52 protein-coding genes (2 of these 52 running past the window's edge) are annotated in these 57,472 nt (G+C 62.0%); 15 read left to right on the top strand and 37 right to left on the bottom strand.

The genetic code is table 11. The features are described 5' to 3' along the window. The 6 genes in view from OQE56_RS02140 to ccoN are tightly spaced (at most 10 nt apart) and all read right to left on the bottom strand, a layout consistent with a single transcriptional unit that may run on beyond the window. Positions 1-1,470 carry the 5' portion of a heavy metal translocating P-type ATPase gene (locus tag OQE56_RS02140; RefSeq protein ID WP_267221067.1) on the bottom strand. The gene continues 753 nt to the left of window position 1, outside the view, so only the first 1,470 of its 2,223 coding nucleotides appear in the window; it begins with the start codon at positions 1,468-1,470; its stop codon lies beyond the left edge, outside the window. After that, the gene (locus OQE56_RS02145) at positions 1,467-1,679 is read right to left on the bottom strand and encodes a hypothetical protein (RefSeq protein WP_267221070.1); all 213 of its coding nucleotides are present in this window, start codon (positions 1,677-1,679) and stop codon (positions 1,467-1,469) included. Before OQE56_RS02145 ends, OQE56_RS02140 begins: the two co-directional genes overlap by 4 nt. After that, entirely contained in the window at positions 1,669-2,571 is a 903-nt protein-coding gene (ccoP, locus tag OQE56_RS02150) for a cytochrome-c oxidase, cbb3-type subunit III (protein ID WP_267221072.1), read from the bottom strand. Before ccoP ends, OQE56_RS02145 begins: the two co-directional genes overlap by 11 nt. Continuing rightward, positions 2,568-2,774, bottom strand: a complete 207-nt coding sequence (locus OQE56_RS02155) for a cbb3-type cytochrome oxidase subunit 3 (protein WP_267221074.1) — start codon at positions 2,772-2,774, stop codon at positions 2,568-2,570. The genes ccoP and OQE56_RS02155 overlap by 4 nt, the downstream gene beginning before the upstream one ends. Then, complete coding sequence (ccoO, locus tag OQE56_RS02160; protein ID WP_267221076.1) at positions 2,771-3,433, bottom strand: cytochrome-c oxidase, cbb3-type subunit II; 663 nt, start codon at positions 3,431-3,433, stop codon at positions 2,771-2,773. The genes OQE56_RS02155 and ccoO overlap by 4 nt, the downstream gene beginning before the upstream one ends. Positions 3,434-3,443: 10 nt before the next feature. Further along, complete coding sequence (gene ccoN / locus OQE56_RS02165) at positions 3,444-4,910, bottom strand: cytochrome-c oxidase, cbb3-type subunit I (RefSeq protein WP_267221077.1); 1,467 nt, start codon at positions 4,908-4,910, stop codon at positions 3,444-3,446. 244 nt (positions 4,911-5,154) lie between these two features. Here ccoN and fdxA point away from each other — a divergent pair, with 244 nt between their 5' ends. Then, positions 5,155-5,478 carry a ferredoxin FdxA gene (gene fdxA / locus OQE56_RS02170; RefSeq protein ID WP_267221078.1) on the top strand — a complete coding sequence of 108 codons (324 nt, stop codon included), beginning with the start codon at positions 5,155-5,157 and terminating at the stop codon, positions 5,476-5,478. Positions 5,479-5,484: 6 nt separating this feature from the next. Here the strand turns inward: fdxA and OQE56_RS02175 are convergent, their stop codons facing one another. The 4 genes from OQE56_RS02175 to OQE56_RS02190 form a co-directional block, all read right to left on the bottom strand. After that, the gene (locus OQE56_RS02175; RefSeq protein ID WP_323748547.1) at positions 5,485-7,419 is read right to left on the bottom strand and encodes an FTR1 family protein; all 1,935 of its coding nucleotides are present in this window, start codon (positions 7,417-7,419) and stop codon (positions 5,485-5,487) included. 67 nt (positions 7,420-7,486) lie between these two features. Next, positions 7,487-7,906: a group III truncated hemoglobin gene (locus OQE56_RS02180; protein ID WP_267221080.1), complete on the bottom strand. Its 420-nt coding sequence runs from the start codon at positions 7,904-7,906 to the stop codon at positions 7,487-7,489. A 31-nt stretch (positions 7,907-7,937) separates the two neighbouring features. Continuing rightward, entirely contained in the window at positions 7,938-9,170 is a 1,233-nt protein-coding gene (locus tag OQE56_RS02185) for an NnrS family protein (protein ID WP_267221082.1), read from the bottom strand. A gap of 133 nt (positions 9,171-9,303) precedes the next feature. After that, positions 9,304-11,046, bottom strand: a complete 1,743-nt coding sequence (locus OQE56_RS02190) for an amidohydrolase (protein WP_267221085.1) — start codon at positions 11,044-11,046, stop codon at positions 9,304-9,306. Positions 11,047-11,329: 283 nt separating this feature from the next. Between OQE56_RS02190 and OQE56_RS02195 the strand changes: the two genes are divergently transcribed. Further along, on the top strand, positions 11,330-12,574 hold the full coding sequence (locus OQE56_RS02195) for an OprO/OprP family phosphate-selective porin (protein WP_267221087.1): 1,245 nt from the start codon (positions 11,330-11,332) through the stop codon (positions 12,572-12,574). A 20-nt stretch (positions 12,575-12,594) separates the two neighbouring features. On the opposite strand, the gene OQE56_RS02200 is transcribed toward OQE56_RS02195, so the two are convergent. From OQE56_RS02200 to OQE56_RS02225, 6 genes are all read right to left on the bottom strand, one after another. Continuing rightward, positions 12,595-13,320 (bottom strand): DUF4386 domain-containing protein, encoded by a 726-nt coding sequence (locus OQE56_RS02200; RefSeq protein WP_267221089.1) that lies wholly within the window; start codon positions 13,318-13,320, stop codon positions 12,595-12,597. A gap of 25 nt (positions 13,321-13,345) precedes the next feature. Further along, complete coding sequence (locus OQE56_RS02205) at positions 13,346-14,779, bottom strand: amidohydrolase family protein (protein WP_267221090.1); 1,434 nt, start codon at positions 14,777-14,779, stop codon at positions 13,346-13,348. Positions 14,780-14,836: 57 nt separating this feature from the next. Then, positions 14,837-16,129, bottom strand: coding sequence for an acetyl-CoA C-acyltransferase (locus OQE56_RS02210; protein WP_267221092.1), 1,293 nt, complete (start codon positions 16,127-16,129; stop codon positions 14,837-14,839). 43 nt (positions 16,130-16,172) lie between these two features. Next, positions 16,173-16,652: a peptide-methionine (R)-S-oxide reductase MsrB gene (gene msrB, locus OQE56_RS02215; protein WP_267221094.1), complete on the bottom strand. Its 480-nt coding sequence runs from the start codon at positions 16,650-16,652 to the stop codon at positions 16,173-16,175. Positions 16,653-16,704: 52 nt separating this feature from the next. Continuing rightward, positions 16,705-17,085: a TraR/DksA family transcriptional regulator gene (locus tag OQE56_RS02220; RefSeq protein ID WP_267221096.1), complete on the bottom strand. Its 381-nt coding sequence runs from the start codon at positions 17,083-17,085 to the stop codon at positions 16,705-16,707. Positions 17,086-17,237: 152 nt separating this feature from the next. Continuing rightward, a complete protein-coding gene (locus OQE56_RS02225; protein WP_267221097.1) occupies positions 17,238-19,673 on the bottom strand; it encodes a TonB-dependent receptor plug domain-containing protein in 2,436 nt (811 codons plus the stop codon). Positions 19,674-19,971: 298 nt separating this feature from the next. Between OQE56_RS02225 and fusA the strand changes: the two genes are divergently transcribed. Beyond that, on the top strand, positions 19,972-22,101 hold the full coding sequence (gene fusA, locus OQE56_RS02230) for an elongation factor G (RefSeq protein WP_267221099.1): 2,130 nt from the start codon (positions 19,972-19,974) through the stop codon (positions 22,099-22,101). A 66-nt stretch (positions 22,102-22,167) separates the two neighbouring features. Here fusA and OQE56_RS02235 read toward each other — a convergent pair whose 3' ends face one another. After that, entirely contained in the window at positions 22,168-22,902 is a 735-nt protein-coding gene (locus OQE56_RS02235) for an aspartyl/asparaginyl beta-hydroxylase domain-containing protein (RefSeq protein ID WP_267221101.1), read from the bottom strand. Positions 22,903-23,109: 207 nt separating this feature from the next. Here OQE56_RS02235 and OQE56_RS02240 point away from each other — a divergent pair, with 207 nt between their 5' ends. Next, positions 23,110-23,367 carry a hypothetical protein gene (locus OQE56_RS02240; RefSeq protein WP_267221104.1) on the top strand — a complete coding sequence of 86 codons (258 nt, stop codon included), beginning with the start codon at positions 23,110-23,112 and terminating at the stop codon, positions 23,365-23,367. Between the two features lie 109 nt (positions 23,368-23,476). Here OQE56_RS02240 and OQE56_RS02245 read toward each other — a convergent pair whose 3' ends face one another. The 4 genes from OQE56_RS02245 to OQE56_RS02260 are packed head-to-tail and all read right to left on the bottom strand — an operon-like array spanning position 23,477 to position 26,284. Further along, positions 23,477-23,965, bottom strand: a complete 489-nt coding sequence (locus OQE56_RS02245; protein WP_267221106.1) for a hypothetical protein — start codon at positions 23,963-23,965, stop codon at positions 23,477-23,479. Then, the gene (locus OQE56_RS02250; protein ID WP_267221107.1) at positions 23,962-24,840 is read right to left on the bottom strand and encodes an FAD:protein FMN transferase; all 879 of its coding nucleotides are present in this window, start codon (positions 24,838-24,840) and stop codon (positions 23,962-23,964) included. The genes OQE56_RS02245 and OQE56_RS02250 overlap by 4 nt, the downstream gene beginning before the upstream one ends. Next, the gene (locus tag OQE56_RS02255) at positions 24,809-25,339 is read right to left on the bottom strand and encodes an FMN-binding protein (RefSeq protein WP_267221108.1); all 531 of its coding nucleotides are present in this window, start codon (positions 25,337-25,339) and stop codon (positions 24,809-24,811) included. The genes OQE56_RS02250 and OQE56_RS02255 overlap by 32 nt, the downstream gene beginning before the upstream one ends. 9 nt (positions 25,340-25,348) lie before the next feature. Continuing rightward, positions 25,349-26,284: a DUF6662 family protein gene (locus OQE56_RS02260; RefSeq protein WP_267221110.1), complete on the bottom strand. Its 936-nt coding sequence runs from the start codon at positions 26,282-26,284 to the stop codon at positions 25,349-25,351. Between the two features lie 535 nt (positions 26,285-26,819). Between OQE56_RS02260 and OQE56_RS02265 the strand changes: the two genes are divergently transcribed. Beyond that, the gene (locus tag OQE56_RS02265; RefSeq protein ID WP_267221112.1) at positions 26,820-27,593 is read left to right on the top strand and encodes a hypothetical protein; all 774 of its coding nucleotides are present in this window, start codon (positions 26,820-26,822) and stop codon (positions 27,591-27,593) included. Between the two features lie 71 nt (positions 27,594-27,664). Next, positions 27,665-28,501, top strand: coding sequence for a transporter (locus OQE56_RS02270; RefSeq protein WP_267221114.1), 837 nt, complete (start codon positions 27,665-27,667; stop codon positions 28,499-28,501). A 182-nt stretch (positions 28,502-28,683) separates the two neighbouring features. Here OQE56_RS02270 and ahpF read toward each other — a convergent pair whose 3' ends face one another. Both ahpF and ahpC read right to left on the bottom strand, forming a co-directional pair. Then, the gene (gene ahpF / locus OQE56_RS02275) at positions 28,684-30,273 is read right to left on the bottom strand and encodes an alkyl hydroperoxide reductase subunit F (RefSeq protein ID WP_267221116.1); all 1,590 of its coding nucleotides are present in this window, start codon (positions 30,271-30,273) and stop codon (positions 28,684-28,686) included. 151 nt (positions 30,274-30,424) lie between these two features. After that, the gene (gene ahpC / locus OQE56_RS02280; RefSeq protein ID WP_267221117.1) at positions 30,425-30,988 is read right to left on the bottom strand and encodes an alkyl hydroperoxide reductase subunit C; all 564 of its coding nucleotides are present in this window, start codon (positions 30,986-30,988) and stop codon (positions 30,425-30,427) included. 439 nt (positions 30,989-31,427) lie between these two features. Here ahpC and OQE56_RS02285 point away from each other — a divergent pair, with 439 nt between their 5' ends. The 4 genes from OQE56_RS02285 (at position 31,428) to OQE56_RS02300 (ending at position 35,525) form a co-directional block, all read left to right on the top strand. After that, a complete protein-coding gene (locus OQE56_RS02285) occupies positions 31,428-32,123 on the top strand; it encodes an alpha/beta hydrolase (protein WP_267221119.1) in 696 nt (231 codons plus the stop codon). A 276-nt stretch (positions 32,124-32,399) separates the two neighbouring features. Next, positions 32,400-33,176, top strand: a complete 777-nt coding sequence (locus tag OQE56_RS02290) for a ferredoxin--NADP reductase (RefSeq protein ID WP_267221122.1) — start codon at positions 32,400-32,402, stop codon at positions 33,174-33,176. A 183-nt stretch (positions 33,177-33,359) separates the two neighbouring features. Beyond that, positions 33,360-34,574: a 1-deoxy-D-xylulose-5-phosphate reductoisomerase gene (ispC, locus tag OQE56_RS02295; RefSeq protein ID WP_267221123.1), complete on the top strand. Its 1,215-nt coding sequence runs from the start codon at positions 33,360-33,362 to the stop codon at positions 34,572-34,574. A 12-nt stretch (positions 34,575-34,586) separates the two neighbouring features. Beyond that, positions 34,587-35,525 carry a polyprenyl synthetase family protein gene (locus OQE56_RS02300; protein ID WP_267221125.1) on the top strand — a complete coding sequence of 313 codons (939 nt, stop codon included), beginning with the start codon at positions 34,587-34,589 and terminating at the stop codon, positions 35,523-35,525. A gap of 43 nt (positions 35,526-35,568) precedes the next feature. On the opposite strand, the gene OQE56_RS02305 is transcribed toward OQE56_RS02300, so the two are convergent. The 6 genes from OQE56_RS02305 to OQE56_RS02330 form a co-directional block, all read right to left on the bottom strand. After that, the gene (locus OQE56_RS02305) at positions 35,569-37,224 is read right to left on the bottom strand and encodes a copper resistance D family protein (protein WP_267221127.1); all 1,656 of its coding nucleotides are present in this window, start codon (positions 37,222-37,224) and stop codon (positions 35,569-35,571) included. 50 nt (positions 37,225-37,274) lie between these two features. After that, on the bottom strand, positions 37,275-37,649 hold the full coding sequence (locus tag OQE56_RS02310; RefSeq protein ID WP_267221129.1) for a copper resistance CopC family protein: 375 nt from the start codon (positions 37,647-37,649) through the stop codon (positions 37,275-37,277). Between the two features lie 29 nt (positions 37,650-37,678). Further along, on the bottom strand, positions 37,679-40,291 hold the full coding sequence (locus OQE56_RS02315; RefSeq protein ID WP_267221132.1) for an MMPL family transporter: 2,613 nt from the start codon (positions 40,289-40,291) through the stop codon (positions 37,679-37,681). Between the two features lie 76 nt (positions 40,292-40,367). Continuing rightward, a complete protein-coding gene (locus tag OQE56_RS02320) occupies positions 40,368-41,105 on the bottom strand; it encodes a phosphorylase family protein (protein WP_267221134.1) in 738 nt (245 codons plus the stop codon). Further along, positions 41,102-43,108, bottom strand: coding sequence for a squalene--hopene cyclase (shc, locus tag OQE56_RS02325; protein WP_267221135.1), 2,007 nt, complete (start codon positions 43,106-43,108; stop codon positions 41,102-41,104). The genes OQE56_RS02320 and shc overlap by 4 nt, the downstream gene beginning before the upstream one ends. Continuing rightward, positions 43,105-44,271, bottom strand: a complete 1,167-nt coding sequence (locus OQE56_RS02330; RefSeq protein ID WP_267221138.1) for a phytoene/squalene synthase family protein — start codon at positions 44,269-44,271, stop codon at positions 43,105-43,107. The genes shc and OQE56_RS02330 overlap by 4 nt, the downstream gene beginning before the upstream one ends. A 310-nt stretch (positions 44,272-44,581) precedes the next feature. Here OQE56_RS02330 and hpnA point away from each other — a divergent pair, with 310 nt between their 5' ends. Then, on the top strand, positions 44,582-45,559 hold the full coding sequence (hpnA, locus tag OQE56_RS02335) for a hopanoid-associated sugar epimerase (RefSeq protein WP_267221139.1): 978 nt from the start codon (positions 44,582-44,584) through the stop codon (positions 45,557-45,559). A gap of 5 nt (positions 45,560-45,564) precedes the next feature. Here hpnA and OQE56_RS02340 read toward each other — a convergent pair whose 3' ends face one another. From OQE56_RS02340 to hpnI, 5 genes are read right to left on the bottom strand one after another with little or no spacing between them, the layout of a single operon-like run. Next, a complete protein-coding gene (locus OQE56_RS02340) occupies positions 45,565-46,455 on the bottom strand; it encodes a ferritin-like domain-containing protein (protein ID WP_267221141.1) in 891 nt (296 codons plus the stop codon). A gap of 16 nt (positions 46,456-46,471) precedes the next feature. Beyond that, positions 46,472-47,506 carry a lysylphosphatidylglycerol synthase domain-containing protein gene (locus tag OQE56_RS02345; protein ID WP_267221144.1) on the bottom strand — a complete coding sequence of 345 codons (1,035 nt, stop codon included), beginning with the start codon at positions 47,504-47,506 and terminating at the stop codon, positions 46,472-46,474. Continuing rightward, positions 47,503-48,333: a hopanoid biosynthesis-associated protein HpnK gene (gene hpnK, locus OQE56_RS02350; protein WP_267221146.1), complete on the bottom strand. Its 831-nt coding sequence runs from the start codon at positions 48,331-48,333 to the stop codon at positions 47,503-47,505. Before hpnK ends, OQE56_RS02345 begins: the two co-directional genes overlap by 4 nt. A gap of 22 nt (positions 48,334-48,355) precedes the next feature. Then, positions 48,356-49,783, bottom strand: coding sequence for a hopanoid biosynthesis associated radical SAM protein HpnJ (hpnJ, locus tag OQE56_RS02355; RefSeq protein ID WP_267221148.1), 1,428 nt, complete (start codon positions 49,781-49,783; stop codon positions 48,356-48,358). Between the two features lie 60 nt (positions 49,784-49,843). Further along, complete coding sequence (gene hpnI / locus OQE56_RS02360) at positions 49,844-51,010, bottom strand: bacteriohopanetetrol glucosamine biosynthesis glycosyltransferase HpnI (protein ID WP_267221150.1); 1,167 nt, start codon at positions 51,008-51,010, stop codon at positions 49,844-49,846. A 138-nt stretch (positions 51,011-51,148) separates the two neighbouring features. Between hpnI and OQE56_RS02365 the strand changes: the two genes are divergently transcribed. The 4 genes from OQE56_RS02365 to OQE56_RS02380 all read left to right on the top strand — a co-directional run bounded on the left by OQE56_RS02365 (position 51,149) and on the right by OQE56_RS02380 (position 54,789). Continuing rightward, complete coding sequence (locus OQE56_RS02365; protein ID WP_267221152.1) at positions 51,149-51,652, top strand: DUF2147 domain-containing protein; 504 nt, start codon at positions 51,149-51,151, stop codon at positions 51,650-51,652. Positions 51,653-51,812: 160 nt separating this feature from the next. Next, positions 51,813-52,421: an isopentenyl-diphosphate Delta-isomerase gene (gene idi, locus OQE56_RS02370; protein WP_267221154.1), complete on the top strand. Its 609-nt coding sequence runs from the start codon at positions 51,813-51,815 to the stop codon at positions 52,419-52,421. A 114-nt stretch (positions 52,422-52,535) separates the two neighbouring features. After that, positions 52,536-53,678 carry an adenosyl-hopene transferase HpnH gene (gene hpnH / locus OQE56_RS02375; protein WP_267221155.1) on the top strand — a complete coding sequence of 381 codons (1,143 nt, stop codon included), beginning with the start codon at positions 52,536-52,538 and terminating at the stop codon, positions 53,676-53,678. Positions 53,679-53,682: 4 nt separating this feature from the next. Next, positions 53,683-54,789 (top strand): glycosyltransferase, encoded by a 1,107-nt coding sequence (locus tag OQE56_RS02380; RefSeq protein ID WP_267221157.1) that lies wholly within the window; start codon positions 53,683-53,685, stop codon positions 54,787-54,789. Between the two features lie 367 nt (positions 54,790-55,156). Here the strand turns inward: OQE56_RS02380 and OQE56_RS20115 are convergent, their stop codons facing one another. The 3 genes from OQE56_RS20115 to pflB all read right to left on the bottom strand — a co-directional run. Further along, positions 55,157-55,438 (bottom strand): hypothetical protein, encoded by a 282-nt coding sequence (locus OQE56_RS20115; protein WP_425601587.1) that lies wholly within the window; start codon positions 55,436-55,438, stop codon positions 55,157-55,159. Positions 55,439-55,507: 69 nt separating this feature from the next. Continuing rightward, positions 55,508-56,992 (bottom strand): pyruvate formate-lyase-activating protein, encoded by a 1,485-nt coding sequence (gene pflA / locus OQE56_RS20120; protein WP_425601588.1) that lies wholly within the window; start codon positions 56,990-56,992, stop codon positions 55,508-55,510. Next, positions 56,958-57,472: the final stretch of a formate C-acetyltransferase gene (gene pflB, locus OQE56_RS02395; protein WP_323748549.1), read on the bottom strand. The gene runs 1,741 nt beyond the window's last position; the window shows 515 of its 2,256 coding nt (coding positions 1,742-2,256); its start codon lies beyond the right edge, outside the window; the stop codon is at positions 56,958-56,960. Before pflB ends, pflA begins: the two co-directional genes overlap by 35 nt.

A 57,472-nucleotide genomic window follows, 5' to 3' on the forward strand; every position in this document is an offset into this window, starting at 1 on the left:
GGCGCGGGCTACGGCGCGAGCGATGGGGTGGGAGCTTTCTCGCGCCAGCGCGGCGGCGAGTGGAAGCCATGCCGTCTTGTCGGACGGCCCGATGGTGCGTACTTCTGCCAGATCGATATGCGGCTCAGTCAGCGTGCCGGTTTTGTCGAACATGGCGACGTCGACGTTGGCCATGCGCGCCAACGCGCTGCTGTCCGCAACCAGTACGCCGCGCTGCGCCAATACGCCCAGCGCGCGCGTCAATGCACTGGGGGCGGTGAGGGCGAAAGCGCAAGGGCAGGCGATCACCAATACGGCCACCGCGGACTCGAACGCGCGAGAGGGCTCGAATATCAGCCAGCCGACAGCCGTCGCCAGTGTCAGCAGCAGCACACGCGCCACAAAGCGGCCGAGCTCGCTATCGTTCACTACGGACGCGGCATTACGGGCGACGCGGGTTCGTGTGCTGAGCGCACCCACGCGAGCGGCGGCGGTCTCGTCACCGCTGTGCTCGACGCGTAGCTCAGCGGGGCCATCGATGAGCACACTGCCTGCCACCAGTCGCTCACCACGCTGTCGGCATACCGGTCGTGATTCGCCCGACAGCAGGGATTCGTCCACCTGTACGGTGTCGCTTTCAAGCAGTCCGTCGGCCGGCACCGCGGCGCCTTCGCTGATGTGGACGCGATCACCCGGGAGCAGTTCGATGGCCGGAATGGTTTCCAGGCTGCCATCGTCGCGGCGGCGTTCGGCGAGCAGTGGTGTACTGTCGATCACGGCGTCGCCCAATGCGCCGCTGCGATGGCGTGCTTTGAGCTCGACGTAGCGGCCTGCGAGCAGCAGAAACACGAACATGCTCACCGAATCGAAATAGATATCGCCGCTGCCGCGCACGGTATTGAGTGTACTGGCCAGAAACACCAGCCATACGGCCAGCGCCACCGGCAGGTTGATGCCGAGCCGGCGTTCACGCAGCTCTTGCCACGCGCCACGCACGAAGGGATGCGCAGAGTAGAACACCACAGGTGCGGTGGAGATCAGGCTTAGCCAGCGGAACAGGCCGCGCGTGGTGAAGTCTACGAAGTCCACCACGCCGATGTAGATCACAAACGCATAGGTCATCACCTGCATGGCGCACATGCCTGCGACCAGCAGCCGCTTGAGCATGTCGTGAGCTTCGCGCGAACGCGAGTCGTCAATGCTGTCGCTACGCAACGGCTGCGCAGCGCAACGCATGGAGGCAAACGTCTGCAGGAGGGCCGGCAGCGACGTGCGCTCCCGATCCCACACCACCCGCACGCGCTTGGACGGCGCGTCGACGGAGACGCGCCGCACGCCGGGCAGGGCATGGATCACCTGTTCAAGCCGCAGTATCTGGCGAGCGCCCTGCAGTGCATCGACACGCAGGGCGACTTCGCTGTGTCCGTCACGTCTCTTGCGTAATACCTGCGCGGCAAGCTGTGGATGCGCCCAGGCTTCGTAGGTGTTCATGTGGGCTTGCGGCTGCTGTGACTGCTGGAGGGTACGCCGAACACTTTGTGCGGCGTATCCACGGGATCATCGGCGTGGCGCGAGCCCAGCACAATCAGCCATACGCAGCCTGCAAGCGAGGCACCGAAAATCGCCAGCCCCAGCCAGAGTATCGGTTGGCGGTACCAGGCCGAGGCGGGCGATGCGGATTGAACATGGCTAGTCGACATGATCCTGATGGGAGAGGTGATACACGTAGGCGGCCAGCACGCGAATCTGGTCGTCGGTAAGCCGCGGACTCCATGCCGGCATCTGCCCCTGGCGGCCATCGTGAATACTCTTCTCGACGTCGGCTACGTTGCCGCCGTGCAACCAGATCTTGTCGGTGAGATTGGGCGCACCCAGGGCCTGGTTGCCCTTGCCATCCGGACCGTGGCATGCCGCGCAGGTCGCAAACAGGGGCTTGGCGGCCTCCGCTTGCTGCTCGTTGTGCGGCGAGCCTGACAGGCTGAGCACGTACTGGGCGAGGTTTTTCACGTTCTCTTCGCCGAGGCTTGCCCATGGCGGCATCACGCCGGCGCGGCCGTCGTGGATGGAGGTGAAGATCGCTTTGCCGTCACCACCGTACAGCCAGTCGTTGTCAGTGAGGTCGGGCGCACCCACCAGCTGATTGCCCTTGCCTGCACGGCCGTGGCAGGCAGCACAGTTGTCCCGGAAAAGAACCTCTCCGAGATGCAGGGCCTGTTTATCCTGCGAGAGCTGCTCGATCGGGTAGAGCGAGAAGCGCGTCATCTCATCGCCCAGCTTGGCATTGTTGGCGGCGGTGTGTTCTGCCAGTTCATTGTGCGAGGTCCAGTCCAGCAGGCCCTTGGCCCGGCCGAAGCCGGGGAACAGAGCCAGATAGATGAAGCCGACGATGAACATGCTGGCCGACAGCACAATCCACCAGCGCGGAAGATTGCGCACGCCTTCGCGCAGTACGCCATGCGCCCACACGTGACCGCTGGTGCCGTCTTTCTGCACCGGAATCTTGGCGCGTGGCGCCCACAGAAACAGGAACAGAGTGATGCCCAGGTTGAACACAATCAGGAACATGATCCATAGCGACCAGAACAGGCTCATGGCTGCTGATCCTTTGCGCGTGCATTCTGCGTCGCGCCGTAGTGGTCCATGTCGTCTTCCATCGGGAGTTGCGCCATGCGATCGAACGGCTTCTTATGACGGCCGCTCCACGCCCAAGCCCAGATGCAGATAAAGGTGAACATGATCACCACGATGATCACGCCGGTGAGGTGTCCCCAGAAATCGGTCCAGACATCGCTCATGGCTCACCTCCATCGCTGGCCGGTGCGGATGCTCCCGTGCCTGCGGCGACCGGTTCGTTCTTGATGCCGAGGCCTTGCAGGTAGGCGATGAGCGCCTGCATCTCCGTCTTGTCTTTCACGGCCCCCGGCACGCTGGCGATGTCGGCGTCGGTGTACGGGTCGCCCAGCTTGCGCAACCCGCGCATGCGCGCCTGGATGTCAGCGGCATCCAGCTTGGTCTTGGTCAGCCAGGGGTAGCCGGGCATATTCGATTCGGGCACGACCTGGCGGGGGTTCGTCATGTGGAGCTCGTGCCACAGGTCGGAATACTTGCCGCCGACGCGTGCGAGGTCGGGGCCGGTGCGCTTGGAACCCCATTGGAACGGACGGTCATACACCGACTCTTCCGCGATCGAGTAGTGACCGTAGCGTTGGGTCTCGGCGCGCAGGGCACGAATCATCTGCGAATGGCACAGATAGCAGCCTTCGCGCACATAGATATCGCGCCCGGCCAGGCGCACCGGGTCATAGGGCTTCACCGTGGCGGGCGCCTTGACCGCATGGGCTTCCATGAACAGCGGGGTGATCTCGGCCAGGCCGCCGATCGACACCATCACCGCGGTAAGGATGCCGAGCAGGCCGGCGTGCTTTTCAATCGCTTCGAACTGTTTATAGGACATGGCGCGCTCCTCAACCGGCTGCCGGCAGTGGGGCGGGCACCTGATGCGGTTCCGGCTCGGGAATCGGTACAGGAATCGGCTTGATCAAGCGGGCTCGCGCGTCAGCGGCCGTGTGCCACAGGTTCCAGGCCATCACCACCATGCCCGACAGCACCAGCACGCCGCCAAACCAGCGGATGAGATACATCGGCTTTATGGCGATCAGGCTGTCCAGGAACGAATAGGTCAGCGAACCGTCGGCGTTGGTGGCGCGCCACATCAGGCCCTCGGTGACGCCGGCCGTCCACATCGAGCCTACATAGAGCAGCAGGCCGCTGAGGTGCAGCCAGAAGTGCAGTTCCATGCCGGCGCGCGAATACATCGCCTCCTGGCCGAGCGCGCGCGGCGCCATGGCATAGAGCGAGCCGATGGTGATCATGGCCACCCAGCCGATGGAACCCGAATGCACGTGGGCAATGGTCCAGTCGGTGTAGTGCGACAACGAATTGACCGTCTTGATCGCCATCATCGAGCCTTCGAAGGTGGCGGCGGCATAGAACACCAGCGCGAGCACCATGAATTTGGCGGCCGGGTCGGTTTTAAGTTTTGACCAGGAACCATTGAAGGTCAGCAGGCCATTGGCCGCCGAGCCCCAGCTGGGCATCAGAAGGATCAACGAGAACGCCATGCCGACCGATTGCACCCAGTCGGGCAGGGCGGTGTACATCAGGTGGTGCGAGCCGGCCCACATGTAGACCGAAATCAGCGCCCAGAAATTGACGATGGAGAAGCGGTAGCTCCACAGCGGCTGCTGGGCCTGGCGCGGCACGAAGTAATACATCATGCCCAGGAAGCCCGCCGTGAGGAAAAACGCCACGGCATTGTGGCCATACCACCACTGCACCATGGCATCGACCACGCCGGAGTACACCGGGTACGACTTGGTGAGGCTGACGGGCAGCGCGATGTTGTTGACGATATGCAGCAGGCCTACGGCGATGATGAATGCGCCGTAGTACCAATTGGCGACGTAGATGTGCTTGATACGCCGGCGGGCCAGCGTGGCGAAGAACACGACGCCAAAGGACACCCAGACCACGGCGATCAGGATATCGACGAACCATTCCGGTTCCGCGTATTCCTTGCTCTGGGTGATACCCAGCGGCATGGTCGTCATGGCGAGCACGCATACCAGCTGCCAACCCCAGAAGGTCATCAGGGCCAGGTTGGGCAACGCCAGCCGGGTGTGGCCTGTGCGCTGCACCACGTAGTAGCAGGTGCCCATCAAGGCCGAGCCGCCGAAGGCGAAAATCACGCCGAAGGTGTGGTCAGGACGGATGCGGCTGAAGGTCAGCCAGGGAATGTCGAAGTTCAGGGCTGGCCACATCAACTCGGCAGCGGCGTAAACGCCTACCGACATGCCGATGATTCCCCACACGGCGGCGGCCAGCAGGAACAGTCGAACTACTCTGTCGTGGTAGTACTCAGTGTTCGGCATACGGAAACTACCCTCATTAATTGGCGGGATGTTGCCCTGCAGAAACGTCGCACTTCGATGACACAGATCATTTTTTCGCAGCGGCCCCCACACCACTCACGTGGTACGTTGCCGCAGGTTGGAGCCCCTCTGCCCATCATGCGACTTTTGCCTGCCTGTTGTCTTCAGTAATTTCTCTGACATGAATCAGGGAGATAGGCCCTGGTCACCGGTAGGCTGCGCGGTCAGGCCCGAGGGATAAGGCATGACCCACGTCGTCACCGAAAACTGCATCAACTGCAAGCACACCGATTGCGTCGAGGTGTGCCCTGTGGACTGCTTCCACGAGGGCCCCAATTTCCTCGTGATCGACCCCGATGAGTGCATCGACTGCACTCTGTGCGTCGACGAGTGCCCGGTAGACGCCATCTATGCCGAGGGCGACGTGCCGTCGGACCAGTCCCTGTTTATCAAGATCAACGCGGAGCTGGCCCGTCAGTGGCCCGTGATCACCGCCAAGAAACCGGCCATGCCGGATGCTGCCGCGTGGGACGGCAAGCCCGGCAAGCGCGACCTGTTGATCCGCTAAGGCCGCTCAGGCCGTACGTGCGCGCCAGCGGTTGAACGCGAATCCGGTGGCCAACATCACCGCTACCGCAAGCTGAGCGAGCAGCGATTGCCAGGTGGGGTAGATGCCCAACAGGTCGACGGACGGCACGGGAGCCACCGTTACCGAGGTCCAGCCGGCCTCCTGCAGCGCCGCCACGCCCTTGCCGGTCAGCACCACGGCAAGCACGGCAATCACCGCCGAGCTGATGGAGAAGAACAGGCCCAGCGGCAGGCGACGGCTGGTACGCAGCAGCGCCCAGGCGATCAGGCCCAGCAGCAGTGCGCCGGTGACGATGCCTGCGAGTAGCCATATCCCCTGGCCCTCATTCCACAGGGCTGCGTAAAACAGGATGGTCTCGAATACTTCGCGGTAGACGGAAATAAAGGTCAGGCCGAACACGAACCACGCCGAGCGGCGATCCAGTGCAGTGGTCATTTTCGCTTTGAGGTAGGCCTGCCAGCGGCCGCCGATGCTCTTCTGATGCATCCACAGCCCCACGCCAAGCAGTACGGCAGCGGCGAACAGCGAGGAAAGCCCTTCGGTCAGTTCCCGGCTCGCGCCGCTGATCGAGATGGCGTAGCGAGCGACGGCCCAGGTGATCCCGCCGGCGAGCAACGCGAGCAGCCAGCCGGCGTGCACATAGCGCGTGGCGTCATGCCGGTCGGCCTTGCGCAAAAAGGCGAGCAACGCCACAACCACCAGCAAGGCCTCTAACCCCTCGCGTACGAGGATGGTGAACGCGCCAAGAAAAATCGTCAGCGGGTTGCTCGCCGCTTCGGCTACTACTGCATCCGCCCTGACCAATAGCGCATCGATGGACGATGCACTCGATGCGACTTCATCAGCGCTGCCTTGTTTCGACAACAACGTGCGATAGGCGCCCATGCCTGTTTCGATAGTGGCGCGCAGCGCTGCATCATGCGCATTGAGCTGTGCTTCGACCGGCTCCACGCCGTCGAGATAGGCCGACAGCGCGAACTGGCGGGCTTCCTCGACGGAGCCGTTGCGGTAAGCGGTCACGCTCGCCGCCAGACGGGCACGCGCCAACGGAATACCCGCCAGCGCCTGATGTACGGCCTGCGGGTGGCTGCGCAGGTAGCCGACGATAAGTCTTGCCTGCTCCTGGCCCAGCGCGGGCGCCAGTTGCGTCACGCGGGCACGGGAAAGCTCATTGAGCGAGGTGATATCGCTGCGCGCGGAATCGTTGTGGTGCCATGCCTGTTCGCCTTGGCTGGGAGCGTCGGGATACGCCAGTGTGCCGACGTAGTAGGCCAGCGCCCAGCGGTCGTTATCGGAAAGCGCGGTGGCATAGCTCGCCATGGGCGTGCCTTCGACACCCTGTGTGATGACTTCATAGAGCGAGAGCGCACTGCGCTGGTCCGCACGTGTCTGGTCAGTGAAATCGATCGGACGGGGTGACAGGGTTTGCCCGACCGGGCCATCACCGCGGCCGCCCGTGCCATGGCACGCGGCGCACTGGGACTGGTACAGCGCGGCACCGTGGGCCAGATTCGGCGCATGGGAGGGCGCGGTGGGAACGGGATAGGCCTGCAGCAATGCATCGGCCAGCGCGTGCGCGTGTTGCGCCACATCGCCTTGCGAAGCCTTGGCATCGATCGATGCCACAAGCGTGTCTGCCTCATGCAACAGGCCCGATGATGCGGACGATGGCGGGAGGCTACGGATACGCTCGCGCGCATTGCGCGCAAATTCCTGCATTTCGGCGTATTCCGACGGGCTCACCACCGTGCCGTCGCGAACAGCGCCCGCGTAGTCAGTCGCGAGATAGTCGAGCATCTGCCATGTCTGCGAGACGGCGGCCGATGTATCCGGCGACTCTGCCGCGACTGTCAGACCAGTGCAGGCCAGCCACAGAACGAGCAGGCTGGCCATCCACTTACTAATGCGAGTCATTCTCATTAAATAAGTGTACTCCTGTTTCCGTGCTCACGTGCAACGGAAAGACACCGCATTGGTTGCTGCGGTATCAGGACACGATGTGCAGCGGCCCGATGACGCGCGACGGATGCTCCAGCGACAACCGCCCCATATTCATGCCCATGCTCAGGCTCTGGGCTATGCGCTCAGCCGTTCCGATAAACAGGTCGGCCGTGGGGGCTTCAAATATGTCGAGTGCGGTCTCGCGCCATAGCGCCAACCAGCGATGGAACAGCGCCTGAGGAAACGGCGGCAGCGCGCGATGCACGCCCATGGGATTGCCCTGATAACGCCGTGTACGCAGCACCAGCGACGACCAGAAGTCGCGCAGAAGGAGCTTGTGCGCGGGCCAGTCTTCAATCGCCGCGTTGAACACCGGGCCGAGCTGTTCGTCCGCTCGCACCTTGTCGTAGAAGCGATCGATCAGCGTGGCTATGCCTACCTCGTTGGCCTGCTGGAAAAGCGCCATGCGCAGGTCCTCCTTCCAAAATGTATTTGACTCAGCCGGGCTTGCCGTCGCGGCGCGGCGTCAGATAGATCCATGCCGATCGCAGCACCCACGGCAGCAGGGCGAGCAGCCAGAGCACCGCGGCTGCCACATAGCCGGGCCAGGGATGCGCGGTGGCGTCAGCAAGCACGCGAACCACGGCCGTCAGCTGGATCCCGATAAAGGCAAACCAAGGAATGATACCCATGGCCAGCGGCCTGCCCGAGTGACCATGTGTCACACGCGTCACCATGCCCACCAACATCGAGCTGAGGAAGCCAATGGTCAGGGCGTGCAGCGGTGCGCGAGCCCAGCCGCTGGTCCCGTGCAGCAACAGCGTCAGGCTGTCCGCTGCAAACAGGGTAAAGGCCAGCGGCAACCAGGCGAGTGCGATGTGCAGCACCGCCAGTAGCCCGGGGCGGCGAGCCTTCCAGGGTTGCCAGGCCAGCCATTGCCACCACAGCAGCGCGGCGAGCGGCAGATCGGCCAGCCACCGCCAGCGGTTGGCCGCACAGAGCTCCAACACCAGATGAGCAAGCGTGAACACCCACATGCCGACCAGTGACCAGGTGGGTCGCACGACGCGATACCCCGGCACCACATTGTTGGAGAAGAACGGCACCATGCGGTGTGCCACGGTGAAGTACACCGGTACCAGCAAGCCAAAGGTGCCGATGTCGATGGCAGCCCGCATCAGCATCGGCGGCGCGCCGCAGGCATACGCCAGTGCGAGTGCCAGACCAAGAGCACCAAAGGCTACGGAAGCAAACGCCGAGCGAGCCCAGATATCGCGGTAGTGGTGCTGGTGCAGCCGTAAACCCAGGGCCGCGGTAGCCAGCAGCCAGCCCGCGAGCATCGCCAGCAGGCCGAAAGGCAAGGTGCCGGGTGCTCCGCTCTGTGCAGCCAGCACCAACAAGCCACCACCCAAAATCAGAGCGAATACGGCGGCATAGGTACGGCGCGGCACGTCTGTCAGATTCATCCAGCGCGGAAAGACGGTGAGCAGAAAGCCGAACACGAATGGCGACAGCGTCGCGTACTGCATCAGAAAACCGTGCGCCCACGCGACCGGCATGGCTGTACGCGCAAATGGCAGCCCCTGCCATGCAGCGACCAGCGCCCACGTCCACCAGATCATGTTGCCAAGCAGGGCGAGGGCGCCCAGCAGGAACATCGGCCGGTGCGGTGCGGCCAACAGCATAGGCACAGGCGAGGTGGATCGCTGCGGCGAGGTGGCGGTGGGCATAGGGGATGATTGCGGGTGGGGTTAGCGGACAGAGTCTGGCAATCGCAACTGGGGAGATGCTATGACCTGAGTCAGATTAGGCCGGCGGGCCGGGTTCGCAGGCGCTTGCGGGTCGCCCGGTAATCGAGGCGAATCATGTGCCTGAGGCACGGCGGGGCACCGCCGCACCCGGCGCAGCTTTTTCGCATCGGCTACCGAAATTCACCGGTGACCAATCGGGCATGGGTGGCGGAGCTGCGAGATCGTGCGCGCGAAAGTCGCCATCGGCATAGACCACGCGTCCATCCACGACAGTCAACTCGGCAACGATCTGGCGTATCTGCTCGTCTGGCACTTCAAAGTAATCCTGCGAGAGCAGGGCGAAGTCGGCCAGCTGCCCGATATCGAGCTGCCCTTTGACCCCTTCCTCGCCGGAGAACCAGGCATTCGCGCGCGTGCATAAGGCGAGTGCCGCGCCGCGGTCTACGCAGTGGCTTGCCGGATAGAGTGCCAGCCCGCCTACCGTTCTGCCCGTCGTCAACCAGTGCAACAACGTCCACGGATCGTAGCTCGCCAGATAGGTGGCATCGGTGCCTGCGCCCACGCGGACACCCAGCTCCAGCATGCGCTTGAACGGCGGCGTGTGCGCAGCCGCATCCGCGCCGTAGCGTTCGACGAAATACTCGCCCTGAAAGGCCATGCGATGCTGCACGGCGATGCCGCCGCCGAGTTGGGCTATGCGCGCCATATTCTGGTCAGAGATGGTTTCGGCATGATCGAAAAACCAGGGCAGCCCCTGTAGCGGCGTGTCCCGGTCGATACGCTCGAACACATCCAGCGCGCGGCTGATGGTTTCGTCATAGGTCGCATGCATGCGCCACGGCCATTGGCGTTCGGCCAGCAAGCGAATCACCTGCTCGAGGTCGTACTCCATGCATGGCGGTATATCGGGGCGCGGCTGGCGGAAGTTGCCATGATCGATGGCCGAATGCACCAGTACTTCGCCGGCGCCCTGAAGACGATAGAACTCGTCGCCTTCGCCCTGTCGCCGGATCGACGTCCAGCGATTGAAATCGCGCAATTCTTCACCGGCCGTTGGCGCTGACAGGTGGCTGGCAAAGCGAACGGTCAACAAATGGTGCTGCTGAAGTTCTTCAATGACGCGGTAATCGTCGGGGTAACGCAAATGACTGCCTCCGGCGTCGATCACGCTGGTAACACCCAGCCGATTGAGCTCGCGCATGAAATGGCGCGTGGCATTGATTTGATATTCGTGGGGCAGCGTTGGGCCGTGCGCCAGCGCATCTTCCAGCAACGACGCGTCAGGCGCTGCCAGCAGCAGACCCGAAGGCGCCCCCGTGCTATCCCACTCGATATGCCCGCCGGGCGGGTCCGGCGTATCGCGCGTATAGCCACACGCGCGCAGCGCTGCCGCGTTGAGCAACGCGCGGTCACCCAGGTGCAGGATGAACACAGGCGTGGAAGGCGCCACCTGATTGAGCTCATCGAGCGTTGGCAGGCGGTGCTCCGCAAATTGGTGCTCGCTGAAACCGCCCGCCACCCGCACCCATTGCGGTGGGGGCGTGCGCGCCACTTGATCGGCAAGCAGGCGCATGGCATCCGCCAGCGATGGCACACCGTCCCAGCGCAGCTCCAGGTTGTAGCTGAGGCCGGCACGGATCAGGTGGATATGCGAATCGATAAGACCGGGAATGATCCGTCGCCGTCCTGCATCGATCACCTGCGTTGCCGGGCCTGCCAGGGACCGGATCTGGCCGTTGGTGCCCACGGCCGCAATGCGCCGGCCGTGCACGGCCATGGCCTGCGCTTCGGGACGATGCGACACGCCGGTGTGGATCTTCGCGTTGTAGACGATCAGCGTCGGATACTCGGTCATGGACATCGCCTCGATGCCAATCCCCTCAGCAGATCTCAGATGTAAGGCCTGACGCGTGGAGTTTTCGTGACAGAGTCCGCCCCGAGGCGTTGCTGACTGTCAAGCATTCGAAACATGTATCACGCCAGGGAAGGCATGTAGGGTGGCTCGGAGAACAAGGCGCGCGATTGGATGGCCAAACGTGGCCGCCCGGGTGCGCCGGGGCATGTGCATATGCACAAATGTCATTTCCTGACGCCCGACAGGTTGAACAGCATGCAATGACTCGTTGGGAGGCGAGCCCATGAACCGAAGACGACCACCTCAGGCCATGCCGAAGCAATTAGTACGCCGCGTAGTTTCATGGAGCCTGCTTTCGCTGGCCTGGCCGGTCGTCTGTTTGGCCGACAACTACGACTTCTACAGCAACTGGCCCACCCACATCACTGCATCGGATGGTACCGACGTCGGGTTGGCCGTGCTGTATCAGTACGACGTCAACCAGTTCTCGAACGATGGCGGCCGGTTCGAAGACGCGGCCACCAATCGCCGCAAATATCTAGGCTTGTATGTGCGCAAGCCGGGCCTGTACGACGCCATCGCGCAGTACGATTTCCAGGCCAACCAGTGGGCAGATGCCTTTGTGCGCTTCCGCAGCAGCGGCGTGATCGGTCAGGATCTCGGCAACTTCCGATTCGGCTATTCCAAGACGCCGGTGGGCTTTGAGGGCGTCACCAGCACCTCGGCCACCACCTTCATCGAATCAGCATTGCCGACCCAGGCTGTATGGGAAGGGCGGCGCGCCGGTATCGACTGGGCCTTTGTGCGTCCGCATTTCATTCTCAACATAGGCGACTATTTCTGGCGCAAGGATCTGGACGGCAATAATCCGGGGCGCACCTGGGCGGGCCGCGCGGCCTGGGTACCCATCAACAGGCCGGGGCAGGTCGTGCATCTCGGGGTATCCGCGTCGCGCGAAAAGCTGGACTGGGCAGACCACGGCAACGTGCCGCCTGCTGCGCGCCTGCGCGCCCGGCCCGAAGACGGGCTCTCGCCGATTCGCCTGGTGGATTCGGGGAACCTGCCGTACAGCAAAAGCGTGAACCGGCAAGGTTTCGAAGCGCTATGGATCGACGGCCCCTGGTCGGTGCAGGGTGAATATCTGCAGGCGCAGGTACAGCATTATCACGGCAAACCCGACTACAACGTGCAGGGCTTCTATGTGTTTACGACATGGACGCTGACCGGCGAAGCCCGTTACTACAGTGATGGCAACGTGGGTGATCGCCGCTACAACGGACGCGACCTGCAGACCATTCGTCCCGCACATGCCTGGGGTGCCGTGGAGCTGGCCCTGCGCTACAGCGAACTCGATCTCAATGATGGGGCGATTACCGGAGGCAAAGAGCACGACTGGACCGTCGGTGCCAACTGGTACCTCGGCGAACATCTGAAGTTTCAGACCAACTACGTATGGGCCTTCAGCGACCGGGGCCGTCTGCAAGTGAACCCGCATATCTTCGAAATGCGGGCACAGGTGTACTTCTGAGTTCGCCTGAGGTGAGCGCGCTAGGCCGTGGCGGCAGCCTGCCGCGGCCTGGCGCCCACGATGACCAGCCAGAGCACGAAGGCGACTTCGCCAAGCTGGCAGGGGAAGGCGATGGCGGATACGACGTCTTCATACTGGGGCAGCAGCAAGGTCGTGAAGCTCAGTGCGACGTAGGCGAAGCCGTTGATGGTGAGCCATACGGCAAGAAACCGTGGCAGAAAGCCCGAACGCCACACCAGGGCCGCAAGCGGCAGCAGCCACAAGCCCCAGAAGATTTCCGCGCACGCGATGGCCTGACCGTGCAAGCGTAAGAACAGCATGGCCAGCGCCGCGCGATGAGGCTCGTCGAAGGCAGAGAACACATCACCTCCTTTGACGAGCAGCAGCGCAGCGATGTCATTCAGCACGTTGAAGAAGTAGAGCGGCGTATCCATGAACCCCAGCGCCACCATCAGGATGGCGAGGGGTTTGCTCACGTCCCTGAAGAGACGGTAGAGCGCAAGCACCAGAAAGAGGCTGACGGTTCCCGTGACGAGGTCGCCCACGATGCCGAAGCGGAACAAGAGTTCATGCGCTTCGATGTTGCCCGTCGTAGCTGCAGCATTCCCGCTGACGAATAGCTTGCTGGGAATATAAACGAGGCGAAAGGGTGCAATGATCGTGAGAAGCAGATAGATGAATCCTGCGATCCGTGCATTTCGTTTGATGGCATTCATCGGCTCGTCTCTCAGGAGGTTCTGTTTCACGGTCTGCGCTGCAGGGCTGCCCTGTTCAATGCAAACCCACGGTGCCCCGCATCGAGTCGAAGATCTTTTGCGTGTCGTAACCGATACCGTTCTTGAACACGAGCGGCATGTGTTCGATGGCCTTGGTGTCTTTTGAGGGATCGCCTTCGATCACGGTCAGGTCGGCGCGCTTGCCGACCGTCAGCGTGCCCACGTCCTGATCGCGGCCCAGATACTTGGCGCCGTTGTAGGTCGCGATCTTCAGTGCCTGCTGGAAATTGAAGCCGGCTTCCACCAGTAGCTCGACTTCTCGCTTGGATGAGTAGCCGGGCACCACGCCGCCGTAGCCGGTAGGGTCTGTGCCGGCCAGTAACAGGCCGCCCGCATCGGCAAACTGTTTTTCTAGCTTCGCCAGCTTGAGATAAGTGTCGGCCGAATACCGTCCCTTGGTGTCCTGCACTTTGCTCCAGGCTTTTTCGTACTGGTCGCGTACTTCGGGAAGCATCAGATCCAGCGCACCCTGCGGTGCCTTGGGGCGGCCCGCGAGAAAGGTCTCAAACACGGTCAGCGTGGAGGTAAGCGCCACATGACGGTCCACCATCAGGCGGATCAACGCTTTGACTTCCGGCGACGAAGGGTCGAGCGCCGCCTGCGACTGGGCAACGTCGGCGCTGCGCGGACACTCGTCGGGATGTTTGTCCTTGACGAAGTCGGTGGCGACGAAGAAGCCATGTTCGAGATTGTCGATGCCCAGGTCCACGGCTTCGCGATACGTCACTGAGCACAGATGCGCGGTGACCTTGCTGCCACGCCGGTGCGCTACATCGATGACGCGCTGAAGTTCGGCGCGCGTGATCTGCATGTACGCCTTGTACGAAGTCACCCCTTCGTCGGCCCAGTAGTTGACGGTGCGCTCGGCATCGTCCGCATCCTTGAGCACGTGCACAGCAGGGATCGGCAGACCCGGACCGTTGAGGTACGGGCCAGTGATGTCCATGTCGGGGCCGATAGCGTCGCCGCGCGTGATGGCGTCGCGTACGTTGATGTCGGCGTAGGGCATCATCGAGCCAGCCGTGCGCATCGTGGTGGTGCCGCCGGCCAGATACAGACGGGGGAAGCTGAAGCTCATTTCGTTGTATTCGACGCCACCGGCCGGATAGAACATGTGCTCGTGCACCATCACGAAACCGGGCAGCAGCGTTTTGCCGTGGGCGTCGATGACCGTCGCGCCGTCAGGCACTTTCACCCGGCTGCTTTTCCCGAGCGCGGCGATGCGCCCCTTCTCGATGACCAGGGTCTGGTCCTTGGCTGGCTTGGCGCCGGTACCGTCAATGACGGTGGCGTGAGTGAAGGCAATCACGGGTTGGTCGTACGCGATGGCGTCTTTGCCATTCACCGGCTTGTTGTCGGTCGCCACGGCGGTTGCCGACGCCAGCAAGCCAACCAGGATCATCGCGCAAAGCGAACGCTGTCGTGCCATGGTGCTCCCCACCCCTGAAGATGGGGGCATCCTAGCAAACGATGACGGTCCCGCTGATCAGCCCGCCTCAAGCAGCGCCACTGTGCCCTGGCCGCCATCCGCACAGATGCTGACGATGGCGCGGGTTCCGGGTGCTCGCGTGGCCAGCTCCTTGATGGTCTGGCTGAGAATGCGCGCACCGGTCGCGCCGAACGGATGGCCGATGGCCAGGCTTCCGCCGTTGGGGTTCATAAGGTCGCGCGGGAATGCCCCGAACTCCCGCTCAATACCGACTTTGCGCGTGAGGAAATCACGGCTTTGCAGCGCGGCAATGTGCGAAAGCACCTGTGCCGCAAAGGCCTCGTGGATCTCCCACAAACCAATGTCCTGATAGCTGAGCCCATGGCGCGCCAGCATGCGAGGAATCGCGTATGCGGGCGCCATCAGCAGGCCTTCCGTGCGGAAGTCTACGGCGGCGATTTCCCAGTCCACCAATTTCACTCGAGGCACCTGCGGTGCGAGCCGTTCCAATCCCTTCGGCGAGGCTACCCACACGCTCGCGGCACCATCCGTGAGCGGCGAGGAGTTGCCTGCGGTGAGCGTGCCCTGACCGCTGGTGCGATCAAAGCTCGGCGGCAGCTTGGCGAGTTTTTCGAGCGAGGTGTCTGCGCGCGGAATGCTGTCGCGGCGGAAGTCACCCACCGGTATCACCAGATCGTCGAAGAAGCCGTTGTTCCAGGCCGCGATGGCATGACGGTGGCTGTCGTAAGCGATCTGGTCCTGGTCTTCCCGGCGCAAGTGCCAGTCCTTGGCAGTGATCTCGGTATGCTCGCCCATGCTAAGTCCGGTCGTGCGATTGACGATGCCCGGAATGTAGAGGCCTATATCGCCAAGCTTGAGCGATAACGCGTGCGATACCTTCTGTCCAAGGGATCGCGCTTTCTGAAACTGGCGAATCCAGTCGGACAGACGTTGGCCCAGGCCAAGCTGGATGCGGCTGAGGCTGTCCACACCGCCCACCAGCGCCAGTTGCAGGCTGTCATCGTCCAGCATGCCGGCGGCTTCGAACACCGCGATCATGCTGGTGGAGCAGGCCATGACGGTGGAAAACGCTGGAATCGTGGCGGGCGCGCCGGCTTCCATCAGCACCTCCCGGGCAAGATTGCTCCAGGTGAGGTTGGGCACCACCGTGCCCCATACGGCGAAATCCGGTGTCTTGCCGTCGCGCAGGCTGGCGATCATGTGCCGTACCACGGGTACCGACATGGCGATGGCGTCGAAAGAGGCCAGTGCCCCATCCACTTTTGCAAACGGTGTGCGTACCCCGGCGGCGAGCCAGACCGGGTGCCGATAGCGCGACTGCAGGCTCATAGGTGCCTTCCTGGTGACGAGCGGTGGTTGAAAGCGGCGCTGTTCAGAATGACCAGACGGCACCTTCGGGCGCGCCTCGCTTCAGCTTGTCGGGCAGCGGGTCGGTCGCCGCCACGAATTCCAGCGAAACCGAATTAATGCAGTAGCGCTGGTGCGTAGGTGGCGGACCGTCATCGAACACATGGCCCTGATGGCTACCGCAGCGCGCGCAGCGGATTTCGGTGCGTACCATGCCGTAGCTGGAGTCGCGTACGTAGGCGAGATGGTTCTCGTTGAACGGTGCGGTAAAGCTGGGCCAGCCGGTGCGGCTGTCGAACTTGGTGCCCGCGAGAAACAATGGGAGGCCGCACATGCGGCAGCCGTACGCGCCGGCACGCTTCTCGGTAAGCAGTACACCGCAGAACGGCGCTTCCGTGCCGTGCTTGAGCAATACCTCGGCCTCGCTCGGCGTGAGCCGGGAGGCGAGCTCGTCCCATTGCTGTGGTGTAAGTGGTGACAGATCGAACGGGGTGGTCGCGCTCACGGCAACGCTCCTCGGCAAGTTCCCTGGAGGGCTGGGGCTTGCGGCGCCACGGTCAGTGGCTTCGCTCGCGGGCCTTTTCCTCGTCGATCGTCAGAATGGCCTCGGGGGTGGCCTCAAGGCGCGCCTTGGGAATGGGCTTGCCACTGACATCGGAGAAGCCGTAGGTGCCGTCATCGATCTTTTGCAGGGCGCGCTCGATGTCGTTGACGCGCTGCTCGTCCACGTCGTGTTGCGCCTGGCGCACCTCTTCCTGCTCAAGGTCCTGCGCGGTGTCCTCGAACTCTTCGGCTTCGTCGCCGATCTGTTCCGTATAGGATCGCAAACGCGCGTTCTCGGTCAGCTCGCTGCCCAGCACTTGCCGGCGCAGGTGCTCAAGCCGTTCGCGTTGATGCGCAATGAACTCGGGACTCAATGGGGCCTGGTCGGCGGACATGGTACGTCTCCATCGGACAAGGTGGACAATGGCTGGTGAGCGGTTAGCTATCGCACAGGCATTGTTTTGGGGCAGTGAAGATATTCGCCGAAAAACAAATGGCGCGCATCACCCGATACGCGCCATGCCGTTACCCGATGGGATATTGCAATTTACCAGCGATAGGCCACTTTGCCGTACACGTAGGCGCCATTGAAACCGAACGGCGAAAACACGGAGTAGGGCAGCGCACCGTTGTTGTCGTTGGCGGGAATGACGTGGTCGGGGTAGGTATTGAGCACGTTGTTGCCGCCTAGCGTGAAGGTCCAGCGGTTTAGCGTGTAGTTCACCGCCAGGTCGAGTATCCACTTGGCGCCGAACGTCTGATCGAGGGCTGCGGTGGAAGAGTTGTACGACACCCAGCTGCCATAGCGCGTCAGCGTGCCATCGAAGCTCCAGCGATGGATGTTGTAGACCTCGTTGAGAATCAGCTTGCTGCGTGGCGTGGTATCGGCCAACAGGCCGTACTGGTCGCGGCGGTCGATGCGCTTCAGGTTCACGCCGAGCTGATCGAGAATCGCCGGGTTCGGCTTGATGTCGATGACCTTGTTTTTGTTGTAGTTGTAGCTGAGCGTGCTCTGCAGCGAGCCGGCGTCGCCGAAATCGCTGAGGTAGCTGGCCACCAGGTCAACGCCACGGGTACGCGTGTTCACCGCATTGGTGAAGTAGGCGATGCCGCTGTAGTTGCTGTTGCGGATGCCATGGGCGGCGAGATAAGCCTGCACCTTGGGCGAGGTGGTGGCCAGATTGCTCGACAGCGTGATGCGGTTGTCGATGGTGATCTGGTAGACGTCCAGGCTCAGATTGAGCGCGTCGGTGGCATTCCACACGGCGCCGAAGGTGTAGTTGCGGGACTTTTCCGGCTCGAGCGGCTCGGCACCCAGCAGTTGGCCCACGGCACTGTTCACCGGTACCAGGCCGGTGTTGTAAATGCCGGCGGGCAGATGCAGCGAATTGCCGGTGCCGTAATACAGCGACGAGGTGTACGAGTAGTGCTGCTGCGCGAGCGACGGCGCGCGAAAGCCGGTCGAAGCGCTGCCACGGAGAGCGAAGCGGTCGGTAAAGTCGAAACGGCCAGCCAGCGCGCCTGACGTGGTGCTGCCGAAGTCCGAGTAATCCTCATGGCGCAGCGACGCCGAGGCGCCGAAGCGATCGGTGAGGTTGGTTTCCAGGCTGATGTACTCGGCAATGTCGTGGCGGCTGTACGCACCGGCGTCGGTCGGCTGGAAGCCGCCAAAGCCTTGAGCGCCACCGGAAACGCCGGAAGTGCCGGTGTACCAGGAGGAAAGATCGCCCGCTTCAATCTTGTAGGTCTGGCGAAGGTATTGGGCGCCGAACGCCAGCGTCACCGGGTTCGGCAGCCAGCTGGTGCTCAGTTCCTTGGCGATATCCACGTCGAGCGATTGTTGGGTCGAGCGCAGGATGCCGTCGTGGAACGCCGTGGGGCTGTAGCCGAAATCGTGCAGGAATGCGCGATTTACGCTGTTATCGGTGGCGTAGGAAACGCGATTGCCGCCGTAATTGCCGCTGATGTCCCAGCGCCAGCCGCTGTCGGTTTTGCCACGCAGCCCAACGACCAGCGACTGGTCGGTGGAGTCAGCGTGCTCCAGCGGAAGATACCCATGTGGGTACAGCGAGGGCACCGAGTTGCTGCTCGCGACATTGCGGAAGAACGCGGGCGATACCGAGTTGCGGTTGCCGTAGTGTCCAAACGCGTACAGTTCCACGCCAGACGCGATGTCGTACTGCGCGTTCAGCAGCAGATTGTGGTCCTTCACCGCCGGGTCGCCAAAGCGCTGCGTCGTACCTTCCCAGGCGCGCGTTCGGTTGGGTTCGGCACGATTGGTGTAATCCTGATTGCCGTCCTGCAGGGTGAATCGAATCCAGCCCTTGTCGTTGTTCAGCGGAACGCCGAAGCTCGCCGAGCCCAGCCATTGACGGCCGTCGCCGGCCGAGTACTGGCCGCCGCTCACGTCCACTTCGCCGCCTGCTGCACCCTTCTTCAGCACCACATTGATCACGCCGGCAATGGCGTCGGAGCCGTATTGCGCAGACGCGCCGTCACGCAGCACCTCGATATGATCGATGGCGCCGATGGGGATGGTGTTGAGATCCACCGCCTGCGAGCCACGGCCCAGCACGCCATTGGTGAGCAGCAGCGCGCCAGGGTGCCAGCGCTTGCCGTCCACCAGCACCAGCACCTGATCCGGCGCAAGGCCGCGCAACTGCACGGGGCGTTGCGAATCGGCCGTATCGGATGCGGCCGGGCGCGGGAAGCTGATCGAGGGAATGATGCGTGCCAGCGCGGTACTCAGCTCGGTGGTGCCGGTCTGCTGCAAGGCCTGCGCCGAGACCACATCGATCGGCGTAAGCGAGCTGTTTTCAGTGCGGTTATCGGCGCGCGTACCCGTGACGATGACCGTGCCCAGTTTCTTGGCGTTATCGGTGTCCGGCGAAGCGTCTTGTGCGGCAGCGTTGGAGACGGTTGAGAGAAGAGCGAGGGCAATCAGGCCCGGCGCGGCCTTGAAGCCGACGTGGTGCTTATCCATGTTTTGGGGAATTCCGGGGGAAGTGGGGCAGTACGGCCCTGCGAGGCTATAGATGGCCCCGGGGAAGTCCAATGGCGATTCGTTGTCTGCTCATAACCGTGTGGCATGAGACGCTGCGCGGCCTTCTGCCTGAAGCGAGGCTTGCGCTGGTGGCGGGCTAAACCTTGGTTATTGATTCAAAAGGGATTCACGGCGCATTGATGCTGTGCTGAACGACCCTATATCCGAGCCCAGTCCGGCGGGCCACGCGGTATGGTGGGTAACCCGGTATGGCCATGAACCTTTGAGGCAGTAATACATGACACGCAAGAAAGCGCTTCACCTGTATCGCAACATCGGCATCATCGCGCACATCGATGCGGGCAAGACCACCACCACTGAGCGCATTCTTTACTACACAGGGAAGAAGCATCAGATCATCGACGTGCACGACACCAAGGAAGGCAAGGGTTCGACCACTACCGATTACCTGGAGCAGGAGCGTAAGCGCGGCATCACCATCCAGTCTGCCGCCGTGTCGACGGAGTGGAAGGGTTACCAGCTCAACCTGATCGATACGCCAGGCCACGTCGATTTCACCATCGAGGTGAACCGCAGTCTGCGCGTGCTGGACGGCGCCGTAGTGGTGTTCGACGGCGTCGCTGGCGTTGAGCCACAGACCGAAACCAACTGGCGCCTGGCTGACCAGTACAACGTGCCCCGGATCTGCTACGTCAACAAGATGGATCGCACTGGCGCGAATTTCGCCCATTGTGTGAAGGGTATCCGCGAGCGGCTTAGCCCCAACGTATTGTTGTGCCAGGTGCCGCTGGGCAGCCACGATGAATTCGTCGGCATGGCCGATCTGGTGGCCGGCGTCGGCTATCTGTGGAACGGCGACGACAAAGACAGTACCTGGGACACTGTCCCGCTGGATCAGATTGCCAGCCGGGTGAAGTTCTCCGCCGTGGGCGACCAGACATGGGTCCATGAATTGGCGCGGCTGCGTCAGGAGACGCTGGAGTACGCGCTCGCCATGGACGATGCTGCATTCGATCGCCTGATCGAAACGGGCGAGTTCGACCCGGAAACACTGAAGCGTTGCATCCGCGAGGGTTGCGTATCCGGCAAGCTGGTGCCCGTATTCTGTGGTTCGTCCTACCGCAACAAGGGCGTGCAGCAGTTGCTGGATGGCGTGGTGGACTACCTGCCGTTCCCGGGCGAGAACGGCGGTATCGCGCTGGTGGATGAAGATGGCCATGTCGTTGGCGAACAAGGTGTCGTCGATGACGCGCCGGCGCGCGCGCTCGCGTTCAAAGTGATCAACGACCAGTTCGGTACGCTGACCTTCTGTCGCATCTATTCCGGCGTCATCAAGAAGGGCGACAGCTTGCTCAACGTCACGCGCGGCAAGAAAGAGCGCATCGGACGCATTGTGGAAGTGCAGGCCAATGCGACCAAAGAAATCGACGAAGTACGTGCAGGCGACATTTGCGCCTTCGTGTCGATGAAGGAAACCGAGACCGGCGATTCGCTGGCCGATCCTGCGCATCCGGCACTGCTGGAACGCATGCGCTTCCCCGATCCGGTGATCAGCGTGTCGGTGGAACCAAAGCATCGCAATGACGTGGACAAGCTGTCGGCCGCCCTCTACAAAATGGTGAAGGCCGATCCTTCGCTACGACTGGAAGTGGATAAGGAAACCGGGCAGACCGTGCTCAAGGGCATGGGTGAGCTGCATCTGGAAGTCACCATCGACCGCATGCGTACCGAGCTGGGTGTGGATGCCAACATGGGCAAGCCCAAGGTGAGCTTCCGCGAGGCGTTTGGACGTCCGGTCGAGCACACCTATACCCACAAGAAGCAATCGGGCGGCTCGGGCCAGTTCGCCGAAGTCACCATGGTGTTCGAACCGCTGGAGTCCGGTAGCGGCGTGGTATTTGCCGACGAGATCGTTGGCGGCCGTGTGCCACGCGAATACATTCCGGCGGTGGAGCATGCGGTACGGGTGGAATCACGCGAAGGCCAGGTGGCCGGTTACGAGGTGGTGGATTTCAAGGCGCGTCTTATTGACGGCAAGTTCCACGATGTGGATTCGTCCGCACTGGCCTTTGAAATCGCCAGCCGCCAGTGTTTCCGCGAGGCGCAGCGGCTGAGCAAGCCGAAGCTACTGGAGCCGGTGATGCGGCTGGAAGTGGTGACCGAAGCGGATTACCTCGGCGATGTGATCGGCGACATCAATCGTCGTCGCGGCAACGTCAGCGACCAGGGGCAGCGTGGTTCGCAGGCGTTCGTGCAGGGCTTCGTGCCACTGTCGGAGATGTTCGGTTACATCAACTTCCTCCGCTCGGCGACCCGTGGGCGCGGCACGTTCACCATGGAATTCGACCACTACGAAGATGTGCCCGCCAACATGGTGGATGTATTGATGGAGAAAGAGGCGAAGTAGCACCAGGCGTTCTTCGCTTGTGACGTGTCTTGCCGGTTCGGCCCGCAGTCGGGCCGGCAAGATGCCTCAGGCAAACCCGCGCCAACGCGCCACCATGCCGACGCCCGCGGTGACCGCGCGCGATAGCAGGCGCAGATCCAGCGGCATCTCGGGTCGGCGCACATCCAGCAGCAGGGCGATCCGCGACTGCTCGCTGCGGTTCCATACTTCGTGCGGATACGTGTCATCCCATAGCAGGTGTTCGCCATTGGCCAGACGATATTCGTCGCCGGCCAGCCAAAGCACGGCACCCGGCCGGCCATCGCCGTTGAGCGGGGCTTCGAGATTCAGCTGATAACGCAGGATGCCCCGGAACGGCCCGGTGTGCTTCGGAATGTGTTTGTGCGGCGCCAGGAAAGACAGGGTGGCCGACAGCACATCCGGTGACTCGGCGATCAGCTTCGAAAGCACTGGGCACTGCGCCTGATTCGAGCGCAGGTCCTGCCCGTACACCTTGAGCAGAAACATGCGCCAGTCCTTGCCATCGGCCGCCGAGATGTCGGCCTGGGCCGGCATGATCTCGTGGAAGCGGGGCAGGTCGTGCACCTCCCGATAAATCGTCAGCGCTTCGCGGCGAATGTCCTGCCAGGCGGCATGAAAGCGATGGCCGTCGGGAAAGTACGTGTCAAGACTCAGCACGGGCGGCGTGCTGATGCGGGCGTCATAGAGCCGGCGAACGGCCCGCGACGAGAGGTCGTAGAGCGACTCCATGGTCGGCGTTCCCTCCTCGTGCTCGGTGAGCGGCAAGGCCTGGCGCCGCAAAGGCCGTCTTCTCCATCGACCGGTGCCACGCACGGTAGCGGCTGAGAGCTCCGTGGTACGTGAACGCGCAGCCGCGGTCGCGGAGGACACGCCCCTCGCTTTTTCTCCTGAGAAAAGTGGCCTTAGTGACTGAAATGTCGTCAATTATTGCTTGTTATTTTACGTGACGTCACTTAAAATAAGCTACACTTAAACGGAGGATTTGCCATGGTTGATCCACTCGATCCCGGTACGCTCGCCTTGCCGCTGAGCTTCAAGCGGTCGCGCGGCCGTCCGCGCAAACCCAATGCGTTGACGGCAGCGGAGCGCGCCCGGCGCTACCGCGCGAGAAAAAAGACTTTGTCCACGCATGTCGTGCCACTGGCCGTGCACAACCAGGTGATGCGCGAGCGCGACGAGGCGAGAGTGCAGGTGACGCATTTGCGCGCCGAGCTGGAGCAATTGCTGCGCCAGTTTTCGCAGTAAGCACAAACGCCATCGGGCCGGCCGTCATCGCGACGGTCAGCTGGTGTGTTCATGGCTTATGCGAAAGGCAAGGCACTGTCAGCGGTGCCTGCATGTCGATGCTTTGGTGCTACTTGATGCGCCGTTGTGGCCGGCGTCTTCCCAGCACGATATGTGCGACAAGCAACAGTGGCATGGCCAGACCCATGCTCCAGTGTGCGATGCCGCTGACATTCCGCCAGCGATCATCCGTCAAGTAGTAGAGCAGGTAGCCGGTAAGAATCAGCCAGCCAAGCACGGTGACGGCGGCGCTTCCGGAAACGCGCTGTCGACGCGTATGCCAGCCGGCGACAATGTGGACACCCCACACCAGGCCGAAACTCCACAAGGCCGCAAAAGCCAGTGCAGCGTGGATACGCAGCCACCAGGGTTCGAGCGGGTGTGGCGTATCACCGAAGTCGCCCTTGCTCATCAGAAAGTAATGAAAGAGCAGCCAGAGGGCGCCGCTGAGCCACAGCCCCCAGCCGACGGCATAGACGAAATAACGCCGCTGACGCGACAGCCGAAGTGGCGTGCGGTGCTGGCCGATAACGCTATGGGGAGGCAGGTGCTTCGTCATAAGGCGGTGCCGATGCCGGTCCATTGCCCGGCCTGGTTCTGCAGATAAGCCACTGCATCGAACTGTTGAAGTATCGGGGCACTTTCGCTACCCAGCGCCAGCACCACCTTGGTGAGAGCGTCGGCGTGGATGCATTGGGGCGCTACCACGGTAGCCACTTGGTAGCGATTCACCTCGACCCGCGTGCGCCCATGGATATGTGGCGCGGCGTCCGGGGTGGCGTTGGCGCGCCCTGAGCTGGTGGCGACCGCCACTTCGCCGACTTCGAGCACCGGGATGTGGGTGACACCGGCTTCATCCGTGGCGATGGCGACGCGATGCGGACCTTCGCCGAGTGTGCGCAGATCGCCGCCGGCGTTGACGCAACCGTGCGCGACGCCGTGTGCGCGCAGTACATCAATTGCGCGATCGACGGCGTAGCCCTTGGCGATGCCGCCCAGGTCAATCCATGCGGCACGACGCAGGCGTGCGCCACCTTGTTCGTCGATCTCGATGTCTTCCCAGTTTGCATCGGAGCAGGCTGGGTGATGAGCGTCGGGAGCGGGAAGCAGACCCTTGGCCACCAGGCGTGAGCCAATGGTGACGTCGAAAACGCCGCGCGTGAGTTGAGAAAGCCTGCGCGCCTCCATCAGTACGCGGGCCGTCTGGGCATCCAGTTGCACACGTTCACCCGGCCCAGCCGCGTGCAGACGCGACAGATCGCTTTCCGCCTCGTGAAAACTCATCAAGGCATGAACACGCTCCACCGCGGCAAAAGCCTCGGTGATCGCCGTGTGCGCGATCGCCTCGGTCATGCCGGTGACGCGAATGTTGACCGTGGTGCCCAGCAAAGGGCGCGCACGCTCAACTTCCTTGTTTGGCGAGAACGAGGTCATACGTGGTCAGCAGACGCTTGATGCCATCGGTGATGTGGCGGCTCGACAGGGTGGCGCCGGAGATGTTCTTGATGTCGCCGTTGAGCTTCAGCGGCGCGTCGTGGGTCTTGCCGGTGAATTGCGCGCGCCAGGCTTCGTTGCGCACCTGGTCGCCATAGGTTTCCCGATACTCGAGTATTTCCACCGACTTCACTGCGCCCTTGTCATCCAGTGCGAGTGCGAACGGAATGAACTCGTGCTTGCCCACCACCTGATCGGCAATGAACCAGCCACCCGTGGAAACCCGCCACGCCTTGAGGTTGGGGCTGAGTACGTTGACGTCGCACGCTTTCTCAATGGACTTCATCTGCTCAGGCGTCAGCGTCACGAAGTCGGGCGTGAGCGTGGCACCCGGAAACATCTGCGCCTGGGCTTGTTCGACACTCATGTACACCGTGGCCTGCACCGGGGCAGCAACGACCAGGGCGTAGGCGGGAATCAGCAGGAAACGTGATTTCATGGCAGTCCCTCAGAAGTACCAGCCGGCTTTGATGCGGACGCGGTACTTTTCAAAATCGTTGTCATAGATGCGGCGGCCGACGATGGCGCCCGGCACGGTATCTGCGTGGGCAGTTGCCCAGGGCAATTGTTCGAGGAAGGTGGCAGTCACGAAGAATTTCTTGCCGCCATAGTGGATGACGGGGCCGACAAAGTAGCCGTCGTTCGACTCGTTGCTGAAGTTGTAGCTGTTGTATTCGTGCTCGTTGAGGAACTCGATGCCCGCTGACCAGTTGGGCGCAAAGCGATAGGACGCCGCGATGTTGAGGTTGACGTCGGTCTCTTCCTGCCAACGCTTATGGGTCTTTGCATCGTCGGCCCAGTCGTAGCGCAGTTCGGGCGCGTAGGTAAAGTTGAAAGCCGTTACCAGCCGGTCGTCGAGAAAGTTCTTCTGCAGAATCAGCTTGGTTTCCAGCTCGCGGAACTGCGGACCAATCGTCGGCTCGACGTAAATGGCCACACCCAATGGATCCGTGTAAGGACTCCACAAGCGATAGATGGCCTCGCCGGAAAAGCCGACGAAGCGCTTGGCGTTGTAGTGATCATCCGGGCCGGGTCGGTCGTAAGACAGCGGCTCGGGCGGTGTGGTCTCTTCGAAGGGGCCATTGTGATAGGCGCGCGACCATACGTAATTGGCGTAGAACGCGAGCTGGAGCTTATCGGTCATGCCGTACTCGAACTCCGTACGGCCGTCGATCTGATCGAAATAGCCAGCGATCTTCTGGTGACGCCACGTAGCCCATTGCTCCACCTCCTTCGCCCCCTGTGGCAGAAGGTCGGTGGTGTAGACGTAGCCGAACTGACTCTCCTCGGCATGAGCCGCAGAGGCGCACCCCAGGCCAGGCAGGGCAACAGAAAGCGTAGACAGCAGGCAGGTGCGTAGGCGCCGGCTAATGGGGTGCAGCATGAAGCGTCCTTGGCAGATTTTCTTGTGGACGCGATTTTAAATGAGAGTAATTCGCATATGCAATTTTGATGTTCAATTCGCAAGTAATTGCGGGAGACATTGGGCGCAAGTGGGCTTTGATGCCAGCGTTAGCGGAGGCAGGTGGCGGCGAATACGCAACGCGGAGATAGCCGATGTGCGCGTTCCATAGCGCGCAGCTTGTCGGCGGCTCGCTGTTTTGGACGTCCATTTGATGGAGCGTTCAAGCCTGTTCAGAAAGATCGACATTTGCGTCAGCTTTGCGCAAGAAAGTCGCCTTCAATTTGCGATCTGTGTCGTGAAACGAGATGTTTTCTAACCGGCGCCTGAAGTAAATGTCGCCGATGCCTGAACAAGCGACGCAAGTCTCTTCTCACAAGAGGTCTGTTCGAGGAATATGCGGCACCGAGGCCGCGGCACATGTCTGTACATGGCGCGCGGTAGATGCGGAGATCATCTGTAAAGCCCCCAAGGCCCCTCAACAGGAGTGTTTCTTTCCTTCTACCTGGGGTGAATCATGAAAAGGCATCTGCTCGCGCTATCCGTATTCAGTGCGGTCCTTGGTTTCGGTATCGGCAGCTCAGTTGCCTTCGCGGCAGACGCGCCCGCCACATCGGATGGTGCGCAGGACGCAAGTAAGCTCACGTCGTCGTACACCACGTTCGCCGGATCCAGCACCAATGCGCAGGCATTGGTGAGCGGATTGCGCAATGGCACGTCCATTGTTCTGATTACGCCCGCCACGGCCACCAGCCCCGCCGTGCAAACCACCTTTACGCCCGATACGGGCAAGATGGGCTACGGCAACGTCAATATCGCGCTTGCAATGGCGCAGGCGGACCTGGCCAAGGCAGGTATCACTCAGCCCACGGCCGCACAGATTGAGGCCGCATTGAATGGCGGAACTCTGGCGGGAAGCCATGGTCCGGTGCAGTTGCCAGGTGTGCTGGCACTTCGCGACAAGCACGATGGATGGGGTGGTGTTGCAAAGTCGCTCGGTCTGAAGCTTGGTGCCGTTGAGCATGCTGCCAAGGCGAACGGGCCCGTGCCGGATCACGACGACGTCGCACATGCCGACAAGGACGCTAAGGCCGACAAGGACGCCAAGGCGGATAAGGATGCCAAGGCCGACAAGGACGCCAAGGCGGACAAGGACGCCAAGGCCGACAAGATCGCCAAGGCAGACAAAGTGGCTGACGTCAGCCACCCCGATAAAGTCGACCGCCCTGAAAAGGCTGACCGCCCGGACAAGCCGGAGCGTCCTGACAAGCCCGAGCGCAGCGGTCGCTGATCTCTACTGAAAACCTCGATCGAGAGGCTCCCTGAGGGCCTCTCGTGTTTTGTTGCGCGCAAGGAATATCCATGAATTTGAAGAACACGGGCACGCTGTGTGCCTTGGGTGTGTTTGGGTTGCTGGCACAGGCGGCCCATGCTGAGGACAGCTCAACCATCAAGGTTGGCGCCGGCGTCGACTACACCACTGGCAAGTACGGCACGTCGACCACCACGGATATCACCGAAGTGCCGGTGACGTTCGGTTACGACGTAGGCGACTGGTCGTTCAAGCTGGATGTGCCGTACATCCATGTCTCCGGTGCGGACAACGTGATTCCGGGTGTGGGTCCGGTCGAAAACAAGAACCCGAAGAAGCGCGGCCACGGCAAGAATGCCTCGGTCACGCCGACGCCGACGCCCACGACGCCGACCACCGGCTCTGCCTCCGGTCTGGGCGACATCGTTGCCGCTGCCACGTACGAGGCCTATAGCAACAAGGCCGCGAACTTCGGCATCGATCTCACCGGCAAGATCAAGTTCGGTACCGCGAGCGCGGACGAGGGGCTTGGTACCGGCAAGAACGACTACAGCTTCAATGTGGACATGTACAAGGGCTTCGGCGCCTGGACGCTGTTCGGCGGCGTGGGCTACACGTGGCTCGGCAGTTCGCAGTACGTGCGCTTGAACGACGTGTTCACCGCCAACGTCGGCGCGAGCTACAAGATCGATCGCCAGAGCACCATCGGTGCCTATTACGACTATCGCGAAAAAGCTTCGAGCACCAGCTTCGCGCGCAATGAGCTGACGGGTTACTACTCGTACAAGTTCGCCAGCGCGTGGAAGGCCCAGGCGTACGTCACCAAGGGCTTTACCGATGGCAGCCCCGACTGGGGCGTTGGTGCCCACGTGGTGTATTCGTTCTAAAAGTCGCCAGGAACATCCGAGGCAGCCAGAAGTTTGCTATACCGTCATCTCCGCTGTCGCGGGGATGACGATGTCGCGGGGCGCTGGGTGTCTTGGGCTTTGTCGGCGGCTATAAGCGCACCATAAAAGAAGTCGGCAACCTTGATGGTTGCCGACTTGCGTTTGCGTGATGCGGAAGAGCGTCAGGCGACGGCTGTTTCCCTGACTGCTTCTTCCACGGGCAGGCGAATCAGATAGTCAAAGGCGCTCAGCGATGCCTTGGATCCTTCGCCCATGGCGATGACGATCTGCTTGTAGGGCACCGTAGTGACATCGCCCGCAGCGAACACGCCGGGTACCGACGTCTCACCGCGTGCATCTACCTCAATCTCGTGGCGCGGCGACAGCTTGACCGTACCCTTGAGCCATTCGGTGTTCGGCAACAGGCCGATCTGCACGAAGACACCTTCCAGTGCCACATGGCGGCTCTCGCCACTGCTGCGGTCGGTGTAGTTCAGACCGGTGACCTTCTGGCCGTCGCCCAGCACTTCGGTCGTCTGCGCGCTGACGATCACGTCCACGTTCGGCAGGCTTCGCAGCTTGCGCTGCAGCACTTCGTCCGCACGCAGCTTGCTGTCGAATTCGAGCAGGGTGACGTGGCCCACGATGCCAGCCAGGTCGATCGCTGCCTCAACGCCGGAGTTGCCGCCGCCGATCACCGCCACATGCTTGCCCTTGAACAGCGGGCCGTCGCAGTGCGGGCAGTACGTCACACCCTTGTTGCGGTATTCCTGCTCGCCCGGCACGTTCATGTTGCGCCAGCGTGCGCCGGTGGAGAGGATCACCGTGCGGGCCTTCAGCGATGCGCCGTTGGCAAGGCGCACTTCATGCAGGCCGCCTTCGGTGGTGGCGGGAATCAGTTGTTCGGCGCGCTGCAGGTTCATCACGTCCACGTCGTATTCGTGCACGTGCTGTTCCAGTGCGGCAGCCAGCTTCGGGCCTTCCGTGTAGGTCACGGAAATAAAGTTCTCGATAGCCATGGTGTCCAGCACCTGGCCACCAAAGCGCTCGGCCGCCACACCCGTACGGATGCCTTTGCGTGCCGCGTAGATCGCGGCAGCAGCGCCAGCCGGGCCGCCGCCGATCACCAGCACCTCGAACGGCGCTTTGGCTTTGATTTTTTCGGCGGCGCGGTCGGCCGCATTGCTGTCCAGCCGGCCTGCAATCTGTTCGATCGACATGCGGCCGGTGTCGAAGAGTTCGCCGTTGAGGAACACCGTCGGCACCGACATCACCTGGCGCTCGTTCACTTCGTCCTGGAACAGCGCGCCGTCAATCGCCACATGCTTGATGTTGGGATTGAGCACGCTCATCAGGTTCAGCGCCTGCACGGTATCCGGGCAGCTGTGGCAGGAGAGTGACATGAACGTCTCGAAGCGGTATTCGCCGTCGAGATGGCGCACCTGCTCAATGACGTCCTGCGTCGCCTTGGACGGATGGCCACCAACCTGCAGCAGCGCCAGTACCAGCGAGGTGAACTCGTGGCCCATCGGAATGCCGGCGAAACGCACGCTGACGTCGGTGCCTACGCGGTTGATCGCGAAGGAGGGCTTGCGAGCATCGTTGCCATCGAGACGCAGTGAGACCTTGTCCGATAGCGAGGCGATGTCTTCCAGCAGGCCCTTCAGCTCCTGCGACGATGCCTGATGGTCGAGGGAGGCCACGAGCTCGATCGGGTGTACGACCTTTTCGAGATAGGCCTGCAATTGGGTCTTCAGATCGGCTTCCAACATGGTGACTCCATCGTTTCTTAGGGGTGAGCACTACCCGCACCCGGCGTGGCCGGGCGTTGCGCGCGCCTTCGAATTCGGAAAGCGGACCCGGCGGACGCCGGGTCCCGTGGCCACCCGATGCAGCGGGTGGCAAGAGAGGTAAAGCGGTGACTTAGATCTTGCCGACCAGGTCGAGCGACGGCTTCAGGGTCTTGTCGCCTTCCTTCCACTTGGCCGGGCACACTTCACCCGGATGGGAGGCAACGTACTGCGCGGCCTTCACCTTGCGCAGCAGTTCGGAAGCGTCGCGGCCGATGCCGTTGTCGTGGATCTCGCACAGCTTGATCTGGCCTTCCGGATTGATCAGGAACGTGCCACGCAGCGCCAGGCCCTCTTCTTCGATCATCACGTCGAAGTTGCGGGTGATGGCACCGGTCGGGTCGCCGATCATGGTGTACTTCACCTTCTTGATCGCGTCCGAGGTGTCGTGCCACGCCTTGTGGGCGAAGTGGGTGTCGGTCGAGACCGCGTAGATTTCCACGCCCAGCTTCTGGAACTGATCGTAGAAATCGGCCAGGTCTTCCAGCTCCGTCGGGCAGACGAAGGTGAAGTCGGCGGGGTAAAACACCACCACGGACCACTTGCCCTTGAGGGAAGCATCGGTCACTTCGACAAACTGGCCATTCTTGAGAGCCTGGGCCTTGAACGGTTTGATTTCGGTGTTGATCAACGACATCGTTGTTTTTCCGTTAGTTGTGGTTGGTGGAAGACAAAGCGTACGGGTTTTGTGGCGATTGATCCAATTGATTGTTGAGATGGCGGCCATTGAGGTTGGCTATGGTGGTGCGCCTGGCATACCGGGCGGCGGCCGACCTGTATCGCAACAGGGTTTTGCGGTGCGATGACTTCGTAGGGTCGCTCGCCCTACGTCATTGAGGGGTGATTTTTGCGCCACGGCGGCAGGTGCCCGGCCACACTGGCGGCGCTCGTCGCCGGCCATGGGTGCCGTGTACGTGGGCGTTACCCGTCACTGCCCATTTACCCCCGCAAGCGGAGAGTAGCCCGGCAGCGGGGCCGCCCTTCAATGAACCGTCCGAGTGTCGCGTGGCAGAACGATGGGAGATGAGCAGCTGGCCTCCCGTCCACCGTATCGAGATCAAGGCGCGGAGAAGATCATGAGCAACAAACCTGCTGTGGTATTGGTTCACGGGTTCTGGGGCGGTGCCGCCCACTGGGCTAAGGTCATTCTTGAACTTAAGGGCCTGGGTTACGGCGACCTGCACGCAGTCGAGATGCCGCTGACGTCGCTCGCCGAGGATGCGGAGCGCACGCGCAAAATGCTCGCCCAGATCAATGGACCCGTCGTGCTTGTGGGTCATTCGTATGGCGGCGCCGTGATCAGTGAAGCGGGCAACCAGCCAAACGTCCGCGCGCTGGTGTTCATTGCGGCATTTGCTCCGGATGCAGGCGAAAGTCCGGGTGGCATCACACAGGAGAAGCTGCCGGAGGCGGCACCGAATCTTGCGCCGGACAGCGACGGTTACCTCTGGCTGAAGCCGGACAAGTTCCACGAAAGTTTTTGTCAGGACCTGACGGCGGACGAAGGCCTGGTCATGGCGGTGACGCAAAAGGCGCCGCTGGCAGTCACCTTCGGCAATCCGGTGACCGATCCTGCCTGGAGGCACAAGCCGGCGTGGTACCAGATCTCCAATCACGACCGGATGATCCATCCCGAGAACCAGAAGATGATGTCCGCCCGGATGAACGCGCGGAAGATCATCCATCTTGATGCCAGTCACGCCTCGCTTGCGTCGCGGCCACGCGAAGTAGCCTCGCTGATCAACGACGCGGCATCGGCAACAGCCTCGTAATGCGACGATTCGATGGCGGCGCCACCGGGACATGGCATGCCCGTCTTCAAGGCAAGGTGGCTGTGCCGCCATAAGGAGTCGCTAGCAAGCGCTGCGTGATACGGGTGTGATCGTGCGCGGAGCAACGCGCATGGGAAGACCGATTGACTTCCACCAGCCAGAACTTGTACCAAGACAATAACAGCCGTGCATCTGGCAGTTGAGAGGCAGTGCCTGCTCGGGCGAGCAGGCGCAATCGCTCGCAAAACATCTCCTGACTTCGAAAGGGTGGCAGCGATGGTGGCGTTGGCGACGGAGTACGTCATCGAGGTTCATCACTGGAACGACAGCCTTTTCAGCTTTCGTACCACGCGTGATCCCGGGTTTCGTTTCGACAGCGGTCACTTCGTGATGCTTGGCCTGGAGGTGGAAGGCAAGCCGCTGCTGCGCGCTTACTCCATTGCCAGCGCCAGCTACGAAGAGCATCTTGAATTTGTCAGCATCAAGGTGCCCGACGGTCCGCTTACCTCGCGGCTGCAACATCTCAAGCCAGGCGACCCCATCATGGTCAGCCGCAAACCCACTGGCACGCTGGTGCTCAACGATCTGAGGCCCGGAAAGCACCTGTATTTGCTGGGCACGGGCACCGGGCTTGCGCCGTTTCTGAGCATTGTGCGCGACCCCGAAACGTACGAGCGCTTCGACCGGATCGTGCTCGCCCATGGCGTGCGGCGGATTAGTGATCTGGTTTACGCGAAGTATCTCGAGCATTCGCTGCCACAACACGAATACGTGGGTGAGCTGGTGCGGAAAAAATTGGTCTACTACCCCAGCGTCACCCGTGAGCCGTTCCATCATCGTGGCAGGCTCACCGATGCCATCGTGGATGGCCGGATGAGTGCGCATGCCGGCCTGCCACCCATGAATTCACAGACGGATCGCGTGATGCTGTGCGGCAGCCCGGTCATGCTGGATGACGCCTGTGCGTTGCTCGATGGCCGTGGCTTTCAGGCATCGCCGCGTACGCGTGAACCAGGCGATTACGTGATCGAGCGCGCCTTTGTTGAAAGGTGAGCGGAGAAGAGGGCAATGCACCAACAGGTAAGCATGTTTAGCTGAAAGGACTAGATAGAGACGCCGGCAGCGCCGAGGAGAATCCGTCGTGTACGATTTGTTGCAAACCATCGATTCACCCGATCAGTCACGCAAAGCGGATGCGCGTGCCTTGCATCTGCTCGCCGTGGGTGAGGTCACGACATGAGTGCCACACCGCAGCGGCTGACCATTCTGGGGTCCACGGGATCCATCGGCACCAGTACGCTGGATGTGGTGGCGCGGCACCCGGACCGTTTCACGGTATTTGCGCTCACTGCACATCACCGCGTCGATCGGTTGTACGAGCAATGCGTGGCTTTTCGTCCAGCCCTGGCAGTCGTGGGTGATGCGACGCATGCTGCGGTACTGCAGCAGAAATTGCGTGACGCACATCTGCCCACGGAAGTCGCCTACGGATCTGCTGCCTTATGCGATGCAGCAAGTCATGCGCAATGTGATTCGGTAGTAGCCGCCATCGTGGGTGCTGCGGGCCTGGCCTCGTCGCTGGCTGCCGCAAGGGCGGGGAAAAAGATCCTGTTGGCGAACAAGGAGGCGTTGGTCATGTCCGGCGCGTTGTTCATCCGCGCTGTTGCCGAGCATGGCGCCACGTTGTTGCCGCTGGACAGCGAGCACAACGCCATCTTCCAGTGTCTCGGTACGGGTGTGCGTGACGGCCGCGGCGTGGAGCGCCTGATTCTGACCGCCTCGGGCGGGCCTTTTCTGCAGCGCGACCTGACGACGCTCGATGACGTGACACCCGATCAGGCATGCGCGCATCCGAATTGGGTGATGGGGCGCAAGATTTCCGTTGACTCGGCCACCATGATGAACAAGGGCCTTGAGGTGATCGAGGCGCGCTGGCTGTTTGATATGCCCGCCGAGCGCATCGAGGTGGTGATTCATCCGCAAAGCGTCATCCACTCCATGGTCGCTTATGCGGACCAGTCGGTACTGGCGCAGCTCGGGAATCCCGATATGCGCACGCCGATTGCCCATGCACTGGCTTATCCCGATCGCGTCGACTCCGGCGTGGCGCCGCTGAATTTTGCCGCAATGGCCCACTTGAGCTTTCAGGTACCCGACCTGGATCGGTTCCCGTGCCTGCGGCTGGGACTTCAGGTATTGCGGGAAGACTGCGTGGCCAGTGTGACGCTGAATGCCGCCAACGAAGTGGCGGTGGATGCGTTTCTGCGCGAACAAATCCGATTCACGGACATACCACGAATCGTGGAGCAGTCGTTGCAGTGTTTGCCAACACTCGTCAATCAAGCGCCGTTGGAAGACATCCTTGCCGCGGACGAGCGGGCGCGCGCCACAGCGCAGCAGTTGATCCGGGATCTTCCAGTCAGAAAGGCACAGCCCATCGCCGTTCATTGAAAGGAGAGTTGTGTGAGCGAAGCCGTCCAGCTGTGGCCCGAGTCGTCCACGTCAACATGTGCCGCCGATTCCTTGGAGGCATGGATGCCGGGCATTCTGCAGCGCACGGAACGCGCGCTCGATCGTTACCTTCCGTCCACGGAAAGCCTGCCCACAACGCTGCATGAGGCCATGCGCTACGCCACCCTGGGCGGAGGCAAGCGCTTGCGCGCATTACTTTGTCACGCGGCAGGCGAGCTGGTCGGTGCCGATCCCGAATGGCTCGATGGTGCAGCAAGCGCGGTCGAGATGATTCACGCCTATTCGCTGGTCCATGACGACTTGCCGGCGATGGATAACGACTTGCTGCGGCGCGGCCAGCCCACCGTGCACGTGCGCTACGGCGAGGCCGTGGCCATTCTGGTAGGGGATGGCTTGCAGGCACAGGCGTTTGCCGTGATCGGCCAACTGCCTGCTACGGCGGCGCATAAGGTGGCGCTGCTGCAGGAGTTGGCACGGGCGAGTAGTTCACTGGGGCTGGTAGGCGGTCAGGCGATCGATCTGGCGAGCGTGGGGTTGGTGCTGCCGCGCGAAGAGCTGGAACGCATGCATCGCATGAAAACCGGCGCGTTGTTCCGTGCGGCGATATTCATGGGCGCGCACTGTGGTCACGCCCCCATGGATCCGGCCGTGCATCGGGCGCTGGAGCAATATCAGTGCGCGGTGGGGCTTGCTTTTCAGGTCGTGGACGACGTGCTCGATGTGACCACCGACGCCGCCACGCTGGGTAAAACGCCCGGCAAGGACGCGCAGGATCACAAGCCGACCTACGTCTCGCTGCTGGGGCTGGAGGCAGCACGCGAACTGGCCGAACAGCTCGGCGAGCGTGCACGCAGCGCACTACTGCCTCTGGGGTCGACGGCGACCTACCTGCACGGGCTGGTGGACATGATCGTGCATCGCATCCGTTGAGCCAGGACACCACGACGCGATTTGTGTCGTGGTGCCGGATCGCTCACGCTTCGCGATACCAGAGCAAGATCACGCCGATCAACATGAAGCAGGCTGGCCAAACGTAGCCAGCGATCTTGCCTCCGCGGCCCGGCAGGCGCAGCTCGAGCCATCGCGCCCAGCCTGCGGCGACACCGGCTAACGCCAGCGGCGTGTGCGTCAGCTCGATCAGCATTTGATCCTTGACGTTGGAAATCTGGTGGCTGTGGGTTAGCAGCATCGCGCCACCAACGGCGACCAGCAGAGGAAATACCAGCGCTGCATGGCTGTTGCGCAATCGCCCCGTACGCACCGACCATTCAAACGTGCCGAACAGGATGATCAGCAGCACGAAGCATCGGTGCTGCGCCACTTCGACATCGCGCCAGGCCACCCACCAGCCCTCCTGTCCCATGGGCCATACCTCGGGGTCGGAGCGCACCAGCAGAAAGCCGGCCAGGGCAAGAAACAGCAGCGGCCAATGCTTGGCCCATCCCACGCCACCGCGGCTGAGCAGTGCCAGCAGGCCGATCAGCAGCACGAAGATGCCGGCCCAGTGATGGTTGTATTCCGACCAGGCAATGTCTTCCGCGTTGCGCGGCGCTAGTACGCCTGAGCCGGGAATGGTGGCCGATTGCGCGACCTGGTGGTTGCGTTCGGCATCGCGATCAAGCGCTGCCTGCATTTGAGAGATGGCCAGCGTGTCGTGATCCGGTGATGTGAGTCGTGGCCATGCCGGAGCGTTGCGCTGTGCAATCTCATGGAGGCTCACCCGGTCGGTGGTCAGGTCGATGGCGGGTGGTACCGAGGTCAGCGAGGCGGCGGCGAAGAAAATGGTGAAGCCGATGCCGATCTCCACTTCAGCAAAACGGCGCATGCGCATGACCGGTGCTTCGCCGCCTCTACGCAGTCGTTCGGTAACCATCAGATTGCCCAGGCCCAATGCCAGCAAGGCGAGGAACATGGCAATCTTGGCGCCTACCATGACGCCATAGGCGGTGCCGTAGAAACCCGGCAGGTCGCCGATATAGAACACGCACATGGTGATGCCGGAAAGCAGGATGCAGGCTACGCCAAGCATCGACATGCGCGAGAACCGGGCGCCGACCAACCGCAGGCTCTCGCGGTCCTCCAGGTGGCGAAGCACCAGCACGAAGCTGGGGATGGCGCCGATCCAGATCGCAGCACCGAATTGATGCAGGCCTTCCACCAGCATCAGCAGGGCGTTGTCGTCCAGTCGTGCGAAGGCGTGCGTGGTCACGGTGGCGGCAGCCAGCTCGATAATGCCGATCAGAAGCAGAGTGGCGCGTGCGAAACCGCTGGTGAGTACTGACCCTCGCAGGCCAACGGCGATGACTAGCGCGCAGAGCATCTTTACGCCGCCAGACACGGCAAAGGATGCATGCATCACGTTGGTAAACGGCAGGTCGACGGTAGTCATCAACACCGACACCTGCAGCGCCGTGGTGGCCAGCTCGGCCAGCAGCAGGCCTGTAGCACTCCAGCGCGTGAGGCGCTGGGCGCGTTGTACCAGGGCGCCGCCCTGTGCGAGTCGTGGCGCGAGCGGATGAAGCAGACCTAGCAGGAACAACAGGCCACCGAGGGTCATCGACTGGGCGACGATGACCAGTCCATGCAGGATGACGCTGAGGTATCCAAAAATGTCGACGAGCAGGGCCACGAAATCCCCCGGTAGTCAGCGGTGGCGATTTAACTGGTGAGGGGTGAAATCTATGGCGCGCTGGCCGTCACAGTGAAGGGCAGCTCGCCCCGCGTGATGTGTCCATCCAGTGCCAACGCTTGCCAGCGGATGACATAGGTTCCGGGCTTCAGCTCGGTTTCGCTTTCGAGCTCATTGCGCTTGTGGCTGTCGATGATGATGTGCAGCAGCGTTTCGCTGTGATCGGCTGCGATCAGTACGAGTCGCGAGCGCTCCTGGTCGATCTTGCTGTTGAACTTGAGAGTGATCGCCGCAGGGCCTGCGGGCTGGCTGCCATTAACCTTGGGCGTGCTGTCGAGCAGGATCGCGTGGGCGCTGACGCCCAGGCTGGCGAAGAGCAAGGGGGCGGCAAAGGCGAACATCGCGAGATGACGGAAGGAACGCATGAACGGCTCCGGCGGGTGATAAGTCTGACCTAGTGAGCATGTTCCTTTCCTTCGCAAGGCCCAACGGCGTACAAAGCCGCCGGCAGAAACGCAAAGGTGGAAAGCAGTACGGCAAGCAGGCTCAGCAGCAACACCGTGCCCATGCTGGCCGTGCCAGGGTGGCGGGCGATCGCCAGGCTGCCGAAGGCGGTGCCGGTGGTGAGCGCGGAGAACAGAATGGCGCGTGCCGTCGGCGAGCCAAGAAATTGGCGCATGCCGTGGCGCCAGTTCATCACGAAGTACACGTTGAACGAAACGCCGACGCCCAGCAGCAGGGGCAGGGCAATGATGTTGGCGAAGTTGATGGCAATGCCGAACGCACGTGCCAGCAACGCGGTGAGCAGGGCTGACATCAGCAATGTGGCCAGCACCAGCCCAGCGTCTTGCAGGCGTCGGAGCACCAGCAACAACACGATGCCGATGGCGAGGGTCGCGTACACCGCGGCTTCGCGGAATGCAGTCAGGATGGTGTCGGCAGCCCTGATGGTAGCGACCGCTGAACCGGCAGCTTCCGGTGCTTCCTCCTGCACCACCTGCACGAAATGGCGCAGGCCCGCCGTGTTTTGTGCCTTGGCGGTGGGGGTGACCTGCACACGCACCCGCCCATCCGGCGCGAACCAATCGCGCTTCAGATTCTCCGGCAGGTTTTGCATGGTGATGGTTTCGGCAGACAACGAATCGCCCAATTGATGGAGCGTATAGGGAAGAAACTCCGTCAGCGCCTTGTTGGCGGTGGCCATCTGCTGATCCGATCCCTGCGCCAGTTGCGCCAATGCCTTGCCGATGCGGCGCAACGGCGAGTTGGCTGGCAGCTTGTCGGAAACACTGGCGATGCCCTCGCTGGTGTCCTTGGCGGCCTCGCGCATGTCGGCATAGCTGGGCGCTGCCGCTTGTTCGCCGGGGTTGAGCACGGCGTACATGAGATCCGATGCCTGCTGAATCTGGTCGAGTTTGTCGGCCTGGCCGACCGGTACGAAATCGACACCGGAAACCACCTGCATGACCTGAGGTAGCTTGCCCAGGCGATCGCTGAGTTTCTTGGCCTCGTCGAGATTCTTGACGAGGATGTCCATGGTGAATGGATTGGTGTTCGGGTCGTCCATCAGCGACGCCAGCGTGCGCATCGCTTCGGTATCGGCGCGCTTGGTATGCAGCGGATTGGCGTCGAACGGAATGGTGATGGCGCACCACAGGCCGCCGGCGCCAAGCACGGCGAACGCCATAAGCACGCGCTTGCGATGGCGATGCAGCCAGGTGTCCGCCGCTGCGCCACCAGGCAGGGCGACCTCGTGATGCGGTGAGCTATGGGCGAGCAAGCGGAGCAGGGCAGGCAGCACAGTCAGCGTGCACACCAGCGCCAGCAGCATACCGACGCCGGCAATGATGCCCAGCTCGGCGACGCCGGTGAAATCGGTGGGGCCAAAGGCAAGAAATCCACAGGAGGTGGCGAGCGCGGCAAGGCCGATCTGGCCGGCCGCGCGATCTCCCGTTTCATGCAGAGAGTCGGCAAAGGATCGCTCGCTGAATTGTCGGGCTCGCAGGCGAACGGCGAACTGGATGCCAAAATCCACCGCAAGCCCGACGAACAGCACGGCAAACGCCACCGACACGAGGTTGAGCCGGCCCACGGCAAACGCTGCGAAGCCCAGCGTATAGATCAGGCCCACGATCAGCGTCATCACCACCGGCACGATCAGTCGCCACGAACCCAGCGCGAGCGCCAGCCAGAACACCAGTAGCAGGCTACTGCCGACAGCAATGGGGCCGGCGCGATCGGTGAGCGAAGCGAACTCTTCGTCAGCCAGCGGCACCGAGCCTGTGTAGTTGATGTGCACGCGGCCCGAAGCCACTTCGGGTAGCTGTGCCGCCATGCGCAGCATGGCTTCCGTGGCGCTGCGCCCGGGCTGCAATGCGGCACGGTCGAGTACCGGGTGCACGAGGATGAATTCCTGCCCGCCATTGGCATTCACAAGCTCCGGGGTGAGCAGTGCCTGCCAGGAAAGCGGCGAAGCATGGCCGGCGACCGCGTCCTCCATGGTCTTGGCGACATTGCCAAGCGCTGCGTCGTACGAGGAAAGATCCTCCGCCATGCCCCGGCGCACGCCTTCGACCATCAGGTCGATGCCCTTGAACAAGCCGCGGGCCGAAGGGTCGGTCGCCAACGGCCCAAGCAGAGGTTGCGCTTGCAGCATGCTGTCGAGCGTGCTCGAGAGTTCCTTCGGCGGCAGCAGCAGCAAACCTTCGCGATTGAAGAACGGGCTGATGCCGGGCGTAGAGGATGATTGGAAATGCGCGGTGTCGGCGGCAATTTTCTGGTTCAGCGCCTGGGCGACGATGCGCGCCTCCTCCGGTGTGGAGGCACGTACGACGACGGTGAGCGTGTCGCTGAATTGGGGGAACAGACGAGCAAAGGCCTGGCTCTGCTGCCGCCACGGCAGCTTCGCAGAAAACAGATGGTCGGCATCGGTGTCGACGCTCAGGTGATTTGAGGCCCCATACAGGCATACGGCGACCATTAGCGCGGCGATCGACAGCACCACAAAACGGTGCCTGCCACTGTGATCAACCAGCCATACCAGGCCTTTGTGAATCGTTGTGAACACGCCGCCGGGTCTCCTGGCTTTGATAGGGCCGGCCGCACGTCGAGGCCATGCCTGACATTCAAACGATGGGTAGAGGTTAGCAGGGGAGTACGGGGTTGCGTCCCAGTCCGCGACCCGCCGCTGCAGCAGCCGCCTGCAGCGCGTGCGTGGCCTTGTTCATGCGTGAGGCCAGTTTGGGCAACTGCGAAAGCAGGGATGGGTGGCGCAGAAGAGTGGCCGCCATGCGCCAGAGTAACGGGCGCCCCCACGCGTCGACGCCTGCCTGCAGTTCGGTGGGGATATCATCATTGCGCTCATCAACGATGGCGCGCAGCACCACAAACGGCATCCGATGTTCGCTGGCGACGGCAGCGACGGCGGCGCTTTCCATATCCACCGCAGCGGCCAGATGGTGTTCGCGCATGGCGGCCTTGTCGCCGGCGCAGAGCAGCGGTGATGGAAGGCTTAGCAGATGACCCTCCGTCAACATCGGTAAAGCTGTCGCGCGCAGGTGCTGGATCAGGGCCATACGCCACGCGGGTGTCGGCACATAGTCGTGCCCTCGCTCGTCGATGATGCACGAGGGACAAAACAGCGTGCCGCTACGAAGTCCGGGCGCCAGTGCGCCTGCGACGCCAAATGCGGCCAGCGCCGTGGCGCCTGCGGAAATCAATCCTTCTGCCGCTTGCCGCGCCGCTTGCTGGCCCATGCCGCTCAGCCAGGCAAGGTCGCCGTTGTCGAGCGCGATGGCCTGGCCCGCAGGCAACGATTTGCGGGCCAGCGCCTTTGCCTCGGCGGCAAGGGCGACCACGATGCCCACGGGGTGATGACTCACTGCGTTGTCCGTGGCGATGTGGCGGAGGTCAGCTGTCGATAGCGCGTCAGTGCCCATAACGGAAAATACGCGGTGTAGCCGTGGTACTTGAGAAAAAAGACGCGTGGAAAGCCCGGCGCATTGAAGCTCGGGTGATACCAGAGTCCCTCTTCGCATTCGCCATCATCCTGCTGGTCGTCCAGTAACCATTGCACGCCGCGCCGCACCGCGCCGGACGCATGCTCGCCGGCGGCAAGCAGCCCCAGCAGCGCCCATGCCGTGCTATGCGCCGTACTGACGCCTCGATTCGTGCCGCGTAATGACGGGTCGTAATAGCTGTCGTTGGTTTCGCCCCAGCCGCCGTCGGCGTGCTGCATCGCAAGCAGCCAGTCCACCGACTTGCGTATCCAGGGCTGGCGCATGTCTTCACCGGCCAATGCGAGGCCAGCAAGCACGGACCACGTGCCATATATGTAGTTGGTGCCCCAGCGCCCCCAGTAGGCGCCATCGGGCGTCTGTGCCTGCCTGAGGTAGGCCACGCAGCGCCTGATAGCTTCGCCATCCTGTGGACGCTGGAGTACGCCGAGACAGGCCAGTACGCGACCGGATACATCCTCGGTAGGCGGATCGAGCATGGCGCCGTGGTCGGCGAAGGGAATCTCATTGATGTGATAGTGCGTGTTGTTGCGGTCAAACGCCGCAAAGCCACCGTTGTCCGACTGCATGCCCACCAGCCAGTCGGCGGCGCGTTCGATGCGTTCGCGATAGGTGGCCGCCTGCGGTGTGCCGCGCACGGCGACATGCAGCAAGCCAGCAATGACCGCGGTGTCGTCGAGGTCGGGGTAATACGCATTGGCATACTGGAAAGCCCAGCCGCCCGGTGCCAAATCTGGCGCCTGGACTGCCCAGTCACCCTGAAGATCCTGTTCCTGCAGCGGTGCCAGCCAGTCCATGGCGCGCGTTACTGCGGATTGGGTGACGTCATCGGGCGAGGCTCGCAGCAACGCCATGGCTGCCCAGCCGGTATCCCACACGGGAGACACGCAAGGTTGGCAGTACGCCGTGCCATCGTCGCGATACACGATGAGCTTTTGCAGCGACTTCAGACAGGTCGCGCGGGCATCGTGATCCTTGGGATAGCCAAGCAGGTCCATCGCTTCCAGCGCGTTGATCATGGGCGGAAAAATCGCGCCGAGGCCATCCTCGCCATTGAGTCGCGCCAGAAACCACCGCTCTGCCTTGTGCACCGCCTTGCGCCGCAGCCAGCCGGGAATCAGTGGGTCGCAGGCGCGGCCGATCTTGTCCAGCACCAGAAACAGCCGGCTGATGGCATTGCGGGTCGTGAAGTAATGACGCTCTTCGTCCGGTGGCGTCACGAACAACTCGGGTATGGCAACGCGGCGGGGATTCCGCGCGCGCGCTTTGAGCGAGCAGAGAATGAATAACGGCACCATCGTGCTGCGCGCCCAGTACGACACCTTGTCGAGATGAAACGGCGCCCAGCGCGGAAACAGCATGATCTCCACTGGCACATAAGGTGCGGCACGCCACGGCACCTGCTCGAACATGGCCAGGAGTATGCGTGTGAAAACGTTGCTCTTTGCCGCGCCGCCCAAGGCAAGAATTGCCTCGCGGGCGCGGCGCATGTGCGGGGCATCGGCCGCGTCACCGGCCGCCTTCAGCGCGTAATAAGCCTTCACCGAGCACGAGATGTCGATGGTGCCGCCTTCATACAACGGCCAGCCACCGTGCGTGTCCAGGCATTGCTTGAGGCGGATATAGCGGGCAAGTTTTTCCTGCAGCACATCATCGATCTCGTCGAGGAAGTGCATCATCAGGATGTATTCGGAGGAGATGGTGCAGTCAGTTTCGAACTCAAAACTCCAGTGGCCGTCAGGCCGCTGCCGCGCAAGCAGGGCTTTGCGCGCGCGATCGATGGCCCGATCCAGCCGGTGGCGCTCTGGCTGCGGATGACGCGTGTCTGGATGAGGTGTTTCAGTGATCGTGGCGGGTGTATCCGTCATAGCGAGCGGGCGTCTTTGGGATCGCGCCGCGACACCATGCCGTTGAGGTAGGACGCCCGGCGCCACGGCCAGACCTGCGGCGAGACCTTGGCGTTGTCCCACTCTGACGCCAGCGTGGTCAGCGGCAATTTGCGGGCGGCCGCGGCGAACAGCCAGCGGACAGCGGGGTCGTACTTGTCGGTCAGCCGGGTCAGGCTGATGGTCTGCGCGACGGCAGCACGTGACACCTTGATCTGCGCGCCCGATGAGAAATCGAGCCGGTCTTGCAGATTGCGCAAGGTGAGTACGGCAAGGCCAATGCTCCACAGGCAGAACCGGCGGAAACCGGCGTGGCGAGCAGGAACGATCAGTGTGTATTCCACGGCGTGGCAAAGGTGGGCATGCGCCACGCCGATCAGCTCGATCATGGCGGCGGCGTAGCGGGCATCTTGTTTGCCAGGATGAAGATCGGCCAGCTTCACGCCATGACGCGCGAATACATCCTGCGGCAGCCAGCATACGCCGTGGCTGCGGTCTTCCCACTGGTCCTTCAGGATGTTGGTCATCTGCAGGCCCTGGCCGAACGAGATGGCCAGATGCATCAGCGTGGCGCGCTGCGATGCCATCTCCGGTTCGAAATCGATCAGCATGCGGGTGAGCATCTCGCCGACGACACCAGCTACGCAGTAGCAATAGCGATCCATGTCGCGCAGCGTATCCAGTCCCTGCAGCCCCACCACGCGCTGGAAGTCGTGCATGCCTTGCGACATCACCTTCAGGCAATCGACGATGGCGGCGTGCTGTGTTGCGTTGAACGTGCGCGTGATTTCCAGCACCAGCGGCAACTGGAACAGCAGGTCGCGTTCGCTTTCGGAGGTGGCGTTGGAAAACCGTGGAGCAAGCTCTGCGGCAAAGCGGCGGGCATCAGCGACGCCCATCACGGCATCGACAAAGGCCTTTTCATAAACACCTTTTTCATCAGGGGAGAATGCAGGTTCGTCTTCGATGGTGTCCGCGATGCGGCAAAGCAGATAAGCGTTTGCGACGACATCACGCAGCGCAGGTGGCAGCTGCGGTATCGTCAATGCAAACGTTCGTGACACTTTAGGAAGAATGGCTTCCTGATAAGCGCTGGCGTTGCTCGGGGTGATCGCAGCGGCTTGTTTCGCTTCGAACATGGGCATGCCTCGGCCTTCTTATGTATTCACATACAGAGAGAAACGCGCGACGTTGGCATGGTAGCACCCTCGTTCCTCGCAGACCCAGCATCTGAACAGAGGAAATGTCGTTGAATCGTCTAGGCGTCCAGGGGGTGCCCGAGGGGTGTTCCATACCACTTAAGTGGGGTAGGCAAACCGATACCCGCGTGCGCTATGTCGCGCGTGATTCGTACATAATGAACCGCAACTCTTCCCCGGGTTCAGGGATTACCCCTCTTATGTGTCCAGGGCTCACGCTGGCGATGGTCGGGACTGCGCTGGCAGCAGCGCTGCCATGAAGTCATTGGTCACTGGTGCTACCGGCTTCGTCGGGTCGGCGGTAGTTCGCCGCCTGTTGCGTGAAGATCACCGCGTTCGGGTGTTGGCACGCGCCGGCTCGGATCGCAGGAATCTGCAGGGCATCGATGTCGAGGTGATCGAGGGCGACCTCACCGATGCGGCGTCTCTGGCAAAAGTCTGTGACGGCTGTGACGCCGTGTTTCACGTTGCTGCCGACTATCGCCTGTGGGCGCCGCAGCCAGAGCAGCTGTACCGGACCAATGTCGACGGTACGCGAGCCTTGCTTGAAGCTTCCAAAAAGGCAGGTGTGCCGCGCGTGGTCTACACCAGTAGCGTAGCGACGCTTGGCATTCCCGGAGACGGAAGTCCCGGCGACGAAATGACCGATGTGTCGCTGAGCGATATGGTGGGGCATTACAAACGCTCCAAGTTCCTCGCCGAAGCCGTGGTGCGCGATTACGCGGCACAGGGGTTGCCTGTGGTAATCGTCAATCCATCGACACCCATTGGCCCTCGTGACATCAAGCCCACGCCCACGGGGCGCATCGTGCGCGACGCGATGACGGGCCGCATGCCCGCGTATGTCGATACCGGCCTGAATGTCGTGCACGTGGACGATGTGGCCGATGGCCACTGGCTGGCGTTCCAGCGAGGCGTGATCGGCGAGCGCTATATCCTGGGCGGCGCCAACCTCAGTTTGCGCGAATTGCTGTTCGAGATCGCCGATATCGTTGGCCGTCCGCCACCACGCTGGCGATTGCCGCATGCGGCGGTCATGCCGGTGGCCTTTGGGGCCGAGGCATGGGCACGCCTGACGGGCAGGCCGCCGATCGCCACCGTCGAAGAAGTGCGCATGTCAAAGAAGCGCATGTTCTTCACCAGCGCCAAGGCCGAACGCGAACTGGGCTATGCAGCGGGCCCCGTGCGGCTGGCACTGGAAGACGCCGTAGCCTGGTTCAGCCTGCACCACTGAGCGGATCAGCGTACGAAGCGGCGCACCAGTCTTGCCATGCGCGGTACGACGGTGGGACGAAGCAGGCGCTCGTCATAGCCGTCCATGCGACAGGTGTCCTGGCTGAGGCAGAGGTCGAGCAACTCACCTAAGTTCAAGTCGAGGCCGATCTGCTCGTGTCCCGTCAGCGTGAAGTTGGCGTCCTGCATTTCGCCCTGGTCGTCCAGACCTTTGGCGATGCCTATGCGCTCCCAGATCAGAAACAACCACACGCGCAGCACCTTGAACTCGAACGACGGTCGCCGCCACCAGGGTAGTTGGCGCCGGTACCAGGCCACCCAGTTGGCGAAAAACAGAATATGGCGCGCTTCTTCCTGCATGACGGGTTCGAACGTTTCAACCAATTCCGTCGGAAAATAGCCGGTGCGCCTCGCTGACTCGAACAGGCCGAAGGCAAAGAAACTGTCGATGCATTCGCTATAGCCGGTCACCAGCCAGCCCCATTCCGGATCTTTGGGAATCTCATAGACCGGCTCAGGCGCCAGCTCAATGCCGTAAGCCGCCACCATCTTGCTGAGCACCACCTTGTGGCGGGCCTCTTCGTCGCCGTCCATGGTCAGCGCTTCACGCAGGAGCGCGTCGCTCACTGTGTGGGTGTACGTGGCGACGCGAAGCTTGGCTTTGCCCTCGGTTTGTACCGCGATATCCCATATGGGCAGCGAGGTAATGCGATGCAGCGCCTCTGCGTTCAGTGGCGGCCATTCGATGACCGCCGGTTTGTATGGGTTGTGCGTGTCCAGCAGCATGCGGCAGAACAGGCGTTTGTGCGCGTCCGAGCCGATCTTGATGTGGCCTGGCTCGGCGCCTGCCCAGTGGCGCATGGTGTGATCGGCGGCGGCTATGGCGTCATGCGACATCCTTCACCTCACTATGTCACGACAGTTTGCTGTTGGTTGGCTCAGACAGCGCGGCTGCCTGCTTCGCCAACCAGCGCCGACGCAGCCGATGCGCTTCAGCCCATTGCCACGAAAGCAGCGCCGGCACGCCAAAACCTACTTCGCGCGCGCGCTTGACCAGTGATAGCGCGATGGCGGCATCCGGTGGAAGCCCGATCATGCCGCCGAACAGCACTAGTCCACCTTCCTGCACGCCGAGTCCGGCGGGAACGAAGAAGATGATGTGACGCACGGCCTGGGTGGCGGCCTCGATGGCAATCGCGTCCCACACCGAAATGGGGTAGCCCAGCAACTGCAGCGCCAGCCAGCTTTCGAAGCTGCCTGCCAGGAAACCGAGGATCTGCCACAGGCACGTCACCGTGAGCCTCAATGGCTGGCTGTAGAGCACGCGAACTTCGTGGTCGAGCCGCGATCCGTCGAGCAGTTCGGTAAGGCGTGACGGGCCGTTGAGCAGCTTTATCGCAAAGGCTTCGAGCCGCGAAAACAGCTGGCCGTGGCGAAGCAGGTAAAGCAGCGCGATCGGCAAGGGCAGGCTGGCCGCGAGCGCGCCCAGCACCGAGTTGAGCGTGCCGATGTGCTGAGACATGCCCACCAGCAGGAGAATGCCCAGCGCGGCGAATACGTACTGGCTGATCAGCGTCAGCAGTACTTCCATCACCACGCTTGCGGCCACCGTGGCGCCATCGAGTCCGCGCCATTTGACCAGCCGGATGCCGACGATCTCACCACCGACGTTTGCAACCGGAAGCAATCGGTTGCAAGCCTCGCGTATGGTGGCCACCCAAAACAGGAAAGGCACGTCGGCGCGTCGTTGTGGGTCGCTCGGCTTGAGGAGGGCGCGCCAGCCCATGACGTCGAGCAGCAGCGGAATGGCATGGAATGGCAGCAGCCACAACAGTGCCCAGCCGGCATGGTCAAACGCGCTGCGGATGGATGTCCAGTCCTGATGCACCACCAGCACGATGGCGACGGCAAGGCCGATCAGACCGGTGAGATAGACCAGGTATTTCATGCGGCTGCCGGATCGCTAAAGCCACGGCAGAGCAGGCAGTGCTCGGCGATGGCCTGATGCACGCGTGGCGACAGCAGTGCTGCCAGTTCATCCGCGTGCCGGTAGTCGGCCATGGCGGGCGTGAGCTCGCCGTGCGTGGCCGGATGAAGGTACAGCTCGCTCAAGCCTTCGGGTAGCTGACGCACGACATCGAGCAGGATGGTTTCGTCCATGCCGCCGGTGTGCCGGATGCCGAACACATGGTCGTTGCAGTGCACGCCTGCACGCCGCAGACGCCATCGCATCAGCGCCAGCCAGGGTTGCAGCCACGGTTCCATGCCGGGTTCGGCAGGAAGCCGTACGGCACGGAGACCGTATTCGCGGCCGATGGACAGCAGCAGCGAGAGCACGGTGGGATGCAAGTGAAAATGCTTGTGTGCGTTCACGTGATCAAGGAGCAGGCCAGTGGCTGCAAAGGCATCGAACTGTGCGCGGATCTCTGCTGCAAGCTGGCGACGGACGTGGGGCAGAAAGAAGAAACGTACGCCGTCGCGCCCCATGTGGCTGCCGAATCGGCCCTGAGCGTCGACAAGGTCCGGAATCTGCGACGGAGGCAGTGCAGCGCTACCGTCCGCGAGCACCAGGTGCAAACCCACCGCCAGTCCGGGCAGGCGCCGCGCCCGTGCGACGGCGTCCTCCACGGCGGGGGCGGTCATCATCAGGCTCGCCGCACGCAGCACGCCGTGACGATAACCGCGTTCGACCGCCTCGTTCACGGCCTCATGCAGACCAAAGTCATCGGCGGTGACGATCAGGCGCGGGCGCGAGGTTGCCAGTGATGCGTTCATAGGCTACGCGCCCGCGGCCCGTTTATGCCTCGTGCGCATGCAGGAAGCGGAAGAACTCCACGCCTTCGCGCAACCGGCGTTTGGTCATTTCCCAGCTACCGAGCATCTCTTTCACAATCTCCCATATCTTGGAGGGCCGGAAATAGAAGCTGCGATAGAACGTTTCCACGCCGTGGAAGATGTCTTCCTTCGACAAATGCGGGTAGCTGATCATCGCCAGTTGCACGCCCTTGTCGTTGACCAGATGAGTTGCTGTATTCGGCTCCAGCCAACCGTTTTCGATAGCTTGTTTGTACAGCGTGGTGCCGGGGTACGGTGCGGCCAGCGACACCTGGATGGTGTGCGGATTGATCTCTTTGGCGTACTGAATGGTGCGCGCAATGGTTTCTTTGGTTTCGCCCGGCAGACCGAGGATGAATGTGCCGTGCACGGTGATGCCCAACTTGCGGCAGTTCTCGGTGAAAGTACGCGCAATATCCGTGCGCAGGCCCTTTTTTATGTTGTGCAGAATCTGGTCGTCACCCGACTCATAACCCACCAGCAGCAGGCGCAGGCCGTTTTCCTTCATGATCTTCAGCGACGCGTAAGGCACGTTGGCCTTGGCATTGCAGCTCCAGGTCCAGCCCATGGCATGCAGGCCGCGGGCGATCTCGTGCACGCGCTCCATGTTTGAGCTGTCGGTGAAGGTGTCGTCGTCGAACATCAGCTCGCGGACTTCGGGCATGTTCTCCTTGATCCATTTCGCCTCGGCCAGCACATTGGCTGCCGAGCGAACGCGATAGCGATGGCCACCCACGGTTTGCGGCCACAGGCAAAACGTGCACTTTGAGCGGCAGCCGCGGCCGGTATAGATCGACACGTAAGGGTGCTTGAGGTAGCCGATGAAATAGCGGTCGATCTTCAGGTCGCGCTTGTAGATGGGGGCGACAAAGGGCAGGTCGTCCATGTTCTCAATGGTGGCGCGTGGCGGATTGTGCTGCACGCTGCCGTCGGCAAGCTTGTAGCTGAGGCCGGCGATATCGAGAATCGGGCGGCCCTCGGCTACTTCCTTGCAGGTGTAGTCGAACTCTTCGCGGCAGATGAAATCGATGGCGGGCGATGCCTGCAGCGATTCCGTGGGCTCGACGGCCACCTTGGCACCGACCATGCCGACAAGGATCTCGGGCCGGCGTGCCTTGAGCAGTTCGGCGAATTTCGCATCGGTGGGGAACGACGGCGTGCTGGTGTGAATGATCACCAGATCGTAAACGCTGGCGAGATTCAGAGTGTCTTCGACCGAAAGCTCTTCCACCGGTGCATCCAGCACGCGGGAGCCCGGTATCAGCGCCGCCGGCTGCGCCAGCCACGTGGGATACCAGAAGCTTTTGATCTCGCGCTTCGCCTGATAACGCGAGCCCGCGCCACCATCAAAACCGTCGAACGACGGCGCCTGCAGAAAAAGCGTCTTCATGGGATTGCCAGGCTCCTGCGTACACGCAACGAGTGGTTCATCACATTTGCAACGTTGTTCTCAAGGATAACGCGATGGCGCATGGTCGCGCGCATGAAGCACCTGACCCCGCCACTCGACCCGCCAGCGGATCAGTGCGCCCGCCCATTCCACCAGCAACAGCGCGTCGCGGAAAGGGGTCAGCCAAATGTCGAGCCAAGGTGAAGACCTCGCGGTGCTTCGCCATGGCGCTCGGTAGCGCAGGATGCGGGCCGCGCCACCAAGCAGTGCAACGCAGAGGGTGGGCAGCGTAGGCGACAGGCATAGCGCCAGAAGCAGCATCGGCCAGGTGAAGCAGATGAAGCTCATGGCGAACCCGGCAGGCGAGATGGCGCGAATGGTGCGCAGCCAGCGTAGTTCGTGAATCCACAAGCTGCGCAAGTTGGCTTCGCTGACCTCCGTGCCTACCACCAGCGTCGACAACTCCGTGCGCAGCCCTAACTGGCGGCTGAATTCACCGAGCCAGAAATCATCGGCAAGCGTATTGCGCAGGGCGTCAAAGCCGCCAATGGCCTGGAGTGTGTCGCGGCGCAAGGCGATGGTCGAGCCGAACGCGAAACGGGTGGAGCCGAACGCATGCGCCAACCTGACGGAGGGGGCAAACCAGTCATCGATGAATAGCCGTCCCAGGCGCGAGCTAAAGGAGTTATGGGTCAGGCCGTGATAGAGGCAGGTGACAATACCCACATCGGCCGAGGCCAATGGCGCCGTAACGCGCATCAGGTAGTCGGTGGGCACATGGATGTCACTGTCGGCCAGTACCAACCAGTCATAACGAGCATGCTCGAGCAGGTTGATCAGGTTGCTGACCTTGAGGTTGTCGCCGTGAACGCGTTGATCGATCACCAGGGTGATGGGCAGCTTCGGGAACTCCCGTTGCAGTCGCTGCACCACGGCAATGGCAGGGTCGTCCCGATCGCGCACGCCAAACAGCAATTCATGGCAGGCGTGTTGTTGCAGACAGAAGCTGCGAAGATTCTCGTAGAGGCGCGGTTCGGCACCATGGAGCGGCTTGAGTACGCTTACGGGCTGGTTTGCCGGGTCGTTCACATCGGGATCGGGATCCTTGCCGGAACGATCGCACCGAAACCACGCCCACAGGCTGAGGCAAGCGTACGCGGCGGCGGCAGAGCCGAGCGCAATGCCCAGCCATGACAGCAGCGTCGCGATGTCAGGATAAGTCGGCATGAACGGGGTTCGGTCGCATCCTTGTGACGACATTAACGCCAATTCACGTGCCGGGTGAATGCCCTGATGGAAGCCAATGACGTTTGCGCCCATCGGCTGTTGCGACAATGCCGAAGCTTACGCACGTTTTTCGCAAGCGTGTTCCTTCTGGGGCTGGCCTGCTGCGCGGCGGCGGTGCAGGCAGAAGGCCAGGATATGCCGGAGGCCGCGGCTATCGAGGGCGACTGGCTGGTGCAGAGTCGTGACGCCATCATCCGTATTGAACGTCAGGGCGATCAGTACCAGGGGAGTATCGTCTGGCAATTGCACGATACCTATGGGCCCGAAGACGGGCCGGCGCTCAACGGCAAGATCGTGACCGATCGCAACAACCCCGATCCGGCGCTGCGCGCGCGGCATCTCACAGGTCTGCAATTGTTATGGGGTCTGCACTACGACCCCGATCGTCACATGTGGGTGGATGGCCAGGTCTACGATTCGGACAATGGCAAAACCTATCACTGTCAGATTCACCTTCAGGACAACGATCACCTGATCCTTCGCGGCTTTATCGGCATCAGCCTGCTGGGTGGCAGCACCACGTGGACGCGCGCGAAGGTATCCGACTATACGTCTGGCAGTTCCACAGGGGGCGCTCACTAAGCAGGTGGGAGCGCCATCGCAGACTGGGGGGTACACCGTCGCAACCATCCTTGCTAGGCTGGCAACGCTTACCTGTCATAGCTTGGCGTCTTCATCGCAAATGTGATGATGACGTGATGATGAGTCTTCATGTGCCGTCCGCCGGAAGAGAGGTTGAACCTTGGCTAGCCGCGAACTGGACTACTACGAGGGTGCCTGGTCGAGGAGCGACGTCTCCTTTCAGGACGAACCCCTGGTGTTGGTGGACGAGCACGACCAGGAAACCGGTTTTCTCGATAAAGCCTCCGCGCATAGTGGGCACGGGATTTTGCACCGCGCTTTTTCATTGTTTGTCTTCAATGCGGCGGGTGAGTTGCTGTTGCAGCAGCGTGCCGGTGGCAAGCGTTTGTGGCCCGGGTACTGGTCCAACACCTGTTGCAGTCATCCGCGGCGCGGCGAATCCATGGAGAAGGCCATTCATCGCCGGCTCGGCGAAGAGCTGGGCATGCAATGCCAGTTCCAGTTCCGGTTCAAATTTCAGTATCAGGCGCAGTTCGATGCCGAAGGCGCCGAGAACGAACTTTGTTGGGTCTATACCGGCCGTAGCGATGCGGCGCCTGTCGCCAACAGGAATGAGATTGCCGCACTGCGTTACATCTCGCCTGATGGGCTCGATCACGAGATTGCGGCACATCCGGAGCAGTTCACGCCCTGGTTCAAGATCGAGTGGGACAGTCTTCGCAGGGAACACGCACACCTATTCCAGTCGTCTGCCGCGCTGCCGTCCTGAACACGATGGCGAGCTGCAGGTGGCTATACTCCGATCCACACCTTAGTCATGCGTCACCCTGAAGCCTGCACGGACCGGATCTGAACCATCGGTTGCGCCGGCGAGGAGAATCCTTTGGGCATTCCTCTTATTCAGCAGGTCAAGATCGCGCGCTACATCATCGGCAAAAAGATGATCGGCCAGACGCGTTATCCGCTGGCGATGATGTTGGAGCCGTTATTCCAGTGCAATCTGGCCTGTGCGGGTTGCGGCAAGATCGACCACCCGAAGGAAATTCTGCAGAAGCGCATGAGCGTGGAGGATGCGCTGCGCGCCGTGGACGAATGTGGCGCGCCGGTAGTGTCCATTCCTGGTGGTGAGCCGCTGATCCACAAGGATATGCCGCAGATCGTGCAGGGCCTCATCACCCGTGAAAAGTTCATCTATCTCTGCACCAATGCGATCCTGCTGACCAAGCATATCGATGAGTACACGCCGTCGCCGTATTTCACCTGGTCGGTGCATCTGGACGGTCTGCAAGAGCGGCATGACGCGTCAGTCTGCATGGAGGGTGTGTTCGATAAGGCCGTGGCTGCGATCACGTTGGCGCTGTCGCGGGGTTTTCGCGTCACCATCAACTGCACGCTGTTCAACAACGAGGAGCCGGAGGAGATCGCCAGATTCTTCGACTTTGCCATGTCGCTGGGCATCGAGGGCATCACGGTATCGCCTGGCTACAGTTACCAGCATGCGCCGCGACAGGATGTTTTTCTGGGTCGCACGGAAAGCAAGCAATTGTTCCGCGATGTGTTCCGCATCGGCAAAGAGCGCAAGAGCAAGTGGGTGTTCAACCAGTCGTCGATGTTTCTCGACTTCATTGCGGGTAATCAGAGTTATCAGTGCACACCGTGGTCCAATCCCACGTACAACATCTTTGGTTGGCAGAAGCCGTGCTACTTGTTGGTCGATGAAGGCTACGCCAGTTCGTACAAGGAGCTGATGGAGGACACTGCCTGGGATAAGTACGGTGTCGGCATCAACCCGAAGTGCGATAACTGTATGGCGCATTGCGGCTTCGAAGGTACGGCGGTGGATGACACGTTTGCGCATCCGCTGCGGGCGGCTCGCATCGCAACGTTCGGTCCGCGCACCGAAGGTGACATGGCGCCGGATTTGCCGGTGCTCTACGGCAATCGCGTTGACGCCACGGCCATCCATATCCCGGTCAGTGCCATTCAGCGCCGTCAAGCGCCGACCGAGGTCGACGCGGGCCGCTGACCCGATGCTCACGCTGGTGTTTGCGCTGGTGCCGGTCGTGATGTGGCTGGGCCTGTTGCTCGTGCCCTGGCGCCCGTGGAGCGTGCGCGAGCATCTAGAGGCTGATGTGTCATCGAGCGTGCGTCTCGACGAGATCACCGTGTTGATACCTGCACGCAACGAAGCCGAGATGATCCGTGCGACGCTGCGCGGCTTGCGCGCGCAAGGTGAGGACTTGCAGGTCATCGTGATCGATGATCAGTCGAGCGATGACACGGCCGCTATCGCGAGCGCCTTTCCGGGTGTTCGCGTGATCTCCGGTGCGCCATTGCCCGAAGGCTGGGCGGGGAAGCTGTGGGCGTTGGAGCAGGGCCGTCAGTACGTGAGTACACCGCTGACACTGCTGCTGGATGCGGATATCGAATTGCGCCCGGGCATGCTGGCGACCTTGCTGTTGCACAAGCGGCGCGAGCAGCGGCAGTTCGTGTCGATCATGGCGGATCTGCGTCGCACCAGTTTCTGGGATCGCCTGCTGCTGCCGGCCTTCGTCTACTACTTCAAGCTGCTCTATCCGTTTGCCATTTCCAATTCGCGCTCCACGTTGGTAGCGGCGGGTGCGGGTGGCTGCATTCTGGTAGACACAAACATGCTGGAACGCATCGGTGCATTCGCCAGCTTGCGCGATGCGTTGATCGACGATTGCACGCTCGCTCGCCAGGTGAAACGGGCCGGTGGCCGCACATGGATCGGGCTGAGCCGGGATGTGGTGAGCCTGCGCCCCTACGGAAGTTTCGATTCGATCCACCGCATGGTGGCGCGTTCGGCGTTCACCCAGCTTGGTTACTCGACTGCACTGTTGTTGGTGGTGACAGCGCTGTTCCTGCTGGCCTACGGGGCGCCGCTGGTGTTGCTGGGCGCACCTCATGTCTGGCCGTGGGCCTGGCTTGCGTTGGCCGCCATGATGCTGGGTTACCTGCCCATGCTCAGGTATTACCGGATGCCCTGGTGGTGGGCCTTGCTGCTGCCACTGAGTGCGGGCCTGTATCTCGGCATGACCTGGAGCTCGGCGATTCGGTACTGGCGTGGCGTGCGTTCCCAGTGGAAGGGGCGTGTGTATGGAACGGGTGCTTGATTCGCTTGATCAAGCAGTCATCCGAACGAAAAGAGTCGGACGGTAACGCGCTCTGCGACCCATCCGCGTGTTTTGGCCAAGGCGTCTTCACCCATTGGCTTCTCGGCCTGCGGTCTGGCCGTGAGGGTATGTACTCGCCTCGCTGCTCGAGGATATGACCCATAGACACCTGCTCCTGAAGGGTGCCGGAGCTTCAAATTTTTAGAATCCATCGCGTTGTCAGATCAACGCTGTGGTGATGCGGTTTTTCTAGCCTGCTCCGAGTTTGATTGACGACACGCTTGGAGAGCGGGCTATGACCAAAGCAAGCAAGGCAATGCGGAACTCTCTGTTGGCGCTGTGTATAGCCTGCGCGCTGTATCCGCCATCACCAGCAAGTGCACAAGGCGTACCTGCCGATAACCATGGAAGTACTCCGCGGGAACGACAGCTCAACGATAGAGTCACCCACCTGGAGCAGGAGCTGGCTGAGCTGAAGGCCATGCTCCAGGATCAGAAGGCTGCGACTACGCAGGCCACCCAGGCTGCTCAACAGGCGCAGGCAACCGCTGCGCAGGCGCAATCCACCGCGCAGGCGACGTCCACCAAAGTGGAGGCGGCGCCCAAGCCGCAGTTCACCACCGCGCCCGGCCTCAGTGTGGCGTTGCATGGCTTCATCAGTGCCTCCGGTTTCGCTCAAGACAAGACCTTCATCAATTATGGCAACGGCCAGAGCGCGTTAATTCCCGCGCCGCCCACTGTTTCCAATAAGGCCAATGGTTACGATGGCTCGCTCAGTGGCTTTGACGTTCGGAATACGCGCTTCTGGCTTGATGTCACCGGCGCCAGGCTGAACGACAACTGGGGTGGTGGCGGCCGCATCGAGATGGACTTCTTTGGCGGCAACAATGGCACTGGCGCCTTTGCGCAGCAGCAACCCGTTCCGCGCCTGCGCCAGGCTTACATGGATATCACCAATCCCAATATCGGTAGCACGATTCGCATCGGTCAGCAGTGGGACCTGATGTTCCCATTGGACAACGTTCCTACGTCGTTGACCCACATCGGCTTTCCGTTGGGCTACGGCACCGGCATCGTGGGCTGGCGTTATCCGGGCGTGGTGTGGATGCAGGATCTGAATCACGGTTCGGACGGTATCAAGTGGCGACTGGACATGGGTGTTTTCGAGGGCAACTGGAATGGCCCGCAGAATTCGGCCGGCACATCGAACGTCAATTACCTCAATGCGGGCTCCGCCAATTTCCGGCCACAGGTTGAAGCGCGCCTGCGCGCCCAGGGTGGCAACTGGCTGGCTTACTTTGCCGCTCACTACTCGCAGGTTAAGCTCAGCGGAGTAGGTGATATCAACCCGAAGCTGTGCAGGCGTGGGCGTTGGGCAGTTGACAAGGGAGTACGGCCGACCGAGCTCGGCCCACTTGTGCATGCCAAGCTGATGGAAGGGCAGCAACTCGACTCGCTCGACCAAAGGGCCCAGGCCGGCGATCAGGTCGCCTAGGCGGGCTACGTCGCCCGGGTCGTCTGTCAACCCGGGAACAAGCACGTAACGGATCCACAGGGGTTTGCCCAGGCGCACCATGCGCTTGGCAAATTCGAGTGTGGGCGCCAGTGGTCGGCGGGTAATGGCGTGATGCTTGGCTGCATCGGCATGCTTGATGTCCAACAGCACCAGGTCAACCGCGTCGAACCAGGAGTCGCTGACCTTTCGACCAAGCGAACCTTGCGTATCGAGCGCCGTGTGCAAATTGAACTCGCCATGCAGCCGGTGTAGCAGGGCGCCAACAAATGCTGCTTGCAGCAAGGGCTCTCCGCCCGACACGGTGACGCCGCCGGCAACCCTGAGAAACGGGACATATGGCCGGACTTCGTCTACAGCCTGCTCAAGCGTCACCTGTTGCCCCGAGGAGAGCCTCCACGTATCGGGGTTGTGGCAATAGAGGCACCTGAATTGGCACCCTGACATGAAATAGACGAAGCGGACACCGGGGCCATCGGCAGCGGCGCCACTTTCCACAGAATGCAGTCGACCCCACAGCAGAGGAGGTGGCGTTACACCTCCTCCGTGCGAGAGCTGAGCAGGGTAGGCTGGAGTCGATCTTCCTTGATGGGTCATGGCGAAGGGGCAAGTCGCACCTCGACGGCCCTCATGGCCGGCGAGGTGCGAAAGCGCGTCAGATGCAGGAGTGGAAGGTGCGTGAAATGACATCCAGCTGCTGTTCGCGCGTCAACTTGATGAAGTTGACGGCATAGCCGGAGACGCGAACAGTGAGCTGCGGGTACTGCTCAGGGTGGTTCATCGCATCCAGAAGTGTGTCGCGGTTGAAGACGTTGACATTGACGTGATGACCTGTGGCAATGGCGTACCCATCCAGGCAATTGGCCAGATTGCGCCTGCGCTCGGTGGCGGTGCGACCCAATGCGTCCGGCGTGACCGATGCCGTCCAGGAAATACCATCTAAAGCGCAGTCGTACGGTAATTTGGCGACTGATGCACCCGCGGCAACAAAACCCTTCTTGTCGCGGCCATTCATCGGATTGGCGCCCGGCGCGAAGGGTTCGCCCGCACGGCGGCCATCCGGCGTGTTGCCTGTCTTTTTTCCATACACCACGTTGGACGTGATGGTCAGCACGGATTGCGTAGGTTTGGCGTCGCGATAGAAATGTGGCTGTGCGGCCACCTTCTTCA

Source organism: Dyella silvae (assembly GCF_026421305.1).
GTDB classification, from domain to species: Bacteria; Pseudomonadota; Gammaproteobacteria; order Xanthomonadales; family Rhodanobacteraceae; genus Dyella; species Dyella silvae.

Excerpts from the sequence above, each read along its gene's own strand:
- OQE56_RS02145 (WP_267221070.1), bottom strand. The coding sequence starts at position 1,679 with ATGTCGACTAGCCATGTTCAATCCGCATCGCCCGCCTCGGCCTGGTAC.
- ccoP (WP_267221072.1), bottom strand. The coding sequence starts at position 2,571 with ATGAGCCTGTTCTGGTCGCTATGGATCATGTTCCTGATTGTGTTCAAC.
- OQE56_RS02155 (WP_267221074.1), bottom strand. The coding sequence starts at position 2,774 with ATGAGCGATGTCTGGACCGATTTCTGGGGACACCTCACCGGCGTGATC.
- ccoO (WP_267221076.1), bottom strand. The coding sequence starts at position 3,433 with ATGTCCTATAAACAGTTCGAAGCGATTGAAAAGCACGCCGGCCTGCTC.
- ccoN (WP_267221077.1), bottom strand. The coding sequence starts at position 4,910 with ATGCCGAACACTGAGTACTACCACGACAGAGTAGTTCGACTGTTCCTG.
- fdxA (WP_267221078.1), top strand. The coding sequence starts at position 5,155 with ATGACCCACGTCGTCACCGAAAACTGCATCAACTGCAAGCACACCGAT.
- OQE56_RS02175 (WP_323748547.1), bottom strand. The coding sequence starts at position 7,419 with ATGAGAATGACTCGCATTAGTAAGTGGATGGCCAGCCTGCTCGTTCTG.
- OQE56_RS02180 (WP_267221080.1), bottom strand. The coding sequence starts at position 7,906 with ATGGCGCTTTTCCAGCAGGCCAACGAGGTAGGCATAGCCACGCTGATC.
- OQE56_RS02185 (WP_267221082.1), bottom strand. The coding sequence starts at position 9,170 with ATGCCCACCGCCACCTCGCCGCAGCGATCCACCTCGCCTGTGCCTATG.
- OQE56_RS02190 (WP_267221085.1), bottom strand. The coding sequence starts at position 11,046 with ATGACCGAGTATCCGACGCTGATCGTCTACAACGCGAAGATCCACACC.
- OQE56_RS02195 (WP_267221087.1), top strand. The coding sequence starts at position 11,330 with ATGAACCGAAGACGACCACCTCAGGCCATGCCGAAGCAATTAGTACGC.
- OQE56_RS02205 (WP_267221090.1), bottom strand. The coding sequence starts at position 14,779 with ATGGCACGACAGCGTTCGCTTTGCGCGATGATCCTGGTTGGCTTGCTG.
- OQE56_RS02210 (WP_267221092.1), bottom strand. The coding sequence starts at position 16,129 with ATGAGCCTGCAGTCGCGCTATCGGCACCCGGTCTGGCTCGCCGCCGGG.
- OQE56_RS02220 (WP_267221096.1), bottom strand. The coding sequence starts at position 17,085 with ATGTCCGCCGACCAGGCCCCATTGAGTCCCGAGTTCATTGCGCATCAA.
- OQE56_RS02225 (WP_267221097.1), bottom strand. The coding sequence starts at position 19,673 with ATGGATAAGCACCACGTCGGCTTCAAGGCCGCGCCGGGCCTGATTGCC.
- fusA (WP_267221099.1), top strand. The coding sequence starts at position 19,972 with ATGACACGCAAGAAAGCGCTTCACCTGTATCGCAACATCGGCATCATC.
- OQE56_RS02240 (WP_267221104.1), top strand. The coding sequence starts at position 23,110 with ATGGTTGATCCACTCGATCCCGGTACGCTCGCCTTGCCGCTGAGCTTC.
- OQE56_RS02245 (WP_267221106.1), bottom strand. The coding sequence starts at position 23,965 with ATGACGAAGCACCTGCCTCCCCATAGCGTTATCGGCCAGCACCGCACG.
- OQE56_RS02250 (WP_267221107.1), bottom strand. The coding sequence starts at position 24,840 with ATGACCTCGTTCTCGCCAAACAAGGAAGTTGAGCGTGCGCGCCCTTTG.
- OQE56_RS02255 (WP_267221108.1), bottom strand. The coding sequence starts at position 25,339 with ATGAAATCACGTTTCCTGCTGATTCCCGCCTACGCCCTGGTCGTTGCT.
- OQE56_RS02260 (WP_267221110.1), bottom strand. The coding sequence starts at position 26,284 with ATGCTGCACCCCATTAGCCGGCGCCTACGCACCTGCCTGCTGTCTACG.
- OQE56_RS02265 (WP_267221112.1), top strand. The coding sequence starts at position 26,820 with ATGAAAAGGCATCTGCTCGCGCTATCCGTATTCAGTGCGGTCCTTGGT.
- OQE56_RS02270 (WP_267221114.1), top strand. The coding sequence starts at position 27,665 with ATGAATTTGAAGAACACGGGCACGCTGTGTGCCTTGGGTGTGTTTGGG.
- ahpF (WP_267221116.1), bottom strand. The coding sequence starts at position 30,273 with ATGTTGGAAGCCGATCTGAAGACCCAATTGCAGGCCTATCTCGAAAAG.
- ahpC (WP_267221117.1), bottom strand. The coding sequence starts at position 30,988 with ATGTCGTTGATCAACACCGAAATCAAACCGTTCAAGGCCCAGGCTCTC.
- OQE56_RS02285 (WP_267221119.1), top strand. The coding sequence starts at position 31,428 with ATGAGCAACAAACCTGCTGTGGTATTGGTTCACGGGTTCTGGGGCGGT.
- OQE56_RS02290 (WP_267221122.1), top strand. The coding sequence starts at position 32,400 with ATGGTGGCGTTGGCGACGGAGTACGTCATCGAGGTTCATCACTGGAAC.
- ispC (WP_267221123.1), top strand. The coding sequence starts at position 33,360 with ATGAGTGCCACACCGCAGCGGCTGACCATTCTGGGGTCCACGGGATCC.
- OQE56_RS02310 (WP_267221129.1), bottom strand. The coding sequence starts at position 37,649 with ATGCGTTCCTTCCGTCATCTCGCGATGTTCGCCTTTGCCGCCCCCTTG.
- shc (WP_267221135.1), bottom strand. The coding sequence starts at position 43,108 with ATGACGGATACACCCGCCACGATCACTGAAACACCTCATCCAGACACG.
- OQE56_RS02330 (WP_267221138.1), bottom strand. The coding sequence starts at position 44,271 with ATGCCCATGTTCGAAGCGAAACAAGCCGCTGCGATCACCCCGAGCAAC.
- hpnA (WP_267221139.1), top strand. The coding sequence starts at position 44,582 with ATGAAGTCATTGGTCACTGGTGCTACCGGCTTCGTCGGGTCGGCGGTA.
- OQE56_RS02340 (WP_267221141.1), bottom strand. The coding sequence starts at position 46,455 with ATGTCGCATGACGCCATAGCCGCCGCCGATCACACCATGCGCCACTGG.
- OQE56_RS02345 (WP_267221144.1), bottom strand. The coding sequence starts at position 47,506 with ATGAAATACCTGGTCTATCTCACCGGTCTGATCGGCCTTGCCGTCGCC.
- hpnK (WP_267221146.1), bottom strand. The coding sequence starts at position 48,333 with ATGAACGCATCACTGGCAACCTCGCGCCCGCGCCTGATCGTCACCGCC.
- hpnJ (WP_267221148.1), bottom strand. The coding sequence starts at position 49,783 with ATGAAGACGCTTTTTCTGCAGGCGCCGTCGTTCGACGGTTTTGATGGT.
- hpnI (WP_267221150.1), bottom strand. The coding sequence starts at position 51,010 with ATGCCGACTTATCCTGACATCGCGACGCTGCTGTCATGGCTGGGCATT.
- OQE56_RS02380 (WP_267221157.1), top strand. The coding sequence starts at position 53,683 with ATGCTCACGCTGGTGTTTGCGCTGGTGCCGGTCGTGATGTGGCTGGGC.
- OQE56_RS20115 (WP_425601587.1), bottom strand. The coding sequence starts at position 55,438 with ATGCAACGCCACACTGAGGCCGGGCGCGGTGGTGAACTGCGGCTTGGG.
- pflA (WP_425601588.1), bottom strand. The coding sequence starts at position 56,992 with ATGTCATTTCACGCACCTTCCACTCCTGCATCTGACGCGCTTTCGCAC.